Source organism: Bacillus sp. FSL M8-0266, assembly GCF_038613425.1.
Lineage (GTDB): Bacteria > Bacillota > Bacilli > Bacillales > Bacillaceae > Bacillus > Bacillus pumilus.
Genome location: NZ_CP152015.1, coordinates 1,499,462 through 1,557,132, shown reverse-complemented (window position 1 = coordinate 1,557,132; position 57,671 = coordinate 1,499,462). Strand labels below are relative to the sequence as shown.

Annotated in this window: 62 protein-coding genes (2 of these 62 running past the window's edge); 13 read left to right on the top strand and 49 right to left on the bottom strand. The window is 40.9% G+C overall.

All coding sequences use genetic code 11. The features are described from left to right. The 16 genes from MKY83_RS07840 to MKY83_RS07765 form a co-directional block, all read right to left on the bottom strand. Positions 1–103, bottom strand: partial view of a DUF881 domain-containing protein gene (locus MKY83_RS07840; protein ID WP_106067388.1) — the 5' portion only. It extends 623 nt beyond the left edge of the window; only the first 103 of its 726 coding nucleotides appear in the window; the start codon lies at positions 101–103; the stop codon falls past the left edge of the window. Positions 104–123: 20 nt separating this feature from the next. Next, positions 124–813: a DUF881 domain-containing protein gene (locus MKY83_RS07835; protein ID WP_003211621.1), complete on the bottom strand. Its 690-nt coding sequence runs from the start codon at positions 811–813 to the stop codon at positions 124–126. After that, positions 810–1,589 carry a cell division protein FtsQ/DivIB gene (locus MKY83_RS07830; protein ID WP_044141991.1) on the bottom strand — a complete coding sequence of 260 codons (780 nt, stop codon included), beginning with the start codon at positions 1,587–1,589 and terminating at the stop codon, positions 810–812. Before MKY83_RS07830 ends, MKY83_RS07835 begins: the two co-directional genes overlap by 4 nt. A 127-nt stretch (positions 1,590–1,716) precedes the next feature. Continuing rightward, on the bottom strand, positions 1,717–2,628 hold the full coding sequence (murB, locus tag MKY83_RS07825) for a UDP-N-acetylmuramate dehydrogenase (RefSeq protein WP_065097231.1): 912 nt from the start codon (positions 2,626–2,628) through the stop codon (positions 1,717–1,719). Between the two features lie 31 nt (positions 2,629–2,659). Beyond that, positions 2,660–3,754: an undecaprenyldiphospho-muramoylpentapeptide beta-N-acetylglucosaminyltransferase gene (gene murG, locus MKY83_RS07820; protein ID WP_003212323.1), complete on the bottom strand. Its 1,095-nt coding sequence runs from the start codon at positions 3,752–3,754 to the stop codon at positions 2,660–2,662. A gap of 197 nt (positions 3,755–3,951) precedes the next feature. Further along, the gene (gene spoVE, locus MKY83_RS07815) at positions 3,952–5,052 is read right to left on the bottom strand and encodes a stage V sporulation protein E (protein ID WP_278178998.1); all 1,101 of its coding nucleotides are present in this window, start codon (positions 5,050–5,052) and stop codon (positions 3,952–3,954) included. 59 nt (positions 5,053–5,111) lie between these two features. Further along, the gene (gene murD / locus MKY83_RS07810) at positions 5,112–6,467 is read right to left on the bottom strand and encodes a UDP-N-acetylmuramoyl-L-alanine--D-glutamate ligase (protein WP_106067386.1); all 1,356 of its coding nucleotides are present in this window, start codon (positions 6,465–6,467) and stop codon (positions 5,112–5,114) included. After that, a complete protein-coding gene (gene mraY, locus MKY83_RS07805) occupies positions 6,468–7,442 on the bottom strand; it encodes a phospho-N-acetylmuramoyl-pentapeptide-transferase (RefSeq protein ID WP_003211854.1) in 975 nt (324 codons plus the stop codon). Between the two features lie 135 nt (positions 7,443–7,577). Next, complete coding sequence (locus MKY83_RS07800; protein ID WP_065097416.1) at positions 7,578–9,053, bottom strand: UDP-N-acetylmuramoyl-L-alanyl-D-glutamate--2,6-diaminopimelate ligase; 1,476 nt, start codon at positions 9,051–9,053, stop codon at positions 7,578–7,580. Positions 9,054–9,265: 212 nt separating this feature from the next. Further along, positions 9,266–11,185, bottom strand: coding sequence for a stage V sporulation protein D (locus MKY83_RS07795; protein ID WP_012009866.1), 1,920 nt, complete (start codon positions 11,183–11,185; stop codon positions 9,266–9,268). Positions 11,186–11,314: 129 nt separating this feature from the next. Next, the gene (locus MKY83_RS07790) at positions 11,315–13,465 is read right to left on the bottom strand and encodes a penicillin-binding protein (RefSeq protein ID WP_319610800.1); all 2,151 of its coding nucleotides are present in this window, start codon (positions 13,463–13,465) and stop codon (positions 11,315–11,317) included. Between the two features lie 7 nt (positions 13,466–13,472). Beyond that, entirely contained in the window at positions 13,473–13,820 is a 348-nt protein-coding gene (gene ftsL / locus MKY83_RS07785; RefSeq protein ID WP_126741218.1) for a cell division protein FtsL, read from the bottom strand. A gap of 37 nt (positions 13,821–13,857) precedes the next feature. Further along, complete coding sequence (rsmH, locus tag MKY83_RS07780; protein WP_126741219.1) at positions 13,858–14,790, bottom strand: 16S rRNA (cytosine(1402)-N(4))-methyltransferase RsmH; 933 nt, start codon at positions 14,788–14,790, stop codon at positions 13,858–13,860. A gap of 66 nt (positions 14,791–14,856) precedes the next feature. Next, a complete protein-coding gene (mraZ, locus tag MKY83_RS07775) occupies positions 14,857–15,288 on the bottom strand; it encodes a division/cell wall cluster transcriptional repressor MraZ (RefSeq protein ID WP_003211163.1) in 432 nt (143 codons plus the stop codon). A gap of 128 nt (positions 15,289–15,416) precedes the next feature. Continuing rightward, positions 15,417–17,036, bottom strand: coding sequence for a bacillithiol biosynthesis cysteine-adding enzyme BshC (bshC, locus tag MKY83_RS07770; RefSeq protein WP_065097229.1), 1,620 nt, complete (start codon positions 17,034–17,036; stop codon positions 15,417–15,419). Positions 17,037–17,101: 65 nt separating this feature from the next. Then, entirely contained in the window at positions 17,102–18,001 is a 900-nt protein-coding gene (locus MKY83_RS07765) for a 2-dehydropantoate 2-reductase (protein ID WP_342488467.1), read from the bottom strand. Positions 18,002–18,210: 209 nt separating this feature from the next. Here MKY83_RS07765 and MKY83_RS07760 point away from each other — a divergent pair, with 209 nt between their 5' ends. After that, positions 18,211–18,690, top strand: a complete 480-nt coding sequence (locus MKY83_RS07760; RefSeq protein WP_003211702.1) for an N-acetyltransferase — start codon at positions 18,211–18,213, stop codon at positions 18,688–18,690. A 45-nt stretch (positions 18,691–18,735) separates the two neighbouring features. On the opposite strand, the gene gerR is transcribed toward MKY83_RS07760, so the two are convergent. The 3 genes from gerR to MKY83_RS07745 form a co-directional block, all read right to left on the bottom strand. Further along, a complete protein-coding gene (gerR, locus tag MKY83_RS07755) occupies positions 18,736–19,275 on the bottom strand; it encodes a sporulation-specific transcriptional regulator GerR (RefSeq protein ID WP_065097227.1) in 540 nt (179 codons plus the stop codon). Positions 19,276–19,413: 138 nt separating this feature from the next. Beyond that, the gene (gene rpmF, locus MKY83_RS07750; RefSeq protein ID WP_008354700.1) at positions 19,414–19,587 is read right to left on the bottom strand and encodes a 50S ribosomal protein L32; all 174 of its coding nucleotides are present in this window, start codon (positions 19,585–19,587) and stop codon (positions 19,414–19,416) included. Between the two features lie 21 nt (positions 19,588–19,608). Continuing rightward, positions 19,609–20,127 (bottom strand): DUF177 domain-containing protein, encoded by a 519-nt coding sequence (locus tag MKY83_RS07745; RefSeq protein WP_003210956.1) that lies wholly within the window; start codon positions 20,125–20,127, stop codon positions 19,609–19,611. Between the two features lie 206 nt (positions 20,128–20,333). On the opposite strand from MKY83_RS07745, the gene MKY83_RS07740 reads away from it, so the two are divergent. Beyond that, a complete protein-coding gene (locus tag MKY83_RS07740) occupies positions 20,334–21,578 on the top strand; it encodes a nucleotidyltransferase (RefSeq protein WP_185107197.1) in 1,245 nt (414 codons plus the stop codon). A gap of 37 nt (positions 21,579–21,615) precedes the next feature. Here the strand turns inward: MKY83_RS07740 and MKY83_RS07735 are convergent, their stop codons facing one another. Both MKY83_RS07735 and MKY83_RS07730 read right to left on the bottom strand, forming a co-directional pair. Next, entirely contained in the window at positions 21,616–22,644 is a 1,029-nt protein-coding gene (locus MKY83_RS07735) for a SepM family pheromone-processing serine protease (protein WP_335351462.1), read from the bottom strand. A gap of 4 nt (positions 22,645–22,648) precedes the next feature. Beyond that, complete coding sequence (locus MKY83_RS07730; RefSeq protein ID WP_044141999.1) at positions 22,649–23,428, bottom strand: patatin-like phospholipase family protein; 780 nt, start codon at positions 23,426–23,428, stop codon at positions 22,649–22,651. Between the two features lie 158 nt (positions 23,429–23,586). Here MKY83_RS07730 and ylbJ point away from each other — a divergent pair, with 158 nt between their 5' ends. Further along, the gene (ylbJ, locus tag MKY83_RS07725) at positions 23,587–24,795 is read left to right on the top strand and encodes a sporulation integral membrane protein YlbJ (protein WP_044142000.1); all 1,209 of its coding nucleotides are present in this window, start codon (positions 23,587–23,589) and stop codon (positions 24,793–24,795) included. 13 nt (positions 24,796–24,808) lie between these two features. Here ylbJ and coaD read toward each other — a convergent pair whose 3' ends face one another. The 9 genes from coaD to MKY83_RS07680 form a co-directional block, all read right to left on the bottom strand. Next, positions 24,809–25,291 carry a pantetheine-phosphate adenylyltransferase gene (gene coaD, locus MKY83_RS07720; RefSeq protein ID WP_044142001.1) on the bottom strand — a complete coding sequence of 161 codons (483 nt, stop codon included), beginning with the start codon at positions 25,289–25,291 and terminating at the stop codon, positions 24,809–24,811. Positions 25,292–25,294: 3 nt separating this feature from the next. After that, complete coding sequence (gene rsmD, locus MKY83_RS07715) at positions 25,295–25,882, bottom strand: 16S rRNA (guanine(966)-N(2))-methyltransferase RsmD (protein WP_257736834.1); 588 nt, start codon at positions 25,880–25,882, stop codon at positions 25,295–25,297. A gap of 280 nt (positions 25,883–26,162) precedes the next feature. Next, entirely contained in the window at positions 26,163–26,435 is a 273-nt protein-coding gene (locus tag MKY83_RS07710; RefSeq protein ID WP_003212137.1) for a YlbG family protein, read from the bottom strand. A 66-nt stretch (positions 26,436–26,501) separates the two neighbouring features. Next, a complete protein-coding gene (locus MKY83_RS07705; protein ID WP_003211139.1) occupies positions 26,502–26,951 on the bottom strand; it encodes a YlbF family regulator in 450 nt (149 codons plus the stop codon). Positions 26,952–27,008: 57 nt separating this feature from the next. Further along, entirely contained in the window at positions 27,009–27,419 is a 411-nt protein-coding gene (locus MKY83_RS07700) for a hypothetical protein (protein WP_342488462.1), read from the bottom strand. Positions 27,420–27,488: 69 nt separating this feature from the next. Then, a complete protein-coding gene (locus MKY83_RS07695) occupies positions 27,489–27,737 on the bottom strand; it encodes a YlbE-like family protein (RefSeq protein WP_044142004.1) in 249 nt (82 codons plus the stop codon). A gap of 19 nt (positions 27,738–27,756) precedes the next feature. Continuing rightward, positions 27,757–28,170 carry a YlbD family protein gene (locus MKY83_RS07690; protein WP_044142005.1) on the bottom strand — a complete coding sequence of 138 codons (414 nt, stop codon included), beginning with the start codon at positions 28,168–28,170 and terminating at the stop codon, positions 27,757–27,759. 108 nt (positions 28,171–28,278) lie between these two features. Then, positions 28,279–29,322 carry a CAP domain-containing protein gene (locus MKY83_RS07685; protein ID WP_044142006.1) on the bottom strand — a complete coding sequence of 348 codons (1,044 nt, stop codon included), beginning with the start codon at positions 29,320–29,322 and terminating at the stop codon, positions 28,279–28,281. A 122-nt stretch (positions 29,323–29,444) separates the two neighbouring features. Continuing rightward, positions 29,445–29,867: a CBS domain-containing protein gene (locus MKY83_RS07680; RefSeq protein WP_044142103.1), complete on the bottom strand. Its 423-nt coding sequence runs from the start codon at positions 29,865–29,867 to the stop codon at positions 29,445–29,447. 161 nt (positions 29,868–30,028) lie between these two features. Here MKY83_RS07680 and MKY83_RS07675 point away from each other — a divergent pair, with 161 nt between their 5' ends. Then, on the top strand, positions 30,029–30,394 hold the full coding sequence (locus MKY83_RS07675) for a YugN family protein (protein ID WP_342488461.1): 366 nt from the start codon (positions 30,029–30,031) through the stop codon (positions 30,392–30,394). A gap of 31 nt (positions 30,395–30,425) precedes the next feature. Here the strand turns inward: MKY83_RS07675 and ctaG are convergent, their stop codons facing one another. The 6 genes from ctaG to cyoE all read right to left on the bottom strand — a co-directional run bounded on the left by ctaG (position 30,426) and on the right by cyoE (position 36,592). Then, complete coding sequence (ctaG, locus tag MKY83_RS07670; protein ID WP_113767625.1) at positions 30,426–31,304, bottom strand: cytochrome c oxidase assembly factor CtaG; 879 nt, start codon at positions 31,302–31,304, stop codon at positions 30,426–30,428. A 30-nt stretch (positions 31,305–31,334) separates the two neighbouring features. Then, positions 31,335–31,664 (bottom strand): cytochrome c oxidase subunit IVB, encoded by a 330-nt coding sequence (ctaF, locus tag MKY83_RS07665; RefSeq protein WP_044142009.1) that lies wholly within the window; start codon positions 31,662–31,664, stop codon positions 31,335–31,337. 2 nt (positions 31,665–31,666) lie between these two features. Beyond that, positions 31,667–32,290 (bottom strand): cytochrome c oxidase subunit III, encoded by a 624-nt coding sequence (gene ctaE, locus MKY83_RS07660; RefSeq protein ID WP_088001578.1) that lies wholly within the window; start codon positions 32,288–32,290, stop codon positions 31,667–31,669. Further along, entirely contained in the window at positions 32,287–34,158 is a 1,872-nt protein-coding gene (gene ctaD / locus MKY83_RS07655; RefSeq protein ID WP_044142010.1) for a cytochrome c oxidase subunit I, read from the bottom strand. The genes ctaE and ctaD overlap by 4 nt, the downstream gene beginning before the upstream one ends. A gap of 170 nt (positions 34,159–34,328) precedes the next feature. After that, positions 34,329–35,396 carry a cytochrome c oxidase subunit II gene (gene coxB, locus MKY83_RS07650; RefSeq protein ID WP_003212202.1) on the bottom strand — a complete coding sequence of 356 codons (1,068 nt, stop codon included), beginning with the start codon at positions 35,394–35,396 and terminating at the stop codon, positions 34,329–34,331. Between the two features lie 278 nt (positions 35,397–35,674). After that, the gene (gene cyoE, locus MKY83_RS07645) at positions 35,675–36,592 is read right to left on the bottom strand and encodes a heme o synthase (protein WP_113767624.1); all 918 of its coding nucleotides are present in this window, start codon (positions 36,590–36,592) and stop codon (positions 35,675–35,677) included. Between the two features lie 392 nt (positions 36,593–36,984). Between cyoE and MKY83_RS07640 the strand changes: the two genes are divergently transcribed. Beyond that, positions 36,985–37,908, top strand: a complete 924-nt coding sequence (locus MKY83_RS07640) for a heme A synthase (protein ID WP_065097218.1) — start codon at positions 36,985–36,987, stop codon at positions 37,906–37,908. 40 nt (positions 37,909–37,948) lie between these two features. Here MKY83_RS07640 and MKY83_RS07635 read toward each other — a convergent pair whose 3' ends face one another. From MKY83_RS07635 to glsA, 5 genes are all read right to left on the bottom strand, one after another. Continuing rightward, complete coding sequence (locus MKY83_RS07635; protein WP_342488458.1) at positions 37,949–39,382, bottom strand: deoxyribodipyrimidine photo-lyase; 1,434 nt, start codon at positions 39,380–39,382, stop codon at positions 37,949–37,951. 98 nt (positions 39,383–39,480) lie between these two features. After that, positions 39,481–42,927, bottom strand: a complete 3,447-nt coding sequence (gene pyc, locus MKY83_RS07630; protein WP_065097217.1) for a pyruvate carboxylase — start codon at positions 42,925–42,927, stop codon at positions 39,481–39,483. Between the two features lie 80 nt (positions 42,928–43,007). Next, positions 43,008–44,219: a putative lipid II flippase FtsW gene (ftsW, locus tag MKY83_RS07625; RefSeq protein ID WP_044142014.1), complete on the bottom strand. Its 1,212-nt coding sequence runs from the start codon at positions 44,217–44,219 to the stop codon at positions 43,008–43,010. Positions 44,220–44,429: 210 nt separating this feature from the next. Further along, positions 44,430–44,711 carry a YlaN family protein gene (locus MKY83_RS07620; protein WP_034318078.1) on the bottom strand — a complete coding sequence of 94 codons (282 nt, stop codon included), beginning with the start codon at positions 44,709–44,711 and terminating at the stop codon, positions 44,430–44,432. A 121-nt stretch (positions 44,712–44,832) separates the two neighbouring features. Next, entirely contained in the window at positions 44,833–45,762 is a 930-nt protein-coding gene (gene glsA, locus MKY83_RS07615; protein WP_003211229.1) for a glutaminase A, read from the bottom strand. Positions 45,763–45,882: 120 nt separating this feature from the next. Here glsA and MKY83_RS07610 point away from each other — a divergent pair, with 120 nt between their 5' ends. Next, the gene (locus MKY83_RS07610) at positions 45,883–46,365 is read left to right on the top strand and encodes a hypothetical protein (RefSeq protein WP_050945113.1); all 483 of its coding nucleotides are present in this window, start codon (positions 45,883–45,885) and stop codon (positions 46,363–46,365) included. Positions 46,366–46,381: 16 nt separating this feature from the next. Here MKY83_RS07610 and MKY83_RS07605 read toward each other — a convergent pair whose 3' ends face one another. After that, the gene (locus MKY83_RS07605; protein WP_065097216.1) at positions 46,382–47,704 is read right to left on the bottom strand and encodes a PhoH family protein; all 1,323 of its coding nucleotides are present in this window, start codon (positions 47,702–47,704) and stop codon (positions 46,382–46,384) included. Between the two features lie 140 nt (positions 47,705–47,844). On the opposite strand from MKY83_RS07605, the gene MKY83_RS07600 reads away from it, so the two are divergent. Together MKY83_RS07600 and MKY83_RS07595 are read left to right on the top strand one after the other, a co-directional pair. After that, the gene (locus tag MKY83_RS07600) at positions 47,845–48,462 is read left to right on the top strand and encodes a YhcN/YlaJ family sporulation lipoprotein (RefSeq protein ID WP_065097215.1); all 618 of its coding nucleotides are present in this window, start codon (positions 47,845–47,847) and stop codon (positions 48,460–48,462) included. Between the two features lie 101 nt (positions 48,463–48,563). Then, the gene (locus MKY83_RS07595) at positions 48,564–48,794 is read left to right on the top strand and encodes a YlaI family protein (protein WP_111911433.1); all 231 of its coding nucleotides are present in this window, start codon (positions 48,564–48,566) and stop codon (positions 48,792–48,794) included. Positions 48,795–48,825: 31 nt separating this feature from the next. Here the strand turns inward: MKY83_RS07595 and MKY83_RS07590 are convergent, their stop codons facing one another. Continuing rightward, entirely contained in the window at positions 48,826–49,149 is a 324-nt protein-coding gene (locus tag MKY83_RS07590) for a YlaH-like family protein (protein WP_080773040.1), read from the bottom strand. A gap of 54 nt (positions 49,150–49,203) precedes the next feature. Then, on the bottom strand, positions 49,204–51,042 hold the full coding sequence (gene typA, locus MKY83_RS07585; RefSeq protein WP_044142019.1) for a translational GTPase TypA: 1,839 nt from the start codon (positions 51,040–51,042) through the stop codon (positions 49,204–49,206). Positions 51,043–51,155: 113 nt separating this feature from the next. Here typA and MKY83_RS07580 point away from each other — a divergent pair, with 113 nt between their 5' ends. After that, a complete protein-coding gene (locus MKY83_RS07580) occupies positions 51,156–51,335 on the top strand; it encodes a DUF5325 family protein (RefSeq protein ID WP_003211596.1) in 180 nt (59 codons plus the stop codon). A gap of 275 nt (positions 51,336–51,610) precedes the next feature. Then, on the top strand, positions 51,611–52,246 hold the full coding sequence (locus MKY83_RS07575) for a hypothetical protein (RefSeq protein ID WP_044142020.1): 636 nt from the start codon (positions 51,611–51,613) through the stop codon (positions 52,244–52,246). 158 nt (positions 52,247–52,404) lie between these two features. On the opposite strand, the gene MKY83_RS07570 is transcribed toward MKY83_RS07575, so the two are convergent. Next, positions 52,405–53,211 carry an inositol monophosphatase family protein gene (locus tag MKY83_RS07570; RefSeq protein WP_185107973.1) on the bottom strand — a complete coding sequence of 269 codons (807 nt, stop codon included), beginning with the start codon at positions 53,209–53,211 and terminating at the stop codon, positions 52,405–52,407. A 133-nt stretch (positions 53,212–53,344) separates the two neighbouring features. Further along, a complete protein-coding gene (locus MKY83_RS07565) occupies positions 53,345–53,533 on the bottom strand; it encodes a hypothetical protein (RefSeq protein ID WP_106067373.1) in 189 nt (62 codons plus the stop codon). 288 nt (positions 53,534–53,821) lie between these two features. On the opposite strand from MKY83_RS07565, the gene MKY83_RS07560 reads away from it, so the two are divergent. Then, complete coding sequence (locus MKY83_RS07560; RefSeq protein WP_003211740.1) at positions 53,822–54,457, top strand: DUF1054 domain-containing protein; 636 nt, start codon at positions 53,822–53,824, stop codon at positions 54,455–54,457. Between the two features lie 30 nt (positions 54,458–54,487). Here MKY83_RS07560 and MKY83_RS07555 read toward each other — a convergent pair whose 3' ends face one another. Continuing rightward, the gene (locus MKY83_RS07555; RefSeq protein ID WP_050945118.1) at positions 54,488–54,757 is read right to left on the bottom strand and encodes a UPF0223 family protein; all 270 of its coding nucleotides are present in this window, start codon (positions 54,755–54,757) and stop codon (positions 54,488–54,490) included. Between the two features lie 190 nt (positions 54,758–54,947). Here MKY83_RS07555 and MKY83_RS07550 point away from each other — a divergent pair, with 190 nt between their 5' ends. Continuing rightward, positions 54,948–56,420 (top strand): aminotransferase class I/II-fold pyridoxal phosphate-dependent enzyme, encoded by a 1,473-nt coding sequence (locus MKY83_RS07550; RefSeq protein WP_111911431.1) that lies wholly within the window; start codon positions 54,948–54,950, stop codon positions 56,418–56,420. Between the two features lie 44 nt (positions 56,421–56,464). On the opposite strand, the gene MKY83_RS07545 is transcribed toward MKY83_RS07550, so the two are convergent. After that, positions 56,465–56,584, bottom strand: coding sequence for a GapA-binding peptide SR1P (locus MKY83_RS07545; RefSeq protein WP_003212464.1), 120 nt, complete (start codon positions 56,582–56,584; stop codon positions 56,465–56,467). Positions 56,585–56,900: 316 nt separating this feature from the next. Here MKY83_RS07545 and MKY83_RS07540 point away from each other — a divergent pair, with 316 nt between their 5' ends. Continuing rightward, a complete protein-coding gene (locus MKY83_RS07540; protein ID WP_223250645.1) occupies positions 56,901–57,281 on the top strand; it encodes a hypothetical protein in 381 nt (126 codons plus the stop codon). 116 nt (positions 57,282–57,397) lie between these two features. Here MKY83_RS07540 and lpdA read toward each other — a convergent pair whose 3' ends face one another. Next, on the bottom strand, positions 57,398–57,671 hold the end of the coding sequence (gene lpdA / locus MKY83_RS07535) for a dihydrolipoyl dehydrogenase (protein WP_003211097.1). It continues 1,139 nt past the right edge of the window; only the last 274 of its 1,413 coding nucleotides appear in the window; its start codon lies off the right edge, out of view; the stop codon is at positions 57,398–57,400.

The following is a 57,671-nucleotide window of genomic DNA, read 5'->3' as shown; positions in this document are numbered from 1 at the left end:
CACGAACTTTGGGCTTTTGTAAGGAATTGAATTGGATGGAAACCATGATGCCAAATATGATCATTAAAGCTGTTAAACTAAGTAAAGGCTTCTTTTTCCTCAACACCACTCACCTTTTCACTTTTAATCTTTGTTTCTTAAAAGAGGGTTCATACGAATATCCGTTTTCTCGATCGTCATTGAAATGTGATCACTTGTCAGCTGATCGACCACTCCCCCTGCAATATTTAAAGCAGGTATTAACACAGCAGGATCACCAATAGCAGATATGACAAATGGTGCTGGATGCTGAACACCATCTACTGTGACAACTGGACCGTTACAATGTATGTATGATTGGTGTGTGATTCTTTGCCCATTAATAGATACAGCAGAAGCCCCTGATATAAATAGTTCGTTTATCACATGAAAAATGTGGCTCTCATGCACAATGTAATTATTAACATTTTGTCCACTCGGGATATAAGATGCATCTTCAAGAGACACTTTTACCCCTTTTCCTTTTACACCGATCTCTCCTGTAAACATTCTATATTTCTCAACATCTTCCAGCACATTAAAATACTGCTCTTTTTCATTTTTCAAATTGGACTCTGTTGCTTGTACCTTTGATTGAAGACTATATAATTCTTTTTCGAGTTTCTGATTTGCCTTTTCTTGCGTTGTGAGCTGACTTTTCAGAGAGTATTCTTTTTTCCATTGCTCTGTTCGAATGACATCTGCCTGATGCTGCTTTGTATATTGGTATGAAAAAGAAATCAGAAAACCAAGAACAAGCATGACAATCGAGAATATAACTGTTTTGCCTCTCAACGCTCATCTTCCTTTTTCTTAGATTTAAACGCTTCGAAATACGTAGCGACTTCCATATGGATTGTGCCTTTTTCAGATGATGAAAGTTCTTTTACAATGGCTGGATAGGTTTTCATTTTATCACCGAACGTTTTAATTGATGCAATCACAGTGTTTCCGTCATTCATATAAAATTTAACTAGCCAATTGTTTGAATTTGTTGGCACATAATATACTTCTGAGATGAGTTCCTGAATAGAGGCTGGCAGTTGATTTAAAGATTTAACAGTTTGCTTCAGCTTCTCCTTATTGTCCCAATCGACAAAAATAGGTCCTGCATGACTCGGTGTCACTTCTTCTGGTAAAGCGGTCCCATTTTCAAGAAGCTCATAATATAGATTTCCCTTTTGAAGATACGCAATATTTGCATATTCTTTGACAGCAATACTCACTTTATTTGGGAAATGCTTTTTGATACTGACACTTTTAATCAGTTTATTTTGTTTAATATGATCTGCTGTTAAATCTTTATTTAAATTCCAAAACTCTGTTTCGCCTTCTTTAATTTGTGAAAGTTTAACAAGCTGTTTTGTTGAGACATGCTCATTACCTGTGATGGTTAAAGAAGAAATTTTGCTGATAGGTGTCTGCAAATAAATAATAATTAAAACCATGATAAAAAACAGTAGTATAAAAGAGATCAGTCTCCGATTCGCTTTTTGCTTCCTTTGTTCTTTAATTTTAGGAATTCGCTCTTCTATATTGACGATCTTTTCATTTTCATGATCAGGCCGCATATATACTCTTCACCTCATTCAAAGCTGCTTGTCCACATCTTTGGGTCATCATTTTGATGAGAAAACAAACGGCATTCTTTCATGCCGTTTGTTTTCCTCTGATGTCATCATTCATAAAAACTACCTGTTAATTTTCTTCACCGATAATTTCTACTTCTGTATGCATCTCTACGTTGTAGTCTTCTTTAATTTTCTTTTGGATGAACTGAATTAAGTCCAACACGTCTTGAGCATTGGCTCCACCAGCGTTGACAATAAAGTTGCCGTGCATATCAGAAATTCTAGCTCCGCCGATTTGGTATCCTTTTAAATTCGCTTTTTCTACAAGCTGTCCTGCATATTCAGGCAGCGGATTTCGAAAAATACTGCCAGCACATGGCCGATTATAAGGCTGGGTTTCTTTACGATAATCTTTATTTTGCTGCATCTTCTTTGTGATTTTCTCGCGGTCATCCTGCTTGAGCTTAAACACAGCTTCTAGAACAATGCCAGGTCGTTCCTTTTGTAGGACTGACGTTCGATAGCTAAAATTCATTTGTTCATTTGTGAGCCACTCGATGCTTCCATCTTCAAATAAGATTCTGGCTTTCACAAGAATCTTACTGATATCAGATCCATGTGCACCTGCGTTCATATAAACAGCGCCGCCAATAGATCCCGGAATACCAGCTGCGAATTCCAGTCCTGAAAGACCCTGTTTACTAAGTGATGTCGCGAGCCTTACGACAGAGTAGCCGCCGCCGACTGTAATTTCTTCATCATTTACAGTTAGGTGATCCAGTCCAGCACCTAGCTTTAGGACAACTCCTCGAATTCCTTTATCAAGGACAAGTAAATTCGATCCTCTTCCAATGACCGTCCAATTTGTATGGTGTTTTTTCACATGATCCATGATCGTTTTCACTGCATCGATATCTTTTGGGATGATCAAAAGATCTGCTGGTCCGCCTATTTTCATTGTTGTATGATTCGCAAGCGGCTCATTTTCAAGTACTTTACCAACTTGCGCTTCTAATAATTCATTCTTCAAGTTCTCCATATTACCCTCCGCCTTACCTAATATCATTCCATCATGTAGTCGTTATTTCTTTTAACACATTATATAAACGTGTAGCCGCATCTGGTACTCCGAGTTCTTTCGTTAAACGGCTCATTTGGTTGAGTTTTTCTTCATTACCAGCAATTTCATCAATGGCATGTAGCAAACGATCCCCTGAAAGCTCTGATTCTCTTAAAACAATCGCAGCATCATGTTTTTCAAGTGATCTTGCATTGATTTCCTGATGATTTGCCGTCACGTATGGGCTCGGAATAAAAATGGTTGGGATTCCAAGAGCCGTTACTTCAGCAATTGTTGTAGCTCCTGCTCTTGCAACAATCACATCGATCGATTTCAGGTACTCTGGCATTTGATGCAAGAAAGGTTTTGTGATCATGTTAGGTGCTGCACCTTTTTCCTTTAGTTCATTCAACACTTTTTCATAATGAACCTCACCTGTGATATATAAAAGCTGGTAGTTTTTAGCCTTTAAATCATCTTGCATTTCGATCACTGCTCTATTGATAGGAGCAGCACCTCGACTCCCGCCGAAAATAAGAACCGTTTTTTTCTTTTCATCGAGCCCGAATTCTTTAAGAGATTTCCCCTCTTTTATAGAGACGACTTCAGAGGCTCTAGGGTTTCCCGTAAATACAACCTTTTCAGAAGGAAAATGTGCCTTTGCTTCATCAAAGCATATGGCTACCCTATTAACATATCTCGCTAGGAACTTATTTGTAATACCAGGCAGGCTGTTTTGTTCGTGTATAATAGTCGGGATCTTCAGCTTAGAAGCCGCATAAACCACAGGACCACACACATAACCGCCTGTTCCAATAACCGCATCAGGCTTGAATTCTTTTAAGTAAGATTTGCTTTTTTGAACGCCTTTCAAAAATCTCATCACCGTTTTGACGTTATCAAAGGAAAGCTTTCGTTTAAAACCTGAAATTTCTATCGCCTTGAAAGGGATATTTTCTCTTTCTACAATTTTCTTTTCAAGTCCATTTTCAGTACCGATATATAAAAATTCCACATCAGGATGCAGTCTCTTCACTTCTTTAATAAAGGCTAAGGCCGGATAAATATGTCCGCCTGTTCCGCCCCCACTGATTACTATACGCATTATACCATTTCCCCTCATTTTTTTTCTGCTCTGAACAAAGTATAAACCCTGTTTTAAACAACAGGGCTCCGTTAAAACCTGTAAAGAAGAGTCAAAATACACGTTTTCGAAACAAAAACTGTCATTTTCACTCTTCAAATCATTTTTTTATACTTTTGCAAAATAAACGTCAACATGGTTTCATTAGCTTCAGCACGCTAATATCTTGCGTACCTGCTGACATTCAGAAGTACGCCAATCGCCATCAGCATTAATGTCAATGATGAGCCGCCATAACTAAGGAATGGGAGCGTGATACCTGTCACAGGAATAAGTCCAGTGACAACTGCGATGTTAATCATTACTTGAATGGCAACCATTGAAATAATACCAACTGCTAGGAAACTCCCATATAAGTCTGGGGCTCCAAGTGCTATTCGTATGCCTCTCCATAATAGTACACTAAAGAGGAGTAAAATGAGTGATCCCCCTATAAAGCCAAGCTCTTCAGACAATATCGCAAAGATGAAGTCCGTTTGGGGCTCAGGTAAATAGAAGAATTTTTGTCTACTTTGACCAAGTCCCATTCCGAACAGACCACCTGGACCAACAGCGTATAAGGACTGAATAATTTGAAACCCACTGCCTAGTGGATCTTCCCAAGGGTTTAAATAAGATGTAATTCGTTTTATTCGGTAGGGTGCTGATAAGACAAGTGCAGCAAACCCGCTGAGCCCTATAAGACCGAGAAATATAAAGTGAGCAATTCTCGCACCTGAAACAAATATCATAATAATACAGGTTCCAACCATCACCGTTCCTGTTCCCAGATCCGGCTGAAGCATGATGATGGCAAATGCAGAAAATACAATGCCTAAAGCTGGGGCAAAACCTTTGCGAAAGGATGTGATATTTTTTTGTTTTTCAGATAAGAATTTTGCAAGAAACGCAATCATCGCAAGCTTCATAAATTCAGAGGGCTGAATACTAAACGCACCGACACCGATCCAGCTTCTTGATCCATTTCTCTCCATACCAATGCCAGGAATAAGTACAAGCAGCAAAAGGAGGAAACAAACAGCAACCAATATCTTTGACCAAGTCCGCCACGTCCAATAATCGACTCGCATAATGAAAAACATTGCGATAACTCCGATTCCGGCAAACAAAAGCTGTCTTTTTGCAAAATAAAACGAATCATCAAATTTATACGATGCCCACACAGCACTAGCGCTGTACACCATAATTAAACCAATCGTCAATAAAAGTAACGTAATGACAACAAGCAAAAAATCCGGAGAAGTTTTCTTATTCGTCAAGAGACCGACACCCCAAGCATAATTTCATTTGGGCTGTCAGTCATATGAGAGACAAGCCCTTATTTAAGCATATGCACGGCGTTTACAAACATGTCTCCACGTTCTTCAAATGTTTTATGTTGATCCCAACTTGCACAAGCCGGAGATAATAAAATCACGTCTTCTTCTTCAGATATGTTAAACGCCGCATGTACTGCTTGTTCAACATTATCGACATGTTTTACGTGATGTATTCCAAGCTCTTCACCAAGCTTCACAAACTTGGGTGCAGTCTCACCAAATGTGATAATTCCTTTTACATGTTTCATAAAAGGTTTCAACTCATCAAATTCATTGCCTCGATCAAGTCCACCTGCTAATAAAATAGTTGGTTGTTCGAAGGCTGACAATGCTTTACTTGTTGCCAAAATATTGGTTGCTTTACTATCGTTATAAAATTTCCGACTCTGAATTGTATCTACAAATTGCAGACGATGCTTCACTCCACCAAATGTCGTGAGAACGTGAACGATTGCTTCATTTGAGCAGCCTGCATTTTTCACAACACAAATAGCTGCCAGAATGTTTTCCTGGTTATGCTCACCAGGAAGGACAACATCCTTTACATCAATGATATGTTCATTCATGTAGTAAATTGCACCATTTTGAATAAACGCACCATGTTCTACTGGCTCTTTCACTGAGAAAAACACTTTTTTTGCTTTTAAACCTTCTGCTAGTTTTACAACGGAAGGATCATCTAGGTTAATTACAGCAATGTCATCTTCATGTTGATGTGCGAATACTTTCTGCTTTGCTTTTTCATATTCTTCACGAGTATGGTGATAGTCTAAATGTGCATCAAAAATATTTAATATTAAGCTGATTTTAGGTCTAAATTCAACTGTTCCCATTAACTGAAAAGAAGACAGTTCCGTTACGATCCACTCATCGCCAGCTGCATTTGCAGCGACTTCACTGGCAACTGTTCCAATATTACCCGCCACTAATGTTTTTTGGCTGTCTTTTTTCAGCATTTCATAAATCAATGTCGTGGTAGTGGTTTTTCCATTCGATCCAGTAATCCCAATAAAAGGAGATGAGGTTAAATGATACGCTAATTCTATTTCCGTCCAAACTGGAATTTGGCGGCGAAGCGCTTCTTGAACCATCACATTTTCATATGGAATTCCTGGATTTTTAATTAAAATTGTAATGTCTTTATCTTCGAATATACGAAGAGGATGACTGCCACAAATGACATCAATCCCCTTTTCAGAAAGTAGCTGAGCAGGTTTATTTTCTTCAAACGGTTTTTGATCATTTACCGTCACATTTACTCCATGTTCATGAAGAATTGAAGCTGCCGCATATCCGCTTTTAGCAAGACCTAATACTAGTACATGTTCGTTTTTTAACATTTGCATCTTATTCAATTATAACCACACCTCGATGTAAATTCCTAAAACAGCAAGTAATAAACCAGCTGTCCAGAAGGTGACAACTACTCTCCACTCTGACCAGCCAACTAACTCATAGTGGTGGTGAAGCGGACTCATCTTAAAGATTCTTTTGCCGGTTGTTTTAAAGGAGATGACTTGAAGAATAACGGATAACGTCTCAACAACAAATACTCCACCAATAATGACAAGTAAAATTTCAAGCTTCGTTAAAATCGCAATTGCTACAATGGCTCCGCCTAATGCTAGAGAACCTGTATCCCCCATAAATACTTTTGCAGGATGTGCGTTAAACACAAGGAAGCCAAGGACGGCTCCTGCAACAGCTACTGAAAAGATCGCTACATCATACTGGGATTGATTCCAAGCCAGTATAGCAAATGCTCCGAAAGCAATAGCAGCGGTTCCAGATAAGAGACCATCCAGTCCATCCGTTAAGTTCACAGCATTAGAACCTCCGACAAGCATGAAAACAACAAGGATAAAGTAAGCCCATCCTAAATCAAAGCTGACGTCTGTTCCTGGAATGCGAATCGTTGTTGCAAACTGATAATAATGGAAAACTGCATAAAAGATCACAGCGATCACAATTTGACCGATTAATTTCTGTTTCGATGTTAATCCAAGATTTCGTTTCATCGCTACTTTAATATAATCATCTAAAAACCCTAATAGGCCGTAACCAAGTGTGACAAATAACAGTAAAAACATTTCTGGACTAATCTCAGAAAATTTGTTGATCATCACAATTGTTGTAATAGTGATAGAAAAGATAATCATGATGCCGCCCATTGTCGGCGTCCCAGATTTCTTTTGGTGGGACTGCGGGCCCTCTTCTCTAATACTTTGACCAAATTTTAGTCTTCTTAAAAACGGTATAAAAATCGGGGATAAAAGAACACTGATTAAAAATCCCATTATGATTGTAAACAATATCACCTGTTCAAGCATCGTTCTTTACTCCTTCCGAATTTCCAAAGCCGTTTTCCATCAGAAAATTGCATTCATTATTATGGTATTCATTCGCGTTCTTCGTATGTTGTTTTTGTACAAAATGCTTCATTTCATTACACTCTTTTCATCATTTTAAGATTTGTTTAGATCTAAAATAGCGTCAATAGCAACCTTTGCATCATCAAAGTCATAGACTTGATCACCAATAATTTGATAGGTCTCATGGCCTTTACCCGCTATTAAGACTGTATCGCCTTTTTTCGCATTGGCAATGGCAAAGAAGATCGCTTGTTTTCGATTCACAAAGCTATGATAATATGCGTCTGGCACCCCGTGTTCCATATCTTTTAAAATGGCTGAAGGATCTTCGCTTCTTGGGTTGTCTGATGTAAATACAGGTTCATCTGCATATTTCACAGCGATTTGAGCCATTTGAGGACGCTTTGTTTTATCACGGTCGCCGCCGCAGCCAATTACACAGAAAATTTTGCCCTCTGTTAATTCTCTACATGTTGTGAGGACATTTTCTAAACTATCAGGTGTATGTGCGTAATCGACGATGACAGGGAAATCTTGATCGCAGTTTACAAGTTCAAATCTGCCCTTGACTCCTTCCAGCTCTTCAATCGCACTCACGATCGTCTCAAATGTTAAACCAGATACGATCCCAACTGATACAGCTGCGAGGATATTATACACATTGAACTTTCCGACGAGAGCAACCGTCACTTTCTTGGTGCCGATTGGAGTGACCAAATCAAATTGAGTTCCCTTTGGCATGATTTGAATATTTTTTGCCATGACATCTGCTTTTCGCTCTAGGGCATACGTCATGATTTCAGCAGCTGTGACTTTTTCAAAATAACTCGAAGCCTCATCATCTGCATTTAAAATCGCATGCTTCGGTTTATTATGATGAAAGGCACTTCCGAGCTGAGAAAACAGTAAGCTTTTCGCATGTTTATATTCTTCCATTGTGTTGTGGTAGTCAAGATGGTCCTGCGAAAGATTTGTGAAAACAGCAATATCATAGTCACATCCATGCACCCTGCCAAGATGGAGGGCATGCGATGATACTTCCATGATGGCTGTGTCTACATCTTGATCAAGCATCTGTTTAAACGTTTTTTGAAGTGTGACACTTTCAGGTGTGGTGTTTTTCACGTCGAGAATGTCATCATTCACCTTCATATACATCGTACCGATTAAGCCTGTTTTCTTCTCGGCTTTTCTCATCATTTGTTCGATCATGTGTGTTGTTGAGGTTTTTCCGTTTGTGCCTGTGATCCCGATGAGATTCAGCTTATGAGTGGGCTGTTCATAAAACGCATCAGCTATTCTTGCAAGTGCTCTTTGAGAGTGTTTCACAATAATGACTGGTACCTCTGTTATGTTAAGAGGGTGTTCTGCTACAATGGCTGCAGCCCCGCTTTTCACCGCTTTTTCAGCATAATCGTGTCCATCTACTGTATAGCCTTTTATACAGACAAAAAGGCTTCCCTCTTTCACCTCTCTTGAATCCATCTCAATGGAAGTGATATCAGGATTTTCGTTTATCAATTCGTTGTTTTCACTTTTAAAGTATGTAAGCAGTTCTTGTAATTTCATTTTCATATCAAACCTCTCAAATTCGTTCACGTGCATGTCTTGTGAAAAAAACACACAGTCTATATTTTATCGTAAAAAAAAGGATACATCCAGCGTATTCCTTAAGTTTCTGTTGGAAAAAACACACTTTGGACTCTTTTTTTCAAACTGTCCTTCTCTTTCAACAAAAAGAGGCAGCCAAATGAGTGCGGCTACCCTCTGTTCATTCTTTATTATTCATCGTTTAAGTATAATCTGATCGTGGAGCCTTCTTTGACCTTTGTCCCAGCAGCAGGTGATTGCTTCACTACTTTACTGCCAGTTCCTGAGGCATCGATCTTTAGGTTGATCAAGAGGGATTCAAGATCTGAAACAGATCCTCCTACAAGATTCGGTACTTCAATGGTTTTTGTGTCCAGCCACTGATACTTCTTTTCAATTTGTCCTTTTCTTTTTTTCACACCCATCTCAGGCAGGCTATCCCGCATAATATGACCAACAATTGGTGCGGCAACGGTACCACCAAATTGAATGGTGCCTTTTGGGTTATCCACAGCTACATAGACTACGATACTTGGGTCATCTGCAGGCGCAAATCCGATAAACGACACAATGTGGTTATTCTCCATATACTTTCCGTCCTTTACCTTCTGTGCTGTTCCTGTTTTTCCGCCGACCCGATACCCTTCAACAAATGCATTTCGGCCAGTTCCTTGAGCGACTACACTTTCAAGTGCATACCTGATTTCTTTAGATGTCTCTGCTGAAATCACTTTCTTTTTGGCAATCGGTGATTGCTTTTTCACGACCTCTTTTGTGATTGGATCTATCCATTCTTTTGCAATATAAGGTGTGTAAAGTGTCCCACCATTTACTGCAGCTGCTACTGCAGCTACTTGCTGAATTGGCGTAACAGATACACCTTGACCAAAGGCCGTGGTCGCCTGCTCTACAGGACCTACACGATCAAGCGGGAACAAAATTCCCCGCCCTTCTCCTTGAAGGTCAATTCCGGTTTTTTGGCCAAATCCGAAATTTTTGATATAAGAAAATAATTTTTCTTTACCAAGACGATCTCCTAGCTCTACAAAGCCGGGGTTACAGGAATTTTGAACTACTTCCAAGAATGACTGTGATCCGTGCCCGCCTTTTTTCCAGCACCTGAGTCTTGCACCATCAACTGTCACAGATCCGCTGTCAAAAAATGAATCGCGTTTTAAATTCACTTTCTTCTCTTCTAATGCTGCTGCAAGTGTAATAATTTTAAATGTCGAACCCGGCTCATATGTGCTCCACACCGGAAGATTTCGGTTAAACACTTTTGAGTCAACTGATTGATAGTCAGCTGGATCAAAATCTGGTCTACTTGACATCCCTAGCACTTCACCATTTTTCGGATTCATCGCAATCGCGATCATACCATCTGGATTATACTTTGCCTGCGCGTTGTCTAATTCCCGTTCTATGATGGTTTGTACTTTTGCATCGACTGTTAATTTCATATCAAGACCATCTTTAGGCGGAGTATAATCGTCTGCTTCATCTGGCATTTTCTGCCCTTTTGCATCGGAATAAAACTTCACAGACCCTTTTTCGCCTTTTAGGTCATCGTCATAGTAGGCTTCAAGTCCAAGTAAGCCTTGATTATCGATTCCAGCAAAGCCCAGTACATGTGAAAGAAAGCTGCCAAACGGATAATGTCTGATGCTGTCTTCTGCTACATACACGCCTTCTAAATCAAGCTCTCTTACTTCTTTTGCTTTTTCATGAGATACCTTTCTGCCCTCAGGAGAAATTCGTTCAATTGATGTTTTCTTCGTGACGTGCTTGTACGCTTTCTCTTCAGACATATTCAGCACAGCTGCCAATTTCTTGCTTGTTTCGGCAGGGTCTTTAATTTGCCGAGGGACGACCAAAATAGATGGAGCACTTTTGTTCGTCGCAAGCTCTACCCCATTCCGGTCCAAAATATCTCCTCGTTCCGGTTCGAATGGAAGGTTTCGGCTCCACGAATCTTTTGCTAAGCTTGTCAGCTTCTCACCCATAATAAACTGCACATATCCTAATCTAGTATCTATGATGAAAAAAATGATCACCCCAAACAGTAGCACGAAAAGCAATCGTTTTCTCACTGTTACACTCGACACTCGCACGCCCGGTTCACTCCTTACATATGGCTTGTTTTCATCATATGCAGGCCCGTCCTTTTGTAGAACGCACCGTGATATTCTGCTGGCTGGAGCAAAAGAAAAAACCTAGCAAGTGATTTGCTAGGTTTACAGTTAATTTGGGCTTTTAAATGTCACAGTGACGACTTTGTCTGAAATCTCTGCTCCACTTTTGACACTTTGTTTCACAGCATAGCCTTGTCCATTTGTTTCTATATGCACACCGGCAATCGAAGCATATTGAAGGACTTCCCTTCTGGACCAGCCTGTCATATCAGGCATCTTAATGGTTTTCCCTGCTGTTTTCAAGAACACTTTCTGGCTTTCAGAGAATTCAGAGCCCGCACTCGGCCACTGGCGTTTAATGGAGAGACCGTCGCCGATGACAACAGGTGTTAAGTGTTTATTTTTGGCTTCTGTTTCTGCCTGCTTCACTTCTAAATCCAGGTATGAAGGCATCGTTTCTTGTTTCACTTTTTGTTCGCCGGATTTTTTATCGTCTGCTTTTGTTGGTGCAATATTTAAATATAGCAAACTATTTTTCATGACAGGGTTAAAGATTTGAGAAACTGGAGCTGACCCCGTTTCTGTTTCAGACAGCTGCGGCTGCTGAACAGCCACATAAACAAGCAGCTTCGGATCATCTTTTGGCGCCATTCCCATAAATGAAAAGACGTAATCGTTTCGTCCTTGGAGGTAACCGCCGGCACCGCCAATTTGTCCCGTTCCTGTTTTTCCAGCAACGTCGAAGCCTTTGATTTGGTAAGGCTGACCTGTTCCAATTTTCGAAGAAACAACCTCACCTAAAATGTCACGGACTTGCTTCGCTGTATCAGATGAAATCGGTTTTCCTGCTGCTGTTGGTTCGTGCTGCAAAATCGTATTGTTTGTGTTCGGGTCTGTAATATGATCAATGACATATGGTTTCATCATTGTTCCGCCGTTTGCTATCGCAGTGGCTGCTTCGATTTGTTGAATCGGTGTGATGGCTGATGCTTGACCATAAGCTGTCGATGCTTTGTCATATTCATATCTAAAATTGATTTTACTAGACGCTTCGTTCGGCAAGTCAATCCCCGTTTTGTCATAGAAATGGAACTTCTGCAAATATTGTTCGTATCGTGTGAAGCCTAGTTTTTCTTTTGCCAGCTTTGCAAAGGCCACATTTGACGAGCGAAGAACTCCTTGATGAAAGTCAATTTTCCCCCAGCCATTTCCGTTGTTGTGGTCTCGCACAAGGCCGCCACCTACTTTATAAGTACCAGATTGATATTTTTCACTGCTTTGGTAGACCCCTTCTTGGATCGCCGCAGCGAGGGTAAAGATCTTCATCGTTGAACCTGGTTCAAACGCATATGAAATCACATCATTGTTATAATTCGTAATGTCTAGTTCATTTAAATTAAAGCTTGGTCGCTGCCCCATCGCGAGAACCTTCCCAGTTTTCGGATCAACGACTGTGGCAATGATTTTCTTCGGCTTATACTTTTTGGCAACCTGCGTCATACTTTCTTCAAGAAACGCTTGAATTTTCTGATCGATGGTCAGCGTGACATTTTTCCCGTCTTTCGGGGCGACAATGTCTTCTTTACTATTCGGCAATGCCCATCCGCTTCTGTCACTGTTATATGTCACATAGCCGTCTTTTTCTTTTAAAAATTTGTTCAGTGCCTTCTCAAGTCCCATTGCACCTGACATGTCCTTTGTCGCCTCATTTAATCTGGCATAACCGATTAGGTTAGAAGCAAACATGCCGTTTGGATAATATCGCTTCGTGTCTTTTTCAAAAGCAACACCTGGAAGCTTTAGCTTTTCAATTTTTTCCTTCGTTGAAAAACTAATATCCTTCCCCGCTTTACCAAACTCCACTTGGAATGCATCTTTTGTATTGAGACGCTTTAAAATTTCGCTTTCACTCATATCGATGACTTTCGAGAGCTCTTTTGCTGTCTTTTCTTTATCGACGACATGCATTGGATGCTTAGGGTCCACTGTCATTTTCTTGCTCATGACCGCAATGAGCTTATACACAGATGTATCCTCAGCAATCACATTCCCATTCCGGTCTAAAATAGATCCTCTTTTGGCTTCAAGTGTTTTCTTCGATTGATATTGTTCATTTGCCTTGGCAGCTAATACTTGTCCATCAACTGTTCCTGTAATTTGAATATAGATAAAACGTGCTAGGATGATAAAGAAAAACAGGGCGAAGCAAATACTTGCAATTGCCGCGCCTCTGTTCATCATTTTATTCTTTTTAGGCATCGCCATGTTAATCGACCTTCTTAACATCTTTCGAAATAGTTAAGCCTGCTTTTTTCGCAGCATCAATGATTCTTTCTGGTTCACTCAGCAAATCTTTTTCCTTTTGTAGCTCAGTGATCTTCTTCGATTCTAAAGATACTTGCTGTTCTAGCTTCTGCACTTCGATATTGGCGTGATAGACAGCAAAGGCTTTAGAAATGATGAGAATCGAGCTACACATAAGAGCCATGACAAACATGACAAGTAAGATTTTTTCACCAAGTGTGATAGAACCTCTTCTTTTAATGAAAACCGATTGGCCTTGCTGCTCTGTTTGATGTTGCTTCACTTCTCTTTGATAAGCCAAATTACTCATAAGAAACCTCCTTTTTATCATCATCTATGGTGTCGTTTTACTTTTTTTCTGCAATTCGGAGCTTCGCTGAACGGGCACGGTTGTTATGTTCCAGCTCTTGTTCTGATGCAACGATCGGTTTTCTCGTGATCAGCTTCAGCTTTGGTTCAAGTCCTTCTGGAATCACTGGTAGTCCGTGCGGAAGTTCTGGAAGAGAAGACATTTCTCTAAATGTACTTTTACAAATCCGGTCTTCAAGTGAATGGAATGTAATGACAGAAATTCTCCCCTTCGGATTGAGTAACTCTATTGCTTGTTCTAGTGCTTCTTCAAATACTTTCAATTCATCATTTACGGCAATTCGGATCGCTTGAAACACTCTTTTCGCTGGATGTCCGCCAGTTCGTCTTGCAGGTGCCGGAATTCCTTCTTTGATAATGTCGACAAGCTCACCCGTTGTTTCAATTGGCGCTTTTTTTCTTGCTTCTTCAATTTTGCGTGCGATTTGCTTACTGAACTTTTCTTCCCCATATTTGTAGAAAATCCGAACTAGATCTTCAAATGGCCATTCATTTACCACTTTTTTTGCCGACAATGCGGCTGATTGATCCATTCGCATGTCAAGAGGTGCATCATGGTGATAACTAAAGCCTCTCTCTGGTGTGTCGAGCTGAGGAGATGATACACCAAGGTCAAAAATCACACCGTCTACGCTTGTAATACCTTGTTCATTCAGACGTTCTTTTAAATATCGGAAGTTGCTTTTTATGAAAAGAATGTTCGCTTTAGAATCCGCGAGCTTCTCTCGTGCATGATCCAGTGCAGCATCGTCTTGGTCAAATCCAATCAATGTTCCTTTTTCTGATAAATGAGATAGTAAATATGAGCTATGACCTGCTCCGCCTAGCGTGCAGTCCACATATGTACCGTCTTCTTTTACGTTTAAACCGTCAACTGTTTCTTTTAATAATACTGTCTCATGTTGAAACATGATGTTATGGTCCCACCTTTTTCAAATAGAAATGAATGTGTAGAAAGCTTGCTGCACAAGGGATTATTATATATCAAATCCAATCATGTTTTCAGCAATTTCAGCAAAAGAATCTTCTTGCTCTTCTGTATATTGTTCCCAGATCGACTTACTCCACAACTCAATTCGATTTGAAACGCCGATGACCACACATTCTTTTTCGAGTTTTGCATATTGGAGTAGGTTTGATGCGATGTTAATACGCCCCTGCTTGTCCAGATCGCATTCGACTGCGCCAGAGAAGAAGAACCGGGTAAACGCACGTGCATCTTTTTTCGTTAGCGGTAGTGCTTTGAGTTTCTCTTCGATTAGTTTCCACTCACTCATAGGGTAGCCAAATAAACATTGATCAAGCCCTCTCGTCAGCACAAACTGTTCTCCGAGACCGTCTCTAAATTTAGCAGGGATGATCATGCGCCCTTTTGTATCAATCGTATGTTGGTATTCACCCATGAACATGATAATCAGAGCCCCACTTTCTCACCCTTACTCTCCACTATCCACCACTTCTCTCCACAAAACTTATTCTACACTGTTTCTACATAAAAAAAAACCCTGAACTAGTCAGGGTTCATTAAAACTTTATTTCAAAGTTTGACAATTTGTTGCTTGTTTTGAAATGAAAATGGCATATTTTTGAATGTTTTGAAGAATTCTGGACCATATTTGTTTAAAAAGTACATGATATTCCAAATTCTTTCCTGCGGGGCATCTAATGGTTTTAAACTATTTTCAATCCGTTCAAAGTCCCGAAGGATGTATCCTTCCTTCTCCTCCACACGCTGCGCCACCTTTTGATACACAAATTGAAGCTGGTCTTCAATAAATTTGGCATTTTTATCTAGTAGCTGCTCGAAGTTTGGTTCAATCTCCAGTGCTTCTTGTCTCATCACACCATGAGCATTTGCTAATTCACGTTTGGCGTGTTGAACCGCTTGAACAAAGCTGTCTGGAAGACTTTGCTGAAAGTGCGCTTCTTTCTTTTCTTTTACTCCATTTGTCAGCACTTCTTCTACCGACAGTTCTCTAACTGGCAGTTTCTTGTCGATGTGCCTTTCAAGAATGGTCACATGCAGTCTCGGAAGAACAGGCGCCATCTTTAATTTAAAATGCTCAAAGATTCCTTTCAGCTCTCCCCAATAGTTAACCTCACCGTGTCCTGCCATAAAGGCAAGTGCCGGGAGAAGGGTTTCCTGCATCAAGGGACGCGTCACCACATTGTTGCTAAACCGTTCTGGGTGCTCCTCGACTTCCTGCAAAAGCTCTTCCTTCGTCCACGTAAGCCCCACTTCTGATATAGAAAACCGGCCGTTCTCTTTTTCAATCAGGAAACGTTCCTCATCATATTCGTAAAACAGATTCGCCTGATTGTCACCAGCTTCAATAATTGGCTGATATCCTGCTCGTTTCATAGCAGCCTGCGATTCATTTAAGCGAGCAGTAACCGCATCATTTGTCTCGACAATGTGCTTGAATAACGAACGCTCAAGCGGTTTGACACCTAAGTCACCTGAATTAAATAAAAGCAGTCCATCTTCTTCAAAGAGGTCACATACAATCCATTCAAAGAAATCAGTAAACGTTTGTGATTTGCGTAAACATCGAAGAAGCTGTTCAAGCAAGTCATTGGTGTAAGCAGATTCTTCATACGTTGAAAACACATCACGGAGCCATTTCTCAGTTTTTTCTTGATCAAGCGGGATTCTTTTCGCAGCCGCTTTTTTGACGTTATGTAATGACAGCTTTTGTTTCACTGGCCCCTTTTCGCCAGATGTGTACACAAAATTAATTTCATCTACGTCATGATCCTCACCGGCTACCCAAAAGACCGGAATCACTGGGACGCCAAGCTCTGTTTCTTTTTCTTTTGCAAACTGAATGATGGAAATGATTTTATGTATGGTATAAAGCGGTCCTGTTAATAGACCAGCCTGCTGTCCTCCGACCACCATCACACTCCGTTCATCACGGATCTTTTCAATGTTCTGGCGCATCGCTTTCGATTCAAACTTTGCATGGTACGCGCTCATATAATCCGCTAAAGCCTCGCGCGGGAAGCTCATTTCCATGAGATCGTCGTATCTCTTTTTCCATGTGTGTTCAGAATGTATATCATAATCAAAAAAAGTCGTCATCTCTTTTTTTTCTTCTATATAATCACGTATGAATAAATTCTGACTTCGGATGGAAAGTTCAGTCAATTGCATGTTTAGAACTTCCTTTCTTCAATAAATAGTTAGTTTCCCGAAAAAAGTATAGCATGTAAATGAGCTCACTCAAAAGATTTTGTTTGCTTTTTTTCCAATACTTCCAAGCTTCGATCAAAGAAAGTGAGATGTGGCGCCGCAACGCCGTGAGCTTGAGCCTTTTTTAAAAGATAGCCAAGGATGGCTTTTCTTTCGGTTTCGCGGCCTTTCACTATATCTTGAAGCATAGACGACTGATTCTCAGCTGTTTTCTCACAAACAGAGACTACATAAGACCAGAGCCGCTCTTTTTCAGGTAAGCCCAAGATGGAAACTGCTTCTTCAAATGCACACTTCATCATGTATTCATATGAGGGGTTTGCGATCAATTCCCCGTTTCTCACATGCAACAAAGCCGTGAGCGGATTAATACAGATATTGACAAGCAGTTTTTCCTCCAGCACCTTTTTCCATTCATCCGTATAGATCATCTGAAAATGAGATGATGTCTCATTCAATGCTTTTTTTATATCAACTGCTTCTTCATGCTGAAATGCCCCCCACTTGATGACACCGATACCTGTATGGTTCACTGCATGATCTGACATCTTCATCGCTCCGTGCTCTACCACACCTATGTATAATGAATGTCCCGTTTTCCAATTCTCCAAATCTAATAAGTGAGCCATTCCGTTCTGTAAGAATAAGATACGATGAGGAGGTAATGTCGATAGTTCACCAAGCACATCTTGCAAATGATGATATTTCACTGTCACGATGAGCAAATCAAATTCTCCTGTTATTCCTGTCTGTGCATGAACAGCCGCCTGGCGTGTTTCTCCTTTTACTGTTCGCTCTATGCCTACTGCTCGAATCTCTTCTGCCTGTTCGTTTCTTCTTGTAAAGACTGTGACGTCATGATGCTGCGTTAAATAACTAGCACAGAGCAGACCAATCGCACCGCCGCCAATGATTCCAATGTTCAACTGCCGCACATCCCTTTTTCGTTTACTTCATGATATCAACTATTTTAACAGGTTCATGTCGTGATGCAAAAAGCAGATGACGCGCTATGATTGAATTTTTTTAATTTAAAAACTATAATAATAAGTGTAAAAACTTTTTGAGGCGGATGGGATGAAAACGCCTTCAATGACATCACTGTCGACATTATGTGTGTAAGGGGGAAGATCATATGGCACAAGTAAAACGACTTCTAATTAATTACAAAACTTTAGAGGAATTTAAACAATTTAAGGAATACGGCATACAAGAGCTATCCATGCTCGAAGACCTTGAAAGCAATATGATTGAAAATGACAGCAACTCTCCATTTTATGGGATTTATTTTGGAGATAAACTAGTGGCACGTATGAGCCTTTATCAAGTGGACGGCTCAACGACAACGTATTTTAACCACAACCATGATTATTTAGAGCTGTGGAAACTGGAAGTGCTTCCTGGGTATCAGCGCAAAGGGTACGGCGAAGCACTTGTTGAATTCGCTAAATCGTTCGGATTGCCAATTCGGACCAATCCACGCGTCAAATCTGCCGGTTTTTGGGATAAAATGGGCTTTGAAGCAGTCAAATATGATATGGAGCGCGATAAGGGTGAAAATCCACTCATCTGGGAGCCCGCACATATTCAAAAAAATACAGGTGAGTCCGCTTAAAGGCTGATCACAAAACGCCCCTCCTTTCTCTTGAGGGGCGTCTCTTTATTTAGCATATTCTTTTAAGCTAATATTCTGTTTGACTCTTTCAACAATACTTATGAGTGCCCGGTAATCTTCTTCTGTCATTTTTAATTGCCGCTTTAAGTGTTCATTTTCTTCTGTAAGTGACTTCAATTGATGCTGTGCATCAGCCAGTTCTTCGCGTAAATGAGCAGGTCCATCAGGTTCTTTTTCAAGTTGCTCTAAAAACTGAATCACTTCTCGAAGGGTCAATTCAGCCTGATTTGAAGAAGTCTTCTCTTCTATGGTTAACGCATGCTGTGGTAAACCAGAGGAATGAATACCTATTTTTTTACGCAATTCTTTCCGCTGTTTTTTTGCCAGCTCTATGCCTGCCTGATATTGTTTTCTAACGTATGAGTTCCACCTGAAACCACATGCTGCCGCTGTTCTTGACAATGCTTTCCCGACCTCCTCAAATGCGGAAAGCTGCGTCCCTCCATCTCGAATGTGCCTTAAGACGACTTCTGCTAAAAGTAAATCTTCATCTTGTGTCCATGCGTCCTGCCTTGTAATTGTCAATTGATCATCCCCCCTGAATCTGAATACCACATCATATGCGCCTACTAGAGTAGATAGACTATTTGCAGGGGAGAAACCTAAAAAATAGACAAATAAAAAAACGCAAGGGAAGATTCCCTCACGTTTTTTTATCAAGCATTAGTTGCTTTTTACGTCTTTGCCTTTGTATGTTCCGCAAGATTTGCAGACACGATGAGAAATTTTCATTTCACCGCATTCTGGGCAAGCTACCATACCAGGTACTTGTAGTTTGAAATGCGTACGACGCAATCTTTTTTTCATTTTAGAAGTTCTTCTAAAAGGTACAGCCATTATTCCCACCTCCTTAAAGAGTTAAGATTCATTATTTTCTTCTAAGAGCTTCTTCAAGCCTTCCAGACGCGGATCAATTCGGTTTTGATGTGCATCTTCCGAAATGACCGCCCAGTCATTCCCTTCTTGTGGTGCAGCACCTTTTACGTCAGTTTGGTCGCAAAAGATTTGCATCGGCACTTCAAGAAGAATTTCTTCCTTGACTAAAGGCGTTAAGTCGATGATGTCGTCTTCTACAATAGAAACGTCTTCATCTTCTATGTCGTCTGTCTTATGAAGTACAAATAGTTCTTTCGTTGAAATCGCAAATGGATAATTTACATCAACAAGCGTTCTTGAACAAGGCAATGTCATTTCACCTGTGATGGTTAAATCAAATGCGACTTGCTTTGATTCGATCACTCCAGTCCCTTTCACCTCTACCGGTGAAATGCGACGTATATCTGAATGAAGGCTAGTAAGTTCATTTAAGTCAACCGTCTCATGAAAATCGAAGCTGTTTTTAGCTTTTTGATGTAACTGATAAACTGTCCATTTCAATTGTATCACCTCTAAGAGCAACAAACATGATTATAGCTTTCATCATGTTATTTGTCAATATTTTTTCTTTACAGTCCTTTGTGATGTCAGAGCGTTGTTTGACATCAGTTCTCGGAATGCCTACACTGAAAAAAATGGGCTTCATTTTTCCCTTATGCTACTGTAGCATAGACCATTTAACCATAGCAAGAAAGGCGGAACATCTATTGAAAGCAACAGGAGTCGTTGTCGAGTATAATCCATTTCATTATGGACATGCCTATCATGTTCGTCAGGCGAAAACACATACCTCCTCAGATGTTGCCATTGCCGTCATGAGCGGTTCCTTCCTCCAGCGCGGTGAGCCTGCCATCGTCTCAAAATGGGCGCGGACAAAAATGGCACTGCAAAACGGTGTAGACATTGTGTGTGAGCTTCCATACATATACGCAGTGCAAAAGGCAGAAACCTTTGCAAACGGTGCTGTGGCGATTCTAGATGCTTTAAAATGCCACTCCCTTTTTTTCGGCAGCGAGGATGGTGACATCAAAGCATTTGAGCGAACGGCTCGTGCTTGGCATGAGAAAAAAGAAGAAATTGACCTTTTCACAAAAGGAAAAGTAAAAGAGGGCCTTAGTTATCCAGCTGCTGCTGCTGCTGCGTTTCAAGAGGTGATTGATCCTAAGCACTTACTGGATCTGTCTCTGCCCAATAACATTTTAGGTTTCCATTATGTCAAAGCCATCTTGGAGAGATCCCCTCACATACAGCCCTTTACCTCTCAAAGGATTTCATCTGGTTATCATGATGAAGAACTACCTGAAAATCAGAAAATCGCAAGCGCAACAAGCATACGAAAAGCGTTAAAAGATCATGGTACATTTGAAACAGTCGCCCCTTATCTCCCAGAAGCTACGCTCAAGCAATTACATGACTATCATTCTTCATATGGTCTTCTACATACACAAGAAGCCTACTTTAGCTTCTTAAAACACGTCTTTCACACAATGGATACGGCAGAACTAGAAGGCATCTATGAAATCGAAGAAGGCATCGAACACCGCATGCAAAAGGCGATTACACATGCGTCCTCCTACGAGGAATATCTATCACTTGTGAAAACAAAACGCTATACGTGGACAAGGCTGCAACGGATGAACACACACCTCTTAATGAGGGTGAAAAAGAGTGCCATGCATGAGCTGCTGAAAGAGAAAAAAGCGCCTTATATTCGTTTACTTGGTATGTCAAAGAAAGGGCAGCAATACTTATCTCTTGTGAAAAAAGAATTGGACGTGCCGCTCGTTAGTAAACTGTCTGCCTTTTCACATCCCGCACTTGATCTTGATATTCGCGCATCCCGCGTCTTCAGCCTGCCCGTTAGTGAGCCGATGCAAACGAACTTAACGGAAGCGGAATTTAAAACCTCACCGATCCGATATGATGAAGAGACTGGTCTCTTCCAGTCTTAGCAAAAAGAGCAGCCTTGCGTTAGGCTGCTCTTTTTGTTTAAGATGCTTTCTCTTTTAATTTGTTTAAATAGTTCAGCGCATCTTGCATTGTATCTACAGGCACAATTTTCATATTACTTTTAATATCTTTCGCTGTTTTGACAGCATTTCGATAGTCTGAATTTGGATCACCTTTATCATTCGGTGCAAAGAATATATCTTTTCCGGCTTTATCTGCCGCCACGACCTTTTGATCGATTCCGCCAATTGGACCGACCGTTCCATCGGCGTCAATTGTTCCCGTTCCTGCAATCGCATAGCCATGTGTTTCGTCTTCTTTTGTCAGCTGGTTATAAATTTCAAGTGACATCATAAGACCCGCTGACGGTCCGCCGATATTTTCAATATCCACCTTAATAGAAGGTGAGACTTTCACATTTCGGTCTGTAAATAATGATACGCCAATTCCAACTCGATTCGGCTCTTCTTTAAATGGTTTTAACGTCACATTCTCCGTCATGTCTTTGCCATTTCGTTCAAGGACAAAACGGACAGATGTACCTGCTTTTTTACTGCTGATATATGAAACCATTTTATCAGCAGAATCATAGGTCTTACCATCAACGCTTTTGATTCGGTCGCCCACTTCAATTTTGCCGTAAGCAGGCATTCCTTTCATCACGTAGCTTGCATATACGCCGTTAAACGTATAATCTACTTTTTTACCTGCTTTTGTATATGCTGCAATCATGGCATTTTCTTGAGAGCTTTTCATCAGCTGAAGCTGCCTTTTCATATAATCTTGATCCGACTCCCCGTCTGCTTTCATATTTTCTTCTGGGACGATTTCGTCATATTTATTCATTTTCGCAAGCAAATACGTATACGGATTGGCTGGACCTACTTTAATTGTCATAAGAGAGAAGCTGCCCTTCTCGCCATATCCGCCGTCTACTTGAATGTGGGGAGCAATCTCGGTTGCATCACCCGGCTTTGTCACGTAATATGGCAGTTTGACAAAGGTTAAGCCACATAATACAAAGATAACGACAAAAAAGCTGAGCCAGCGAATATTTAATTTTTTCATTCGATTAACACTCCCATTTATCAATGACATCTTTCAGTTTACCTGTTAGTTGATCTGCGGCAAGCTCACCTGCTTCAATCATCTCCTGCACCTGCGCGAACGCACTCGAGCTAAATGTTTCAAGCTTCGGCCGGATCATGACATCAGCGTGAATGGTTTGATGACGGACCAATTCATTTTGAAGGATGTCCAAACTTTGCATAATCACATCCGATAATCTCGTCGCCTTTTCTGTTTTTTTCACCCTTGATACATCAGAGGCGATAATGAGGTCTGCGCCCATATCTTTTAAAACAGACACAGGAATGCGGTCCACAACCGCTCCATCCACTAGCTGTCTGCCACCCATTTCATGAGGAACAAACACGCCTGGAATGCTGATGCTTGCTCTGACTGCTTGTGAGACAGACCCTTTTTTAAACACGACCTTTTCCCCTGTCTCGAGGTCACAGGCAACCACTGCAAGGGGCATTCTTAATTCTTCGAATTTTTTCCCATATGTAAACGTGTGAATCAGCTGCAAAATTCGATTTCCTTTTAAAAGACCGATTTTTGGCAGTGTATAGTCAGCATAATACTTTCTTCTGAAGACAAGTGCAAGTTTTTTCATTTTTTCTACGTCTTGTCCTGCTGCATAAAAACTCCCAACAAGTGCGCCAATACTGCTGCCAGCGATCATATCTACCTGAATACCTTGTTTCTCAAGACTAGATAAAACTCCGATATGTGCCATTCCCCTCGCACCCCCAGAGCCTAACGCAAGCCCGATGACTGGTCGCCTCATGAAAATCCACCCTCCTCTTTTCTATGCATATATACGAATCTATTGGTCTAAACATGCCCCTTCTGCTCGTATAGTAATAGAAGACAGGCTCGGCTAGTTTCTTTCTTTTTTGATCACGAGCTCGCCAATAGATCATAACGGCAAGGGGCGAAATCTCCATGAAAAAATGGAACACTCTGTTCATCGCTGCTTTTTTTATCTTTTTAACAGCCACTGTGATTACACATCCACAAGCCTCTTTGCAAGCGTCTAAAAATGGACTTGCAATGTGGTGGGAGGTTGTATTTCCATCATTGCTTCCTTTTTTTATTTTGTCCGAGCTATTAATTAGTTTCGGGATTGTCAGATTTGTCGGGGTATTATTAGAACCATTTATGCGCCCTATCTTTCGAGTACCTGGTGTAGGCGGATTTGTCCTAGCAATGGGAATGGCATCAGGCTTTCCTTCTGGTGCGAAATTAACCACAAGACTCAGGCAGGAAGGACAACTGACACAAATCGAAGCAGAGCGCCTCGTTTCTTTTACAAATTCATCGAATCCATTGTTTATTTTCGGTGCGGTGGCTGTTGGTTTTTTTCATCATCCAGCTTTAGGAATTGTTTTGGCCTGCGCACATTATTTAGGTAATCTCGCTGTTGGGGTGACGATGCGGGGATATAAAGCACGGCATGATGCACATCTGAGGAGCCGTAAGCGATTTTTATTCCCACCGTTTCAAGAGGCATTCAGCGCTCTTCATACAGCAAGACTCGCAGAGAAAAGACCGCTCGGCCAAATTTTAAGTGATGCGGTCATGTCATCAGTCCAAACACTCTTTATGATTGGCGGCTTTATTATCTTATTTTCTGTGTTTAGCAAAATGCTGTCAGTTGTTCATGTGACGGACCTCTTATCCATAGGGATCGGATATATGCTGCAAACGATGCATCTTCCGCCAGAATTAGATCTTGCAATGATTGCTGGTTTATTTGAAATCACATTAGGAAGTCAGCTGACAGGGTCACAGGAAGTCACCCTTCTTGCTAAAACGATTGTCGTCAGCTTTATATTAGGATTCAGCGGGTTTTCTGTTCAAGCTCAGGTCGCTGGCATTTTGGCGGCAACAGATATACGCTTTAAACCGTTTTTCTTCGCTCGTTTGCTTCACGGGATTTATGCAGCTGTTTTTGCCTTCTTATTGTTCAAGCCTCTTTATGTCTCTCGATCTGACATGGCTCTCCCAGCAGGTGCCTTTGAAGCAAGCCAGCAGGTCGTCATGTACAGCAGTGTGCTTTGGAATCAGCTTGTGACAGCTGGCCCTTTGATCACGCTATGCAGCTTGATCTTGTATACGGCGCTATACTATCAGAAATTAAAAAAAGGATGAGTACACGGTGCACTCATCCTTTAAATTTTTCTATCAGCGCTTCTTCTACCTCTTTTGGCACAAGGTCTTTGACTGAACCATCATATTTCGCTACTTCTTTGACTATGCTGGAGCTTAAGAAGGAATACTGATTGTTGGTCATCATGAAGAACGTTTCAATGTCATCGTTTAACACTTTATTCATTGATGTGCCTTGCATTTCATATTCAAAGTCTGTCACAGCTCTTAATCCGCGTAAAATGACTTTGGCTTCTTTTTGTTTCGCATAATCAACAAGCAGACCGTGAAAGGATTCAACTTTGATATTTGGCAGATCCTTCGTCGCTTGGCGAATGAGCTCACACCGTTCTTCAACGGTAAATAACGGTTTCTTGGATGAGTTATTTAGTACACATACATACACTTCATCAAAGATCTTTGCACCTCTTTTGATGATATCCAAATGGCCCAATGTGACTGGATCGAAGCTACCCGGACAAACGGCTATGTTCCCCATGCTTTAATTTCCCCGCTTTCTATAGATCGTAATACCAGTCAACCCATACAGTTCCTGTCTTGATATGTAAAGCTGTCCAGCTTCCTCTGGCAGTATAACGTCCTTATCATGCTCACACACGATCACGCCGTCATCTGTTAATAAGGCATGCTCGTCAATCATGTCAAGAAGTGCTTTCAGCTGTTGATCTTTGTAAGGCGGATCAAGAAAGATCGCTTGAAAGGATTCCTCTCGTTTCACAACGGCTGCGAGTGCACGCTTTGCCTCGTTTCGAAACACTTCACTTTGATCAATCAGCTCCAATTGATTGAGATTTCCTTTTATCGTTTGAATCGCCTTCATATCTCGATCAACGAATATGCAATGATCGAATCCTCTAGAAAGCGCTTCAATCCCTAAACCACCGCTTCCCGCAAATAAATCAAGGGCCCATCCGCCATCAAAATACGGGCCAATCATATTAAATATCGATTCTTTTACTTTATCTGTCGTCGGTCTTGTTGATTGACCTGGTACCGCTTTAAGTGTGCGGCCTTTTCTCGTTCCAGAGATGACTCTCATTTTCCCACCACTTTTTCTGCTTGCTTCTATTGGTTATTGTGTATGACAAAAAATCCAACATTATCTTACCACAACACTCCGCAGGGGACAATGCGCGGACTTTCATTCATTTTCTATGTATAGATCAAGGAAAGCGGGGTCATACTACTTATAACAGCATCTGATGTGGTGCTGTTGCCAACCGCGGAGAAGACTTACGTTTCCCCATAAGTTCTTCCTCCGGTTTCTCCTCTCCCTTTGCCTTCTCCTTAATGAATCATTAAGAATAGAAGGACCCCGCGGGTGATGCCGCGGGGGTTTTTTTGTGTCTTTAAAAGCCCACTTTATAATCATACTCTTTTGCTTTGTCCAATTTGGATTCGTACTCTAATTTAATAAAAGGTTTATATGAAGGCTCAACACGCTTCACAAATGGCAATGAGCTGAGCTTAGCCATATGGCGCTCGAGATCATTCATATCACAATAGATCACTGCATATTTCATTTTCCTTGAAATATAGTGAACATTTCCAAATTTTCTTAGCGCCTTTGACTGCTTTAACGAATGCAGCCAAACGACCATCCCTTGACGTTTGGTTTCCATCTTTTCACCTGCCGCTTTTTCAATTCTTTTAAGTCATTATGTAAAAGACGAGACATTCAAGTCTCGTCAAGATACTTTACAGCCACAGCTGCCACCAGATCCACAGCCACCGCCGCATGATGATAGACCATCAAAATATGGGTTCCCTGTTGGAACTTTGATATATGCTGATACAGCTTGACCGATTTCAATACTAATCTCATCTAAGATGGATTGAATCGCTGTTTCTGCTTTTTTGAAATCAACCACTGTATCGTGAAGATCTATCTTTCTTTTGACCTCACGCATTTCCTTTGAGATCGTTCTATAGTCCGGATGGTATTTGCCGAACCGCTGCACATCCTCATATTGCTCTTTTACTTTTGTAAAATGGGCAATAATTTGTTGGGCTTCTTCGTCTTGCTGGAGACGCTTAAAGCAGTTGCGGTAATGTTCAGCCTCCTCCGACTGAAGAATCATGGCAGCCAATTGATTCGCTTCCTCTTGGAGCTCCACAGATTCGATTGTCGCATACATAAATGATGCACCTCCAATTCATAGTTTACCACGAAACCTATGGATCAGAAAATGCTTTTACGTCACAAATACATCCCATGTCTCTCTTTTCTGCCTATATTCTGGATGACGAGAATTGAGCACAACGGTCATTTTATGCTTTCCTTTTGAGAGATGCTTGACCACAAATGCAGCAGTATATTCATTGCCTGCACGTTTTCCGTCTACATACACTGTAAAATATCCCGCCTTCTCATCCTTTTTTAGTCGCGTAGGCTCAAGATGAAAATCTTGCAGTGTACTTTCTATATAAACAGAAGACCCCTTCACTTTGTATTTTAAAAAGCCTTGCTGCTTCATTTCACTTTGGGCTTGCTGCATCACGGGTACAGCTGGATCTTGCTTCATGACTTGCTTCTCTTCATGTTGACTTTGACACCCGGTGACAAGAAAAAGCAATGCGCATATTGACAGCATCCATTTCATCATCTGATTCTCCTTTCATCTACTTTTATAGGATGCTCAGGAAATGGACATCTTAATCAACTCAAAAAAGCCTCATCCGGCTCCATTTTGATTGCGCATTGCTTGGAACATTTGAATCATCATTTCAGCCATTTGGACACTGTTACTCAACTGACTCACACGATGAGGAATGGTTTTTTCGTAAAAATTCATTTTATCTAATTCAAAGGACGATAGCTTATCAGGATGTCGAGTCAGCTGTCTGTACCAGAGAGGACGCTGTCTGATGAATTTGATTCGATCCTCTTCGGCCATGACAAACTCCTGTACTTCTTTCCGCACCAAAAGCATCCCCTTTCACTTAATCTTTCCTGAAGGAGAATGGGTGCTGACTGCCTCCAGATGAACCTTTCTTTGAGCCATTTGATGAAAATTGTCCGAGTAAGCTTTGTAAAGAGGAAATAGACTGGCTCATTTTGTTGATTTGTTCATTCATTTGATCAGCGTCCATTTTTTTCACAGCAGAAACCATTTTAGACATAAAATCGGCTTTTCCCGCTTCACTTGGCTTAGAGGCTTTTTCTTCTTTCACGTCTTCAGACTGCGTTTGCCGGTAAGGAGACCACATCTCATCTTCTTCACCAAACATGACCCAATTTTCGTATACACTTTGCCAGCTTTTTTCTTGCGTTTGCACTTCTTGAATTAACTTCGGATGGCGTCTGACGAATTGTTTAAATTCATCAATGGATGTTTGTTTTTGCTTGTTTGTCATATCCTCACCCCCCATACAAATGCCTACTATACTATATACATCAGCAGTTATTTTGGTGAGCCTCTTTTTCAATCAAAAAAACAGCTGTGATGGTGCAGCTGCTTTCGTTTAAGATGTTTTTTTGATGAAGTTTTGGGTGTAGTATTTTTCTTTCACACCGACGCCAAGGTGTGTGTAATCTTTATTTAATAACGCCTTTCTATGACCTTCACTATTGAGCCAGCCTTCTATCGCTGCAGGTCCATCTACATAATTATAGGCAATGTTTTCACCTGCGAGCTGAAATGCCACCTCGCCTCTTTCTAATCGGTCTTTCAGCGTACCGTATTTTTTAGATTCATGGGAGAAATAATGATTCTCTTTCATGTCCTCACTATGCATGAATGCGACTTCAGAGGTTTCATCATCCCACTTTAAGATTGGCAGTTTGTACTTATGACGAATAATATTGGTCATATCAAAAATTTGTTTTTGACTGGAAGCTTCGATCTCTTTCCATTTTTCACCCGATATTGCCTCTGGTTCTATCAATTGACCACGATAGACGACCTCGTATGGCTTTTGTTTCACAAATGTATCTGCGTTAAACGCCCTGATACTTGAAAGGGTGCTTTCAAACTTATCCATGTAAAGCTGAACATATACATCATCGTCCACTTTCACGGTGGGTCTTGTATTCATATCATCTTCTGAGAATTCAAAGCGGTATGAATTTTGTTCATCCTCTACATGAATGTAAGGTGCAATTTGTGTTTTTTTAAATACCTCACTTGTGGCTTGACCGATTTTAAACGGTTCAACATTGAGCCCGTCTCCTGTTGCAAACAACGTCACCACTTTACTATCCTTTACCCCTACTTGAATATAGTGCTTCTTCGATTGATTGTATATCCACCAGTCATAATCATATGCGGAAGGATCAATGCGATCTGGTTCTCCCAGCTGTTTAAGCACTTCGTTTGAAGATTTCCCCATAAAGGACATGAGCCCCTTTTTCGGGATGTTGATCGGCTTATCGCTAGATGTTTCTTCATTAGACACCTTCGGTTCATTGCTGTTTTCTTTTTCTGGTGAAGATCCATATTGAATAAACAGAACGTACGTTCCAGATATAATCAGGAGGATGAGGAGTGTTTTGAGCACAGTTTTCAAATAAACACCTCCGTTAAATTGGCAAGGTACAAAAAGTACCTTCTACTGTCATTTAAACAAAACTCGCTCTATTTATCAACGACAATACAGCCTATTTAACACGAATTTAAAATATGCCCCTCTTAATGAAGAAATCCTTGCCCATGATCTTGATCCTGCTGAGAGATTTCTGTCAGTGCATCCCCTGCGCGATCATTCGATAAATCTTCGACGGATAAATCTCCAAGAGCGACAATCCCTGTTAATGCACCGTTCTTCACAACAGGAATGCGGCGAAGCTGGTGCTCTGACATCAGCCGGACAATTTCTTCAAGCGTTGCATCTTCTTCTGCTGTCAGTACTTCCTTCGTCATCAGCGAGCCTACTTCCTGTGAGTTTGGCTTTTTTTCTGCAATGCCTCTGAGTACAAGGTCACGGTCTGTCACGATACCAACGAGCTGATCTCCGTTAACCACGGGAATGGCTCCAATGTCTGCGTCTCTCATTTTGACTGCCGCTTCATACGTATTGTCATCTTGCTGACATGTCACTACTTTTTTTGTCATAATATCTTTGATTTTTTTCGTTTTCACGTTGATTCCTCCATCTGTTATTTTCTTTATTACTGTAACCAGGTTATAAAAGAACATACCTTTCACAGTTGAAAGTTTAACGCTTTCATACTATGATTGTCAGTAAAGGGAATTTTTATAAGGAGGGGTTTTGGGTGAAGTTTGAAGGTACGGGGATTGAAAAGGTAGCAACTGACTTAAATAAATTAGATTTCATCTTGGAAAGTGAAGGATTTGTACGAGCCGATCAATGGGATTATGAGCGTGTGACGTACGACAGAAAGTATAACATGGTAGAGGGAACCTTTTATTTACGCATTTCCGGCTACGCCACCGAAGGAGATGTTGGTTCAAAAAGAGCACACATACAGCTTCTCACACCTTTACTCGGAAAACATTATTATCCGCACGGTGTTGAATACGGTGAAGGCGAAGATTTCCCTAAGTCTCTCATCCAATCAAGCAAAAAAACGCTTGAACAGCTGAAAGAAAAACTAGAAGCAATGACTGCAGAAGCATAAACGAAAGCACAGCCTTATGGCTGTGCTTTTTTCATTCATATTTCGGAATCAGGGCATCTGGTACGGCATCTTTCGCTCTTTCTTTTCTTGCCCAGTCAAAGAAGACAACAGCAAGAATCGAGCCGTACACAATCTCCTGAATAATTTTCATCAAAATCGCGCCTAGCTGCTGGTCTTCTAGCAGCGGCAAGGTATGGAACATTTCAGGACCTGTGAGCGCAAGACCTGCCAGCGTATCACTTGGTACGCATAGATGCAGCGCCTGTATCCAAGCACCAGCATCAGAATAGGTTGCATAGATCGGTGCCTCACTAAACATGATAAGTGCACACGCAGGAGTCATTAATATCCCGTCTGCCATGATATAACCAAGCTTTAAAATGCCTGTAATCTGAGGCTGACTTTGGACTTTATGAACGAGCGGCCACCACATGAAAAAGGCAGCGATAAAAATGACCACTGTCATCAGCGCATGATAAAACGGATCTGTTTTCACAAAGTCAAACACAAGCGGAATATGGTACATCGAAAACAAGCCGTTAAACCCAAGCAATGCAATTAAAGGCTTGGAAAACAAACGAAACATATGCTGAATGCCTGGTGTTTGTATGATCCGCTCCCAAATGGCCGCAGGTAATCCTGTAATAAGGAGAGGCGGAATGACTAAATAGAGCACCGCCATTTGCGCCATATGTGCACTAAACATAATATGCCCCATTAAATCAATTGGGCTTCCTTTTACGGCGTATAACAGAACAAGCCCCGTCAGAAACAACGTTTTCTCTTTTACCGTCGCACGATGCTTCCCCTTTGTCACAAGAAGCAGATAAAGAGCAGCTGCTATGACAATACTAGTCAAATAGTAAGGGCTCCATAATGCCCGAAATCCGAATATTTCTAAGTTCTCCATTGCTGCGCCTCCTTCAAGGGCAAAGCGGGCTTACCACCAAATAATGGTCAAAAAGGCTAATACGGTAATAAACGCGACAAACACACCTGAGTAAAGAAACAATGCGGGTGTTTCATGCCCTTTTTGGTTCATGTGCATAAAATAATAAAGCTGAAAAGCCACCTGAATAACGGCAAGCAGTAAAATAAATGGTACTGCGAACCAGTTTCCTACGTCTTCAGAAGCGATTGTTAAAAAGGCAACAAAGGTTAATCCAATCATCAAGCCGAAAGAAATGAGCTGATGCTTCATTTCTTCGGCATTTTTCTTTTTACGGTATACAAGATCGACTTTAGACTGATTTGTGCTTTTATTTCCCATTCTTATCCCACCATTCCCATTAAATATACAACGGTAAAGATGAAGACCCACACAACATCAATGAAGTGCCAATACAGACTTGCCACATAATATTTCGGCGCATTGTATAAATCGAGTCCGCGTCTCATATTTCGAATCATAAGAGCGGTAATCCAGCAAAGTCCGAAGGCGACGTGAGCCCCGTGAGTTCCTACAAGTGTATAGAAGGAGGAACCAAGAGCTGAGCTGGTAATGGTAAAATCATACGCATGCACATAATGATAGAACTCATAAATCTCAACCCCTAGAAATGATGCACCTAATAGCACAGTCACGCCAAGCCAAAGCTGCATCTTTTTAAAGGCAAAGTTTTTCATATGATACATTGCATACACACTCGTTAAACTGCTCGTCAAAAGAAGCATCGTGGCAATAAAGACAAGTGTGAGATCAAACATATCCGTTGTTTTTGCTCCGCCTGCATTAGAGTTTTTCAGCGCCAAATACGTGGCAAATAGCGATGCAAACAAAACGGTTTCTCCCCCAAGAAACAACCAGAACCCGACGAACTTATTCTTTCCTTCTAACGTGGCTTTCTCAGGAGAAGCCGGAAAAGTTTCTGCTGTCATTTTTTGTGGTTCCATTATGCTTTCACCCCTTTATCATCGTCATCGGTCAAATCTTCTTTGTGAATATGGTACCCATGATCGTCTTTAAGAGAGCGAACCAGCATGGTCGCAAATGTAATGCCAAGACCAATGAGAATCACTGGAAGCCCCCAGCTATGCTCTTGACGATACATGAAGCCAAACGCTGACACAAATAGACCGAATGAGATAATGACAGGTAAGATGGAATTATTCGGCATGTGAATATCATCGAGCGGTTCAGATGCTGTCATTCCTTTTTTACCATCCATTTTTTCAATCCATAATGGATCTAGTCCTCTGACAAGTGGAAGCTGTTTAAAGTTATATTCTGGCGGAGGTGAAGACACTGCCCATTCAAGCGTTCTTCCGTCTCCCCAAGGATCGCCCGATACACGCTCTCCTTTTGCTGTCGTCCAGATGACGTTAATCAGCAGAATGACAACAGCTACAAACATAAACAGCGCCCCAATCGTACTGACCAAGTTCCCAAGGTCTAACCCCTGACCTGGCAGGAATGTAAAGACTCGGCGCGGCATGCCCCAAAGACCTAGGAAATGCTGAATAAAGAAAGTTAAATGGAAACCGATGAAAAATAGCACAAAGCTAATTTTCCCAAGCTTCTCATTCAGTATTTTTCCAAACATCTTCGGCCACCAGTAATGCACACCAGCTAAAATACCGAATACAACTCCGCCGATAATGACGTAGTGGAAATGCGCCACAACAAAGTACGTATCATGGAACTGATAATCTGCTGCAGCTGCTGCAAGCATGACGCCGGTTACCCCGCCAAGTAAAAACGACGGTATAAAGGCAACGGAATACAGCATCGGCGTTGTAAATTTCACATTACCGCCCCATATGGTGAGAAGCCAGTTAAATACTTTAATTCCTGTTGGCACCGCGATTGCCATTGTGGCTACAGCAAAGATCGCATTGGCAATTGGACCAAGTCCTGTTGTGAACATGTGATGCGCCCACACCATGAATCCAAGGAAACCAATCAATACAGTCGCAAACACCATGGACGAATAGCCAAACAACCTTTTTCTTGCAAACACTGGAATGATTTCAGAAAATATTCCGAATGCTGGCAGGATTAAGATATAAACTTCTGGGTGTCCGAAAATCCAGAACAAATGCTCCCAGATGATTGTATTACCGCCGAGCTCTGGATTGAAAAAGCTCGTATCAAACATTCTATCAAGCATCAGCATCGCAAGCCCTGCTGTAAGTGGCGGGAATGCGAATAAAATCAGTGCTGAGGCGACAAATGTCGTCCAAGTAAAGAGCGGCATTCTCATATACGTCATCCCAGGCGTTCTCATATTAATAATCGTTGCAAGAAAGTTGATTCCGGCAATTAGTGTACCAATACCCGCTATCTGCAAACCTAAAATATAGAAATCCATGCCATGTCCTTCTGAATTCAGCGTGAGCGAAGCGTATGCAGTCCAGCCTGCATCCGGTGCCCCGCCCATAAACCATCCTAGATTCAAGAAAATTCCTCCGAAAAAGAACAGCCAAAAACCAAGTGAATTCACAAACGGAAATGCTACGTCACGTGCACCAATTTGAATAGGTACAACCGCATTCATTAATGCAAATAAAAGCGGCATTGCTGCAAGGAAAATCATCGTTGTTCCATGCATCGTCATGACTTCATTGTAAAACCCTGCACTTACAAAATCATTTTCAGGGATGGCTAGCTGAATACGGATTATCATCGCTTCCAGGCCGCCAATTAAAAAGAAAAATCCCCCTGCCACTAAATATAGTACGGCAATTTTTTTGTGGTCAACCGTCGTCAAGTAATCCCATAAGACAGCGCCAAACCCCCGCTTTTTAGCTATAGTACTCACCATGAAATCCCCCTCTTATCTCCCATTTGCCCCTTTTCATATAGATGTCTATTTTAACTTTACACAGACTGTGTCTGACAGATGGCTATTTCTTGGTTGTAGAGACATATTCGGGAGCTTTTAACAAAAACTTCACATCAATTACATACCCTCTTACACATGCTTATTAGAAATTACTCGATTTTAAGTCCTTTTAAATACTCATAAAGTGCATCTGCTTCTGAGTCATTTAATTTAGGGTACGTCCCTGTCATTTTATTCCCTGGTTTAAAGCTCTCTGGATCTTTCAGCCATGCTTTTACGTTTTCTTTGTTCATGTCTTTAATTCCAGCTACTTTCGTTCGCTCTCCGAAGGTTGCAAGGTTTGGTGCTGTCCTTGCCGCTTCCGGCCGTTCATCCCCAGGCTCAACTGCGTGACAGCTCAAGCAGTTTTTCTCTTTAAATAATTTTTCACCTTCAAGGGCGAGATCTTTTGTGGATGTAGGCTTCTTGTAATCAGCCATTTTTTTCGTCCATCCTAAAAACTCATCTTGAGAAAGCGTTTTAACTTTAAAGTCCATTAAAGCATGTGAGGGACCGCAAAGCTCCGCACATTTCCCGTAGAAATATTCTCCTGCATCTTTCGTTCGTTTTGAATCAAAGGTTAAATAAAACTTGTTTTCATTGTCTGTGTTTGTATCAATTTTACCGCCAGCCGATGGAACCCAAAAAGAGTGTTTCACATCAGATGCTTTCAACTTAAAGTAAACCTTTTGATCTGTCGGTACAATCAATTCCTGACTTGTGACAATCCCATAATCAGGGTATTCGAATTCCCACCAATATAAACTGGCTCTTACATTGACAACAAGTGTCTTTTCAGGATCTCGTTTTTTCTTATCCATAGCGCTTGTATCCCCAAGCTCAAGCGTGTATGCCACGACAGGCACAACGAGAATAATGAGGAGAAGAATCGGAATCGCTGTCCACGTAATTTCTAGGTTACGGTTCCCTTCCACCTGCTTTGGAATCGTATCTTCTCCCACTTTAGAACGTTTGAATTTAATGATGACGTAAAAGAAAATGATCGATACAACAATGACGACAAGAACCATAATGAGTGTACTCAGTACCGTTAGGAAAAATTGTTTATCTGCTACTTCCCCAACTGGTTTGAGTGTTGATAAGTATGGTTCACCACAGCCCGCCAAAACGAGCGTCAATAAGAGAAACAGTGAATAAACACGCCATTTTCTTATCATAATTTGTCCCAACCCCTTTTGCTTGATCTCCTTTGCCTTTCGCTTTTTACCTCTTATTTATAAAATCACTTTTCACCCATCCATAACCCCCGCCTCTTATAAAAGCACTTACATTTCCTCTTTTCATAAAAAAATGATGTTTTTACTCAAAATACCATCTATGTATAAACAGAAAGCCGCCTAAATAGAACTGAATATCAGGCGGCTTTCATAGTTGTTAGAAAATGTTGTGTTATAAGATATAGCCTTGTTTTGATGTGATCAAAGTGTATTTTACTCTAGAATAGTGTAATAATAATCATCGCGACGAAAAAGATGGTTAAGTAGTTTAATGAATAAACGAACATGAGCGTTGACCACTTCATGACGTCTTTCATTTTAAAGCCCATAAGGCCAATGGCAAGCCATCCAATATTCAGCAATGTGCCAAGTGCGACAATCGGCCATCCTAATCCACCTAAGAAAAATGGAAGTGGAAGAAGACATGCTGTCCAAATGATAATTTGGCGCTTTGTGACTTCAAAGCCATAAACGACTGGCAGCATTGGAATACCTGCCTTACGGTAATCTTCCGTTTTCTTAATTGCAAGTGACAGGAAGTGCGGGATTTGCCAAATGAACATAATCATAAACAAAACCCAAGCCGTTGTATCGATTGTACCTGTGACAGCTGTCCAACCGATTAATGGCGGCACCGCACCAGATACACTTCCAATAACGGTATTAATGGTGTAATGACGTTTAGACCACATGGTGTATAGAACCGCATAAGTAAAGACTCCGATAAATCCAATCACTGCTGATGTTATGGTTGTCATCAGAAGCATGATGAGTCCAAGTACAACAAGCAAAATACCAAATGCATACGCTTGCCCCGGCTGAATTTTACCTGTGACGGTCGGTCTTGTTTTTGTTCTTTCCATAACTATATCAATATCACGGTCAAACGCATTATTAATGGCGCATGAACCGGCAATAATAAGAGAAGAACCAATCATTGTTAACAGCACAATATCAAGATTCCCAAGGAAACTCATATCTGTAAAATAAAAAGCAAGCCACATTCCAGTAAATGTTGTAATGAAGTTGGAATTGACGATGCCCATTTTAATAAGTGCAAGAAAATCTTTCAAAGCTGTGGTTTCTTCTATTTGTCCATGAATAGCTGCTTCCGCGGCTGTTTTGGAATTTGCCAATGTGTATAACCTCCCTTGCCCAAACCTTCAAACTAACAATAAAACGTAAAATCGTTACAACTCTATCATACAAGATAAAGAGCTGTAAAAAAACATCCTATTAAATAATAAACGACAAACTTGAAGTTATTTGTGAACGTTTCGTGAATTTATTAGGATATACGTGTGTTCAGAAGGCGGTGCAATATGAATTATGCTCTCCTCTATTTCTATCAGACTGTGAAAGAAAGATCAAGCACTCTAAATCTGTAAACTTTGTGAACTAACATATCATTTTTTTGTGAACTTTGGTGATTATGAATTGCAACAGAACACGCATTTGGCTTAAACTTGAGAGCATGTGAGGTTTTTCATTTAGATCAGAAGTTTTTTAGAGAAGGTGAAATAATTTGATGAAATTTGCTTTAAGGTTATTGAGCGTGATCACAACGTTTGTGATGCTGATCGTTTTGATTGGTGGTGCGCTTGTGACGAAAACCGGCTCGGGTCTTGGCTGCGGCAGGCAGTGGCCCCTTTGTCACGGTCGTTTCTTCCCTGAAATGAACCCTGCTTCCATCATCGAATGGAGTCACCGCATGTCAACAGGGGTTTCAACCATTCTTGTCTTGGCACTGGCGGTCTTATGCTGGAAAAAAATTAGTCCAGTATTCCGTGAAACCAAATTCTTGGTCATCATGTCGATTATATTCTTACTTCTACAAGCGCTATTAGGGGCACTCGCCGTTGTGTTTGGTTCTAACGCACTTGTGATGGCACTGCACTTCGGTATTTCACTGATTTCTTTTGCTTCAATCTTACTGCTTGCCCTTCTTGTGTTTGAGGCAACCAGATCTGAAACAAAGCTTGTGAAGCCGCTCCATATCGGAAAAAGAATGCAGTTCCATATTTATGGCTTGATCACATATACGTATATTGTGGTGTATACGGGTGCTTATGTGAGACATACAAAATCAAGCCTTGCTTGCTCTGTTTTCCCGTTTTGTTCAAAAGACGGTGCACTTCCAGCATACTTTAATCAGTGGGTGCAAATGTCTCACCGAGCAGCAGCACTTCTTTTATTCGTCTGGATATTTGTTGCGATGTTTCATGCCATGAAACATTATAAAGAACAGAAGCAGCTGTATTATGGATGGATCATTTCAGCCATTCTCATTACACTTCAAGCGATTTCAGGTGTGATGTCTGTGTATTCTCAGCTCGCACTAGGTTATGCGCTGGCTCATTCATTCTTTATTTCCTGTTTGTTTGGAGTACTCTGTTACTTCTGCTTACTCATTGCCCGGTTTAAATATGAAAGCAAAGAACCATTCAAATAAGAATTTGTATCCCCCTTCCATACGGAATGGGGGATTTGTTTTATTGTTGTTTTGCTTCTTCAAATAGCGAAATGGCTTTTTTGCGTCTTTCCTGGTGGTCAACTGACGGCAGCGGATATGTATCACCTAGCACACATCCCGATTTCAATTGCTCATCAATCGGCATTTTACTTGGTTCATGAATCCATTTTTCATCGACATGCTCCAGCTCTGGTACATATTTTCTAATAAATTCCCCGCTCGGATCAAATCGCTTTGACTGAGTCGTCGGGTTGAAAATACGGAAGTACGGCACCGCATCTGTTCCGACCGAGGCTGCCCACTGAAATCCTCCGATATTTGACGCCTCATCATAATCGACAAGTTTTTTTGAAAAATACGATTCGCCTTTTCTCCAATCAATCAAATAATCCTTTGTTAAAAATGAGGCTGTAACCATTCGCAAGCGGTTATGCATCCAGCCCTCCTCATTTAACTGTCTCATCCCTGCATCAACGAGCGGAAAGCCTGTTTCTCCTTTACACCAAGCTTCAAACAGCGTCTCATCTTCATTCCATTTCATCCCTTGAAACGCCGAATTGATTTCTTTTTCTTTCATCTCAGGATAATGCGCATAAATCATATGATAAAAATCGCGCCATGCCAGTTCTTTGATAAAAGTCTCTCTGCCCTCGTCTTCATAGAGTGCTTCTTCATATATCGCATGGAAGATCATTCGAATCGAAATAGTGCCTGTTTTTAAAAAACGCGACAGCTTGCTCGTTCCAAAAACAGACGGAATATCCCGTTTCTCATGGTAACGCGTTAGTCTTTTTTGGATAAAGTGATGAAGCGTGTTCATCGCTTTGTCTGAGCCGATTTGATCAAACTTCCTTGAGCAGCCCTTTATCAATTCTCGCAGTTTGTCATTTCCTTTTTGCGAAAGTGACGCATCACAAATCGTATGCTCGCTGCTGAAAAATGATTTGTCAACTTTTATCACAGGCTGCTTCTCTTGCTTCCGCCATGATTGATAGTATGGGGTAAACACTTGATAATGTGACCCATCTGCTTTTAAAATATCCCGCGCCCCGTGAAGGTGTGTATCTTGCCATGTTGACACATGAATGCCCTTCTTTTCTAAAAAATCGGTTACTTGCTTGTCACGCCTTTGGCCGATACCCACTTCATCTTCATTAAAAAAGACGGCTTTGATGTCATACACATCCATGACCTGCTGAAAGGCGCGTAGGACATCATCATGGAGAAGGTGAACATACACTTGAGATTCTCTCGCTTCCTTGACGAAATGCGCCAAGTTTTGAAAGAAATGTTCGTTGTTGATATCCATTTCCATTTCAGTAAAAAATGGATCTAGATGATAAAGAGCCAATAATTTGTACTCATGTTTTTTTGCATATGTGATCGCTTTTGATAAGGCGATATGATCATCCAATCGCATATCTCGGCGAAACCAAATCACGACAATTTCCAACTTTCTTCACCTCAATCTATAGTGTAATCACTCTCGCAGGCTGCTGCACATTTTAATGCGCTCAAAAAAGACACATCACGATGGATGTGTCTCACTTATTATTCAGGCTTTAAAACAATCAGCAGATCTCCGGTTTGAATCGGTTCTCCATTTGTCACATGTATTTCATCAACGACCGCAGTGAATGGGGCTTGTACAGTCGTCTCCATTTTCATGGCTTCATTGATCATCAAATGCTCACCTTGCGAGATTTTCTGTCCTTTTTCCACGAGCACTTTGATGACAGTGCCTGGCATTGATGCGGCAATGTGATTTGGATTTGAACGGTCCGCCTTCATTTTTTCTTGAACGGATGATTTGATGCTTTCATCCTTAATCACGACTTCACGCGGCTGTCCATTTAGCTCAAAGTAAAGAACTCTTGTGGCATCTGGATTCGGTTCTCCAATTGACACGAGTTTTACAATGAGGGTTTTTCCTTTTTCAATTTCTACCTCTATCTCTTCACCAAGCCTCATCCCGTAGAAGAACGTTGGTGTGTCAAGAACAGAGATGTCTCCGTAGCTTTCTGCTGTTTGGACAAATTCAGAAAAGACTTTCGGATATAAGGCATACGCAATCGCGTCTTGCTCTGTCAGCGTCAGGTCATGAGATTCTTTGAACTGCTGCTGAATAGCTTCAAAGTCAACTGGCTTCAGCTTTTCACCAGGTCTGACAGTGAGCGGTTCTTCTCCTTTTAAAATCAGCTTTTGCAATTTTTCAGGGAAACCGCCATGCGGCTGGCCTAAATAGCCTTTAAATAGTTCCACAACAGAATCCGGGAAGTCTAAAGTTGCTCCTTTTTCATAGACATCTTCCTCTGTTAAATCATTTTGCACCATATAAAGTGCCATGTCTCCGACTACTTTAGAGGATGGTGTCACCTTCACAATATCACCAAACATGTCATTCACACGTCTGTACATTTCTTTTACTTCGTTCCAGCGGTCGCCAAGTCCGACACCTTTCGCCTGCTGCTGCAAGTTACTATACTGACCGCCAGGCATTTCATGCTCATAAATTTCTGTATGCGGCGAATTCATGCCGCTTTCGAACTCATGATAGTATTTTCTGACAGAATCCCAGTATTGAGAAAGGTGTTCGACAGATTGGACGTTCATGTCTGGCTTTCTTTCATGTCCATCTAAAGCATAGTACAGTGAGCTTGCGCTTGGCTGCGATGTAAGTCCTGCCATAGAGCTGACGGCAACATCGACAATATCAACACCTGCATCAATTGCCCTTGCATAGGTGAACAGTCCATTTCCACTCGTATCATGTGTATGAAGATGGATTGGGATGGTCAGTTCATCTTTTAAAGCAGATACAAGCTCGTAAGCTGCCTGCGGCTTTAATAATCCCGCCATATCTTTAATGCCTAAAATATGAGCACCTGCGGATTCAAGTTCCTTCGCAAGAGATACATAATACTTAAGATCATATTTCGGACGAGATGGATCAAGAATATCCCCCGTATAACAAATAGCTGCCTCTGCCACTTTGCCTGATTCACGAACAGAATCTATGGCAAGCGTCATGCCTTTGACCCAGTTTAAGCTATCAAAAATACGGAACACGTCAATGCCTGCCTCAGCCGATTCCTTTACAAATGCTTTAATTACATTATCTGCATAGTTTGTATATCCGACAGCGTTTGATGATCTTAAAAGCATTTGGAACAAGGTGTTCGGAACTTCTTGACGAAGCTCTTTCAGCCTTTCCCAAGGATCTTCTTTTAAGAAACGGTACGCAACATCAAATGTAGCGCCGCCCCACATTTCCATACTGAATAGCTCTGGCCATAAACCTGCTGTTGGCTGGGCAACTTTCTTTAAATCGCGAGTTCTGAAGCGGGTCGCAAGCAGAGACTGATGCGCGTCCCTAAAGGTTGTATCTGTTAAAAGGACGCTCTTTTGTTCTTTCACCCAATTGGCAAGGCCCTCAGGTCCATGCGCATCTAACAATTGTTTAGTCCCAGATGGCATCTCTTGCTTGAGAGGAAGCTTCGGTACAATAGGCTTGTCAAAATGAGGCTTCTTTTTCTCTGCAATACCAGGGAACCCATTAATGGTCACGTTACCAATATAAGTCAGCATCTTCGTTCCACGGTCTTTTTGTTTTGGGAAATTAAATAGATCTGGGGTTGAATCGATAAACGACGTATCGTATTCCCCTTTTAGAAACTTCTCATGCTTTGCCACGTTTTCAAGAAACGGAATGTTTGTTTTAATTCCGCGAATCCTGAATTCCTGTAAATTACGGACCATTTTTGCAGCAGCCTGATCAAATGTGAGCGCCCATGTGGACAGCTTGACCAATAATGAATCGTAATAAGATGTAATGACCGCACCTTGGAAGCTGTTCCCAGCATCTAAGCGTACACCAAATCCCCCACCTGAACGGTAGGCCATAATTTTTCCTGTGTCCGGCATAAAGTTATTTAAAGGATCCTCTGTCGTGACCCTTGATTGAATGGCAAATCCATGTGTGAAGATATCTTCTTGCTTTGGTATTCCGACTTCATTGCTATGGAGATCATGACCCTTTGCGACAAGAATTTGGGTTTGTACGATATCGACACCTGTGATCATTTCTGTGATCGTGTGTTCCACCTGTACCCTAGGATTGACTTCAATAAAATAAAACTCACCATTTGCGACTAGGAATTCTACAGTCCCAGCGTTAATATACGACACATTTCGAGCCAGCTTAACAGCCGCTTCGCAGATGTCCTCACGTAATTGATCTGTAAGAGATACACTTGGCGCAACTTCAATGACCTTTTGATGACGCCTTTGGACAGAGCAGTCACGCTCATATAAATGAATGATATTGCCGTGATTATCACCAATCACCTGCACTTCAATATGTTTCGGATTTTCAATCAGTTTCTCAACATATACTTCGTCATTTCCAAAAGCAGCTTTCGCCTCTGACTTTGCACGGTCATAGCCTTCATTCAGCTCCTCTTTTGATCTGACAATCCGCATACCCCGGCCGCCGCCGCCTAGTGAAGCTTTAATAATAAACGGGTAACCGTATTCTTCACCGAATTTTTCGACTTCTTTGACCGAATCAACTGGTCCGTCACTTCCTGGAATGACTGGAATTCCAGCTTTTTTCGCTTCTTCTCTTGCCTTTACTTTATCTCCAAACATATCTAAATGCTGAGAAGTTGGACCGATAAATTGAATGCCTTCCTCTTCGCATCGTCTTGCAAAATGAATATTTTCAGATAAAAATCCGTAACCTGGATGGATCGCATCCACATCATTTCGTTTTGCAATTTCGATGATCCCCTCGATATCAAGGTAGGCATCAATCGGTTTTTTTCCTTCTCCAACTAGATATGCTTCATCTGCTTTATAGCGATGATAAGAGCCCGAGTCTTCTTTGGAATAAATGGCTACTGTACGTAAATTGAGCTCCGTACAGGCCCTGAAGACTCTGATAGCAATTTCCCCTCTGTTTGCAACTAGAACCTTTTGAATTGTTCTCTGTGACATTTCTCACTCCTCCATATCCCTTAAAATTTTATATGTACTCTATAATAAAGGAAGAAATGAAAACTGTACACTTTTGTTTTCTAAAGATTCAAAGTTTTCTGCAATCCATTTTTTTGAACTGATGGCTTGCTCATTGATTTTTTCTTTTTGTAACGCTCTTTATATTCAGTAAACATGCTGATATTCAGCAATATTCCCATACAACCGCTCAGTAAAATGATGGACGATCCCCCGTAGCTAATAAACGGAAGAGTGACCCCAGTAATCGGAATCAGACCTGAAACACCGCCTAAATTAATGCATGTTTGGATCGCAATCATGGAGGAAATTCCTATTGCAAGCAAACTTCCAAATGGATCTTCACACTTTCTTGCAATATAAAAACCTTTCACGACGATGAAGCCAAGGAGAGCGAGTACAAAAAATACTCCGAAAAAGCCAAGCTCTTCTGAAATGATGGCCATGATAAAATCTGTGTGCGGCTCTGGAAGATACCCGTACTTTTGAACGCTTTCTCCTAGACCCAGTCCAAAAAAGCCGCCTGATCCAATGGCGTAATAGGAATTAATCAATTGATGTCCAGTATCCCCTGCATCTTTAAAGGGATCTTGGAAACTCTCAAAACGCCCAAGGCGATTTTGCGTGAATATTTTATCCCAGAACAGAATAATAAATGGGGTTACGATGACCATCACGGCACTAAATAACGCCAACAACTTAGCAAGTGTTTTCCCGCTAAACCCTGAGCATAAAATCATGGCAAGAGCAATCATGCCAATGATAAAGGCTGTCCCATAGTCTGGCTGCAAAATGATAAATCCGCATAAGATCGAAACAATCACGATTGGAGGTGTGACTCCTCGTAAAATATGATCAATATAATGCTGCTTTTTTGCATACACAGCAGCAAGATAGATAATAACGACAATCTTCACAAATTCCGCCGGCTGAAGACTGAATGGGCCTACTTTAATCCAGCTTCTTGCGTTCCCTGCAATATGACCGCCAAAGTACACATAGATGAGGGAAAAAACGGATAGCAGCAGCATACCGATTTGAAATTTCTTATTTGAAAACAGCTGATATGGAACTAATGCTGTAAAGAGCAAGATGACCGCTCCAACGATCATAAATAAAAGCTGTTTCTTAAAAAAATTATCTGGCGCGGCATCGTATCTAATCACAGATGTAATCATACTTGAGCTATACACCATGACCAAACCGAATGCGCTAATTAAAATAATGGCGAACAATAATGAGTAGTCATACGATTTTAGCATTCTCTTTAACATATAATCCTCTTCCTAACGTCTGTTTCTACTGCTTGATATCCTCTTAGCTGTTTTTATTCTACTACATTTTCTCTGTTTGATCTCGTTTTACCTCTTTTATATTGTTCGTCATTCATGAAAGAATCAAGTCCGTTTGACATGAAACAACGAAAAGAAAATAGAGGACAAAAAAACTCAAACTTATGTTAAGGAAGTTTGAGTTTTCAATCATTATTTTTTTGTGAACGCATCATGAAGTGCGGAAAGCTCTCTCTCAAGTTTATCGAGTAGTTTCTTACCTTCATGTTGATCAACTAATCCAAGCCGGACAGCAAAATCAATTTCTCTCGATAATCCGAACATTTGAGTATCTAAAACCTCTTCATAAAGAGGACATTGCGGCATCGTTAAGTTGTCCATTTGCACTTGGATCAATTTTAAAATTTTATCTGCATCCAATTTTAATAAAGACAGTGCTTTTTGCCGATGATCGACTAAAATTTCTGACGCCAAAAGTATCCCTCCGTTCCCCAGGCGAGTACCTAATTCTTCTATTTATCATAAAGCGAAACGCCCAAAATTGCAAGCAGATTTGTACAGTTCGCTTTGTAAAAATAAAAAGAAGCCTCCTTCATTAAAAGATACTCATCTCGTATTTTTCACTCATCAGCTCAAGTAGCTTAATCCCAGCAATACTATTCCCTTTTTCATCCAGAGCCGGACCGAAGATACCGATTCCAAAATCATATGGTGCAGCTCCCATAATCCCGCCTGAGACACCGCTTTTTGCAGGAATTCCGATGTTAATGGCAAATTCTCCGCTCGCATTGTACATGCCGCACGTCACCATAAAGGTTTTACAAATTCTAGCGACATCTTTTGAAAGAATTTGCTTACCCGTTTCTGGATGTCTGCCGTCTAATGAAAAAACACAAGCAATTTTCGCCAAATCCAAGCTGTTCATCATGATGGCACATTGTTTCGTATAGACGTCCATGACTTCCTCTACGTTCCCTCTAATAATATGATATTGCTTCATATAATAGCACATCGCCCGGTTAATCATGGATGTCTCAAATTCGGAGGCTGCTGTTTCCTTGCAGTATGTAATGCTTTTGTCATTTGCAAGCTCTCTAATGAAGCTAAGCAACCGGCCCAGCTGATCTTGCGGAGTCGCTCCTCTGATTAAACTCGTGACTGCGAGCGCCCCTGCATTAATCATTGGATTCAGCGGTTTATTAGGACTCGCTGTTTCCAGTTTGATCATTGAATTAAACGGGTCACCTGTTGGTTCTTGTCCAACAAATTGAAAGACTTTTTTTGGCCCTTCTTCTGAGAGCACAAGCGCCAGTGCTAATACTTTTGAAATGCTTTGAAGGGTAAATCGTTTATCTACATCTCCAGCTGAGTGGCACGTATTGCTCACATGATACACAGCCACAGATAAATCCGTCTGATCCGCTTTGCCGAGAGCGGGAATATAGGATGCTACTTGACCATCTTTGGCCACTTTTTTTGCTTCTTCTACAAATCGCTGAAGCTCTTCATTGTCGCGACATGCCATGCCTCATACACTCCCTATCGTTCATGTACGATTAGTGTGTACAAGGTGCAGCATGTTTATGAAAGTGACAAAGCGGGAGAAAACTTCTATAATTTATGTTGGAAAGGGGTTGTCTTGAACATGAGCATCATTCAAATCAAGGGGAACGTACAGTACAAGATCACCATTGATCCAAGTGTATGGATTTTTGATGACCGTAAATTTTTAATGGATTCATTCTTTGAAAAAAATGCAGCAAGTGAAGAGAAGCAGCTAGATCAGGAGCTTGACCAAGAGCGGGTTATAAGAGAAGGTCAAACTCTTCCACCCACGTTAAAAACAGAGAAGAAGTACGAAAAGGAAAGACTCGTCACAGGCAGCTTCGGGATGAAGCTTGGCGATATGCTAAAAAATGCTGAGCCGCTTGAACATGCGGATACATGCGAATTTGTCACAGAAACAGGTACAATTGCTGTGCCGCTTTCTCAGGCAATGGAAAGCATTGCTCATTTCAGCCAACATGGTAAGCCAATCACAGAAGAAGGACCAATCCACGTCTATTTCGCGGATCAGTCCAACCTCACTCAGCCGATAAAAGGTGTCAAAGAGCTCATCATTACATAAGAACAGAGGGTCTGGACTATAGCAAATCAGCGGCAAGCTGTGCAAGTCCAGACCTTTCTCCTTTGACAAGCTTGACATGTCCAGATATTTGCTGCCCTTTGAACCGTTCAATCACATACGTAAGCCCATTATTTAAGCTGTCTAAATAAGGGTGATCAATTTGCTCTGGATCTCCCATCAGCACAATTTTACTTCCCTCTCCGACTCGCGTTAATAATGTTTTCACCTCGTGCTTAGTTAGATTTTGCGCCTCATCAATGATAATAAATTGATCAGGTATACTTCTGCCCCGAATATACGTCAATGCTTCGACTTGAATAGATCCAATTCCAGCCAAAATCGCATCAAGCTCACCCGGCTTTTTTGTATTAAATAAAAACTCTAGGTTGTCATAGATCGGCTGCATCCATGGTCTGAGCTTTTCTTCCTTTTCTCCAGGCAAATATCCTATATCTTTCCCAACAGGCACGATAGAGCGCGCCACGATCAACTTTTTAAACATACCAAGGTCCTCTGTCTGCATTAACCCGGCAGCAAGTGCAAGCAATGTTTTACCAGTCCCCGCTTTTCCAATCAGTGTCACGAGCGGAATGTCACGGCGCAAAAGCAACTCGAGTGCCATCGTCTGCTGGACATTCTTTGGACGGATTCCCCAAATATGCTCTTGATCATAAACGAGACGTTTCACTTGCTCTGCCTTTTGATCAAGCATTCCTAAAGCAGAACCGCCTTCATTTCCCTTCATGATGACAAATTGATGTGGGTTGAATGGTGCACTCGTGACCTCTTTTATTGGTAATTGATTTTGCTTATAAAATGTATTCAATTGCTCAGTCGGAATGTAGAGCTCATGATAGCCATTATCAATGTCTTCATTTTGCAAAACACGGTCACTTAAGAAGTCTTCTGCTTGAAGCCCTATAGCATCCGCCTTTACCCGCACTAACACATCCTTGCTGACCAAAATAACAGGCCTGCCATGAGGCTTTGTTTCTTCCTCTAAGCTTAAATTTTTCGCGACTGCCAAAATTCGATTATCGTTCGTTTTTTCAATAAAAATTTCTTGAAGCTCATGAAAAGAGCGGTGATTCAGTTCAATGCGCAACGTCCCATTTGACTCTAGCGTAATTTTTTCATGCAGTTTCCCTTTCGATCTTAAACCGTCTATTAGGCGTGAGACGCGCCGGGCATTTTGTCCAACCTCGTCCATATATCTCTTTTTTGAGTCTACTTCTTCTAACACAACGGCTGGTATGACGACCTCGTTGTCTTCAAATGAAAAGATTGAATTCGGATCCTGTAATAACACATTTGTGTCTAATACATAAATTTTACTCAGGTCCTTCGCCTCCTGATCGGGGTTTCATTCATCCTTGTCTTTCCCAAAACGATTGTTAAAATATATGTTTTCATGAATAAAGTTAGAAGGTTAATTCAACAATAAAATAAATCATGCAGTTTGTGAAGGAGGGAATACAGATGCGACTATTTTTGACATTATTCATGATTCAAGCCATCATTCTGTTGGGCGCTTGCCAGCAGCAGGAAAAGAGAGAGGCACTAGACAAGCAAGATGGTCGCCAGCACGTAGTACGGGTGTCAGACTCAACGAAGAAAAAGACCAATCAAGACCGGTCATCCTCAGATGTTGCGCAGCATCTTGTCAAAGTGACAGAGCACGTAGCAGATGTCAATGATGCAACGGCGATCGTCATCGGCCGCTATGCTGTTGTTGGTATTGATGTAAAAGATGATTTAGATAGAAGCAAAGTAGAAACCATTAAATATTCTGTTGCAAAAGCACTGAAAAATGATCCGGAAGGTGCGAATGCTGTTGTGGTCGCTGATCCGGATACAGTCAGCCGGTTAAAAGAAATGGGCAAAGAAATACAAGCAGGCCGTCCTGTCAGTGGGATTATGGATGAACTAGCCGCCATCGTCGGCCGCGTGATGCCAGAGATGCCGAGAAATGAAATTGATCGCCACGAAACAGATCCGACAAATGAGCCGAATGATCAGCTCAAACAAAATGATCAAAAGCAGTTAGACGAACATCAAAACGATCAATCAAACCATCATATGAATCAGAAGAAATAAAGAGAACGGCTTATATCTCCTGTGATATAAGCCGTTTTCTACGCTGATTTTAAGTAGCTGGAAAACATGCTATAATAAATGCAATAAGTGAGGTGAAAAGGATGAGAGTGAAGTGCTCAATATGTGAGAAGCTTGAAACCATTGATGATGATACACTCATTGCTAAGCGGTTAAGAAATCGACCGATTCATACATATATGTGCGATGACTGTCAGGAACGTATTAAAGTAAAGACAGAAGCACGCATCAAGACTGGCAGATTCTCTCTTTATCAAGATCCTGCGACGAAAGAGAAAAAGAAGAAAAAAGGAAAAAAAGAACAAAAGACATAAAAAAAGACCTGACACAAGTTCAGGTCTTTTTTTACGTATTCACTGTTCCTTCTTTTTTCGCACGATGCAGCCTGATTTTATAAATAATCAAAATGACAGCTGCCACGACTAGACCTTCCGCTACTGGCAGGAAGATTCCTAGAAATGTGAGAAACGTGCAGCCAAAAATCAAAAACAAGTAAATCACGAGTGCTTTTAAAATCGGTAAACGTCTAGCAAAGCCGAGCTTAAAAACAATAATCGCTAAAACAAGGATGGTGCCATATAGGAGCCACATCCCTGTTTGCGGATTTTCATCGACACGAAACAGCATCGCGAAAAAGGATAGATTTTCACTTACTTCCTGATCATTCAAAAAGATTCCCTCCCCTTATCTTTCAGGGTTCTATCTCTTTAATTCTTCATGGAATTAAGATAATCCTGCTAGCTTTTTCTTCTTCGCTGATTTCTCACGTTCGTTTTTATCTAAAATTTTCTTTCTTAAACGAATTGATTCAGGTGTAACCTCACAGTATTCATCTTCATTCAAGTACTCAAGAGATTCCTCGAGCGACATAATACGTGGTTTTTTCATGCTCACCGTTTGATCTTTCGTCGCTGAACGTACGTTTGTTTGTTGTTTCATACGGCTTACGTTGACAACAAGATCGTTCTCACGGTTATGCTCACCAACAATCATTCCTTGGTATACTTCAACACCCGGCTCAACGAAGATCACACCGCGCTCTTCAACGCCTTGGATTCCGTAAGCAGTCGCTTTACCTGTTTCCATTGAAACAAGTACTCCTTGACGGCGTCCGCCGACTTGACCAGATTGCATTGGCTGGTAGCTGTCAAACGTATGGTTCAAAATACCAAAACCACGAGTTAATGAAAGAAATTCAGTTGTATATCCGATTAAACCACGTGAAGGCACTGTAAAGATCAGGCGAACTTGACCATTACCATTATTGATCATGTCAATCATTTCACCTTTTCGTGCGCCCATTGATTCCATGATAGAGCCAGTGTGCTCTTCTGGTACATCAATTTGAACGCGTTCAACAGGCTCACATCGAACACCGTCAACTTCTTTTACAATAACTTCTGGCTTCGATACTTGTAATTCAAATCCTTCACGTCTCATATTCTCAATAAGAATGGATAAGTGAAGCTCTCCGCGTCCAGATACAACCCACGCATCAGGTGAATCAGTTGGATCAACACGAAGACTAACGTCTGTTTGAAGCTGCTGCTCTAAGCGCTCTTCAATTTTACGTGATGTTACGTATTTTCCTTCACGGCCTGCAAATGGGCTGTTGTTCACAACAAACGTCATTTGAAGTGTTGGCTCATCAATACGAAGGATTGGCAAAGCCTCTTGGTGTTCAACAGGACAAACCGTTTCACCTACGTTGATGTCTTCCATTCCAGAAACAGCAACAAGATCTCCTGCTTTCGCTTCGTTGATTTCCACTCGTTTTAACCCTTGGAAACCAAAAATCTTTGTCACACGGAATTGTTTCACACTGCCGTCAACTTTCATTAAGGCTACTTGCTGTCCTACTTGCATTGTTCCTCTGAATACACGGCCGATCCCAATTCTTCCAACATAATCATTGTAATCAAGTAGTGCCACTTGGAATTGAAGCGGCTCTTCATGGTTATCAACTGGGCAAGGGATATGGTTAACAATGGCTTCAAACAAAGATTCCATGTTTTCATCTTGCTTGCTCGCATCGTTACTTGCTGTACCATTGATTGCTGATGCATAGACAACTGGGAATTCAAGCTGTTCTTCTGTTGCATCCAATTCAATGAACAAGTCAATTACTTCATCGACTACTTCAGCCGGGCGAGCAAAGTCGCGGTCAATTTTGTTGACAACAACGATTGGTGTTAAGTTTTGCTCAAGTGCTTTTTTCAGCACAAAGCGTGTTTGAGGCATACAGCCTTCATAAGCATCCACAACGAGAAGTACACCATCTACCATTTTCATGATACGCTCAACCTCACCACCGAAATCGGCGTGTCCTGGTGTATCTAAAATATTAATGCGTGTATCTTTATAATGGATCGCAGTATTTTTAGCTAAAATCGTAATACCGCGCTCTCGCTCTAAATCATTTGAATCCATGGCTCTCTCAGCGATATTTTCATTCGCACGGAAAGTACCAGCTTGATGGAGCAATTGGTCAACAAGCGTCGTTTTACCATGGTCAACGTGGGCAATAATTGCGATGTTGCGAAGATCTTTTCGAAGTTTCACATTTTCATCTCCTAAAATAATTAGATAACTTTCATATTATATCACAATCCCCTTTAAATGCCGATCGTTTTTCTGTAAACTTATATTAACTCTAAAAAAAGGGATGGAGAAAAATGAAACAAATCAAATGGCTTCTATTATTATGTGCATTACTTGCGGTTGTCAGTATGGCGTTTATTGGGGTAACTCTTGCAGAAAAAAACGTGCTGGGTATTTGTCTAAGTATTGTGTTTGCCATGATTTTCATGGGTACAGGATTTACATTAAAAAGAAAATTAAACGTGCAATCATAAAATTTCTAAAAAGCCTTTTACATTCTACATGTAGAAGGCTTTTTATTTCGAGTAAAAACAAGACCAACCACCTATGAAAACCCGAGTAATCAGACTGAAAATAGCATGTAGACTTGGCAAATATAAGCAATCTGAACCTCTTCATTTTTCGACAAGAACTTTTATAGTTCTCCAAAATCAAACACAAAGTTACAATTTTCCTATTCTTCCACAAACTTTCTCATGGTATGCTGTTCTTGCAACAAAATTTAACAGAAAAGGGAGAGAAAAGAAGCATGAAGAAGATTTTGAGCAAATCGCTCAGCTCTGTTGTATTTTTCGCTTTAGCTATTATTCTTACTTTCACAACAGTAGCTCCTGGGCAAGCAAGCGCTGCAACTTTCAAAGGGATTCCTTTCGAGCAGCAGCAAGTCATTAAAGAATTATTGGAGAAAAACGAGCGTGTCATCAACATTCTCATCAACTCATTTGTTGAGGAAGACAACAACTACACATTTGATGTGAAAAAAGCTGTTGAGCTCGGATTAACTGAAGAAGAAGCGGCGACTGCTGAGAAATTCTTAGATCGCGCAGCTGTTCTGACAATCGTTTTCAGTGAAAGCATCACTAAAAACGAAAAAGGAAAATTGGTTTTTGATGCAGCGAAAGCTGTTGAGCTTGGTCTTACAAAAGAAGAAGCAGCTAAATTTGAAAAGCTGTTGAAATCAGTGATCAGAATTGCTGATCTTGCTGGTGATGCACTTGTTTTAGACAAAAAAGGTAATGTTGTCATTGATTCAAAAATCGCAAAAGGTATTGGATTCAGCTCTACTGAATTACTTGTTTTCAACCAAATGCTGAAGAAAATTCCTCAAGAGCAATTAAAATCGGTCTATGATGCAATTCAAATTGCTAAAGAAAAATTAAGCTAAGCTCGAAAACCCCCATCTGGATCGCCCAGATGGGGGTTTTTTTATTTCAGCCAATAAAGAATGATCATCTGGCTTTTTCATATCGATAGCCAGTTGTGCTTCATTAAAAAGTTTCATCAAATAAACCAAATCACTTCATTCTCATGAAGTGATTTGGTTTATTTTTTATTTCCACTGCCTTTTATGTAATCGTGCAAGATTTTTTTACAAACGGATCGATTTCCGGCGACGATACTGTTTTTGTCTAAAAACGTTAGGCGTTCTCCGTGTATATTTGAGTAGACTGCCCCTACTTCATCAAGAAGCACACAGCCTGCTGCATAATCCCACGGTGCAAGCCTTAACGTGACGTATGCGTCACTTCTGCCGCTTGCGATATAAGCGAGCTCCAAGGCAGCTGATCCAATCGTTCTCGTCCCTCTCACATCACGCACAAGACGGGCGAACGGTTTAGCATCAAAATAAGGGCTTTCAATCGCCCATGTCGGGTTAATGCCAACGATGGCTTTTTCAATCGCTACATCTTTTAATGGAGGAAGTAGGGTATCATTCATATAAGCCCCTTCTCCTTTGATCGCATGGTAAAGCTCGTCATGAATGACGTCATAAATGAGACCGATTTTCCCAATGCCATTTTCAAATATCCCGATTGAAATGGCAAAGTTGCGTTTTTGATGGACAAAGTTCATTGTGCCATCGATTGGATCAATGATCCACACGATCCCATCCAGTGAGGTCACCTCTTCCCCTTGTCCCTCTTCACCTAAAATATGATGATCTGAAAATGTCGATTGTATCTTTTCAATGAAAAAACGTTCTGTTTCTTTATCGATATTTGTGACAAGATCATTTGGATTTGATTTTGTTTCAATTGATAGACCTTCCTGCATGGATGCTTTAATACGGCTTCCTGCTTCTTTTACCCAAAGCTTTGCAAGACGGTCAATTTCCACCCAGTTTGTCATCAGACTGTAAACCTCTTTTCTATGTAATACCTATTTGTAATAGCATACTGATATTATGTGCGTAAAAGCAAGAAAAAAGCAGCTTCATACAAAAACGAACCGATGAATTGGTTCGTTTTTACCTCACCTTGTTTTACCCTTTAAGCTGCTCCCATTCTTTTCTTAGGCGCTCAAGCTTTCGTTTGCTGCGTTCGATTTGGATGTCATCTTTTTGCTCGATGGCTTCATGAAGCGTAGAAAGCTCATAGTCCACCTCTAATCTCCACACAGCGATGCGATTCTTATTCTCCTGTCTATACCCCTGCTTCACGATTTGCTTCATTTGGTCAACGCCCCTTCCAGAGAATGATTCATTCCTTGTCAGTTTTCATTGATAAAAAATTCAATCGATAAGAGAATTGGTTCTTGCTTATATCGTATGAAGCGATCGCATAACCGCAACGACATTCTGAAAATTGTGTTTTTACCTATTTGTTATGTACCACAAAATCGTTGTTTTTAAACGCTGCCCTTCTTCCTCTACAATCTTTGATCCGACGGTGCATCTTTTTTTGAGCTTAACCCAAGCTATGATAAAATATGATCAGTGAAAGAATACAGGAGGCATAATATGAGTGAAATGCGTTTTAGAGATGAAGATTTTGAGACATTTACAGTTGACGGTTTAGATGAACGAATGGTCGTATTAAAAGAAAGAGTCCGTCCAAAGCTTGAGGCGCTTGGTGAACACTTTGCACCACTTCTTTCTTCTATTACAGGAGACGAAATGTTTGTACACGTCGCAAAGCATGCTAGAAGATCAGTCAATCCGCCAAATGATACGTGGGTTGCTTTTGCAAACAGCAAGCGTGGGTATAAAAAACTCCCTCATTTTCAAATTGGGCTTTGGAAAACACATGTCTTTGTATGGTTTGCTCTTATTTATGAATCTCCTGTGAAAGGCGAATATGGTCAGCTATTTGAAAAAGAACTAGACACCATTCAGAAGAAAATACCGCAAGATTTTGTTTGGTCTAAAGATCATATGAAACCAGATGTCATGCGTCACAGCGAGCTCGATGCAGAACAGTTGAAAACGCTGTTTGAACGTGTCCAAACGGTGAAAAAAGCCGAGCTCCTTTGCGGCATTCAGTTGCCTAGAGAAGAAGTCGTTCAAATGAATAATGAAGAATTTTTATCAAAAATCGAAGATGCCTTCCGCACGTTGACTTATCTATACCGCTTTACACAAAAACAATCTGTATAAAAAAACGAGCCCATCTAGGCTCGTTTTTTCTTACATACGTATAATGGCGGACTCTTCTGCCTCTCTTGCCGTTTTCACTGTACGATAAGGAGAATACCCGCTTTCCTTTTCAAACGCTGCACAATGCGTCTTTTCTTCTGCTTTTGATGGCACAATCTCTTTAAAGCGTTTATAAGTATCTAATAACTCCTGTTTCGCTATTCCTTTTTCATAGGCTTTTTCAACAGCTTGAAAAAACGAAATAACCGCAATTTTTTCCTCTGTTGTCCAGTCGACGTCCATTGGATATTGATATTCCATTTACTTGTCCCTCACTTTAACACTCATTTCTTATTTGAACTTTTATTATAGCATCTGTTCGATCAGAAACCGATTGATTTTATGCTTTACATTCCGATCAGTTCATAATATAATTCTTTTGTTTTATGCAATGAAATCTGTCGTTATTGGCACAATAATAGCAGGTATTTCGATGAAGGTGGGAAAGCAATTGTCACAACATGATACACCCTTATACACTGGACTAAAAAAACACGCAGCAACCAATCCAGTTCAATTTCACATTCCTGGCCATAAAAAAGGAGCCGGAATGGACCCTGAATTTAGAGCATTCATTGGCGACAATGCACTAAGCATTGATCTCATTAATATAGAACCTCTCGATGATTTACACTCACCTCGAGGAATGATAAAAGAAGCACAAGATTTAGCTGCTGAAGCCTTCGGTGCTGACCATACGTTTTTCTGTATTCAAGGAACAAGCGGCGCCATCATGACAATGGTGATGACCGTATGCGGACCTGGGGATAAAATCATCGTTCCGCGTAACGTCCATAAATCGATTATGTCCGCGATTGTATTTTCTGGCGCAGTTCCTGTTTTTATTCACCCAGAAATAGACAAAGAGCTTGGCATCTCTCACGGCATTACACCAGAATCAGCGAAAAAGGCACTCACGGAGCACCCAGATGCAAAAGGTCTGCTTGTGATTAATCCGACGTATTTTGGCGTTTCAGCAGACTTAAAATCGATTGTAGACATTGCCCATTCATTTCATGTGCCTGTCCTTGTCGATGAAGCACACGGCGTGCATATTCATTTTCACGATAAGCTACCGCTATCTGCCATGCAGGCAGGTGCCGATATGGCAGCAACAAGTGTCCACAAACTCGGCGGTTCCCTGACCCAAAGCTCTATTTTAAATATGAAGGAAGGGCTTATCTCAAAAGATCGCGTGCAATCGATTTTGAGCATGCTGACAACAACGTCTACTTCTTATTTGCTCTTGGCGTCACTTGATGTCGCTCGAAAGCGATTAGCCACTGAAGGAAAGGCACTAGCAGATGAAGCCATCCGTTTAGCTGAATCAGCGAGAAACCGTTTGAATCAAATTGATGGCATTACGTGTATTGGCAAGGAAATACTCAGTTCAGCTTCTACGTATGATTATGATCCAACGAAATTAATTATTTCAATTAAAGACCTTGGCCTCAATGGCCATGATGTCGAAAAATGGTTGAGAGAAAGCTACCGGATTGAAGTGGAGCTTTCTGACCTTTACAACATTTTATGTATTGTAACCCCTGGTGATTCTGATGAAACAATCAATACGCTTATAACGGCTATGAAAGACATTGCCGCAACCTCTACAAGTGAGAGCGGCACACAACCGGTAACAGAAGTACTGCTGCCTGAGATTCCATCGCTTGCCATGACGCCGCGTGATGCCTTTTACGCCACAACTGAAGTGGTTCCGTTAAAAGAAGCAGCTGGCCGCATCATCGCAGAGTTTGTCATGGTGTACCCGCCAGGCATACCTATTTTTATACCAGGAGAGATTATCACTGAAGAAAATATCTCCTATATCTTTAAAAACATTGAAATTGGTCTCCCTGTCCAAGGACCAGAAGATTCAACGCTAGAAATGATCCGCGTGATTAAAGAACAGAAAGCAATTTTATAAAAAAAGAAACATGCAGCCCCAAATGGAGCTGCATGCTTTTTTATTTATTCAGAGGCTTCATCACAGCAATGACAGTGACCACACGTTCCGTATAGTGTTGTCACTTTTTCATTTTCAAATTGATCAATGGTCTCATTGCAATCTTGACAAATAATTGTACCCACGTACATTCCCCTTTTCTTCATTCAATATTTGAAAGCGTTTAATCTATTTCATACTTCTATAATATGATGTCACATTTAAGTTGTCAACGGTTAATTGTATGACACATTTAATTATTTTTTATGAATATATGCTATTTTCTCATCATATTGAGAGAACGTTTCAATTGTATTTTGCTTCATATCAATTCTGTAACAATTGAGTAACAATCGAAAATTGTCAAAAAGGACATGATACACTAGAGTGACTAACAGGTAACCAGCTCCTAAAAATGTTGGGACAACCCCAAAGGATTTTGAGGTGAATAGATTGAATTTTATGAGGACACTTCTCATTATATTCCCCATGCTCTTTGTACTTAGTTCATGCTCATTTGCGTATATCATACCGAATCAGACAGACCAAGTCAGTCATATTCAAAAACCAAGAATTCTCTTTTTTACAGATGCAGAAAATCTCGATAAAGAAAGTCCTTATTATGATGCAGTCCTCGATTTAAAGAATGAATACCCGAAGGAAATGTCAAAGATGATTGTGAAAGAAGATCGTAAAGGCTGGAAAAATGAAGTAGACGAATTACCGGCTATTTTACTTGTAAATAATGAAAAAGTCATTGTGAAGGTTGAAGGAAATGTCAGCAGCAAAGAGGATATTTTATCGCCTTTATGCCACGCTTTAGACCGCGTGAATACAAATTAATGGCTTCACCTTGCACTTATATATCCATATGAAAAAGCCCCTCATTTCATGAGGGGTCTTTCTCATGCAGCGCTCAAAAAACCCTCTCCTTGATGGAGAGGGTTTTAATAAGTTCATTATTTTACGATATGGATTGGGCTTCCAATTGCTACTTCAGCCGTTTCCATTGTAATTTCACCTAAAGTTGGGTGAGCGTGAATTGTCATTGCGATATCTTCAGCAGTCACTCCAGCTTCGATTGCAAGGCTAAGCTCTGAAATCATATCAGAAGCGCCAACACCTGCGATTTGTGCACCAATCACAAGACCATCCTCTTTACGAGTGATCATCTTCATGAAGCCATCAGTTGCGTCAAGAGAAAGTGCACGTCCGTTTGCTGCGAATGGGAAT

Excerpts from the sequence above, each read along its gene's own strand:
- ctaF (WP_044142009.1), bottom strand. The coding sequence starts at position 31,664 with ATGGGAAATAAAAGCACAAATCAGTCTAAAGTCGATCTTGTATACCGT.
- glsA (WP_003211229.1), bottom strand. The coding sequence starts at position 45,762 with ATGGCATGTCGCGACAATGAAGAGCTTCAGCGATTTGTAGAAGAAGCA.
- murG (WP_003212323.1), bottom strand. The coding sequence starts at position 3,754 with ATGCGTATAGTAATCAGTGGGGGCGGAACAGGCGGACATATTTATCCG.
- MKY83_RS07600 (WP_065097215.1), top strand. The coding sequence starts at position 47,845 with ATGCGACTATTTTTGACATTATTCATGATTCAAGCCATCATTCTGTTG.
- MKY83_RS07580 (WP_003211596.1), top strand. The coding sequence starts at position 51,156 with ATGAAACAAATCAAATGGCTTCTATTATTATGTGCATTACTTGCGGTT.
- rpmF (WP_008354700.1), bottom strand. The coding sequence starts at position 19,587 with ATGGCTGTACCTTTTAGAAGAACTTCTAAAATGAAAAAAAGATTGCGT.
- MKY83_RS07730 (WP_044141999.1), bottom strand. The coding sequence starts at position 23,428 with ATGAGGCGACCAGTCATCGGGCTTGCGTTAGGCTCTGGGGGTGCGAGG.
- MKY83_RS07710 (WP_003212137.1), bottom strand. The coding sequence starts at position 26,435 with ATGGAAACCAAACGTCAAGGGATGGTCGTTTGGCTGCATTCGTTAAAG.
- MKY83_RS07565 (WP_106067373.1), bottom strand. The coding sequence starts at position 53,533 with ATGAAGCAAATCGTGAAGCAGGGGTATAGACAGGAGAATAAGAATCGC.
- MKY83_RS07610 (WP_050945113.1), top strand. The coding sequence starts at position 45,883 with ATGAGCATCATTCAAATCAAGGGGAACGTACAGTACAAGATCACCATT.
- ctaD (WP_044142010.1), bottom strand. The coding sequence starts at position 34,158 with ATGGTGAGTACTATAGCTAAAAAGCGGGGGTTTGGCGCTGTCTTATGG.
- MKY83_RS07760 (WP_003211702.1), top strand. The coding sequence starts at position 18,211 with ATGGCACAAGTAAAACGACTTCTAATTAATTACAAAACTTTAGAGGAA.
- MKY83_RS07555 (WP_050945118.1), bottom strand. The coding sequence starts at position 54,757 with ATGGAATATCAATATCCAATGGACGTCGACTGGACAACAGAGGAAAAA.
- pyc (WP_065097217.1), bottom strand. The coding sequence starts at position 42,927 with ATGTCACAGAGAACAATTCAAAAGGTTCTAGTTGCAAACAGAGGGGAA.
- MKY83_RS07570 (WP_185107973.1), bottom strand. The coding sequence starts at position 53,211 with ATGACAAACTGGGTGGAAATTGACCGTCTTGCAAAGCTTTGGGTAAAA.
- MKY83_RS07540 (WP_223250645.1), top strand. The coding sequence starts at position 56,901 with ATGAGGACACTTCTCATTATATTCCCCATGCTCTTTGTACTTAGTTCA.
- MKY83_RS07705 (WP_003211139.1), bottom strand. The coding sequence starts at position 26,951 with ATGTATGCGACAATCGAATCTGTGGAGCTCCAAGAGGAAGCGAATCAA.
- MKY83_RS07680 (WP_044142103.1), bottom strand. The coding sequence starts at position 29,867 with ATGACAAAAAAAGTAGTGACATGTCAGCAAGATGACAATACGTATGAA.
- murB (WP_065097231.1), bottom strand. The coding sequence starts at position 2,628 with ATGGAGAACTTGAAGAATGAATTATTAGAAGCGCAAGTTGGTAAAGTA.
- MKY83_RS07700 (WP_342488462.1), bottom strand. The coding sequence starts at position 27,419 with ATGATGAAATGGATGCTGTCAATATGCGCATTGCTTTTTCTTGTCACC.
- ftsW (WP_044142014.1), bottom strand. The coding sequence starts at position 44,219 with ATGTTAAAGAGAATGCTAAAATCGTATGACTACTCATTATTGTTCGCC.
- MKY83_RS07800 (WP_065097416.1), bottom strand. The coding sequence starts at position 9,053 with ATGAAATTACAAGAACTGCTTACATACTTTAAAAGTGAAAACAACGAA.
- MKY83_RS07575 (WP_044142020.1), top strand. The coding sequence starts at position 51,611 with ATGAAGAAGATTTTGAGCAAATCGCTCAGCTCTGTTGTATTTTTCGCT.
- bshC (WP_065097229.1), bottom strand. The coding sequence starts at position 17,036 with ATGCAATTGACTGAACTTTCCATCCGAAGTCAGAATTTATTCATACGT.
- ylbJ (WP_044142000.1), top strand. The coding sequence starts at position 23,587 with ATGAAAAAATGGAACACTCTGTTCATCGCTGCTTTTTTTATCTTTTTA.
- MKY83_RS07560 (WP_003211740.1), top strand. The coding sequence starts at position 53,822 with ATGAGTGAAATGCGTTTTAGAGATGAAGATTTTGAGACATTTACAGTT.
- mraZ (WP_003211163.1), bottom strand. The coding sequence starts at position 15,288 with ATGTTCATGGGTGAATACCAACATACGATTGATACAAAAGGGCGCATG.
- mraY (WP_003211854.1), bottom strand. The coding sequence starts at position 7,442 with ATGCTTGAACAGGTGATATTGTTTACAATCATAATGGGATTTTTAATC.
- MKY83_RS07640 (WP_065097218.1), top strand. The coding sequence starts at position 36,985 with ATGAAATTTGCTTTAAGGTTATTGAGCGTGATCACAACGTTTGTGATG.
- MKY83_RS07690 (WP_044142005.1), bottom strand. The coding sequence starts at position 28,170 with ATGACAAACAAGCAAAAACAAACATCCATTGATGAATTTAAACAATTC.
- rsmH (WP_126741219.1), bottom strand. The coding sequence starts at position 14,790 with ATGTTTCAACATGAGACAGTATTATTAAAAGAAACAGTTGACGGTTTA.
- MKY83_RS07735 (WP_335351462.1), bottom strand. The coding sequence starts at position 22,644 with ATGAAAAAATTAAATATTCGCTGGCTCAGCTTTTTTGTCGTTATCTTT.
- MKY83_RS07790 (WP_319610800.1), bottom strand. The coding sequence starts at position 13,465 with ATGCCTAAAAAGAATAAAATGATGAACAGAGGCGCGGCAATTGCAAGT.
- coaD (WP_044142001.1), bottom strand. The coding sequence starts at position 25,291 with ATGGGGAACATAGCCGTTTGTCCGGGTAGCTTCGATCCAGTCACATTG.
- MKY83_RS07595 (WP_111911433.1), top strand. The coding sequence starts at position 48,564 with ATGAGAGTGAAGTGCTCAATATGTGAGAAGCTTGAAACCATTGATGAT.
- ftsL (WP_126741218.1), bottom strand. The coding sequence starts at position 13,820 with ATGAGTAATTTGGCTTATCAAAGAGAAGTGAAGCAACATCAAACAGAG.
- coxB (WP_003212202.1), bottom strand. The coding sequence starts at position 35,396 with ATGATAAGAAAATGGCGTGTTTATTCACTGTTTCTCTTATTGACGCTC.
- ctaG (WP_113767625.1), bottom strand. The coding sequence starts at position 31,304 with ATGGAGAACTTAGAAATATTCGGATTTCGGGCATTATGGAGCCCTTAC.
- MKY83_RS07830 (WP_044141991.1), bottom strand. The coding sequence starts at position 1,589 with ATGCGGCCTGATCATGAAAATGAAAAGATCGTCAATATAGAAGAGCGA.